This is a genomic window from Lysinibacillus sp. UBA6686 (assembly GCF_002455205.1).
Taxonomy (GTDB): Bacteria; Bacillota; Bacilli; order Bacillales_A; family Planococcaceae; genus Lysinibacillus; species Lysinibacillus pakistanensis.
Genome location: NZ_DKJS01000063.1, coordinates 1 through 46762 on the forward strand (window position 1 = coordinate 1; position 46762 = coordinate 46762).

General features: G+C 35.6%; 47 protein-coding genes and 1 pseudogene. 31 read left to right on the forward strand and 17 right to left on the reverse strand.

The genetic code is table 11. The features are described from left to right. The 3 genes from B2R82_RS16490 to B2R82_RS16500 form a co-directional block, all read left to right on the forward strand. Positions 1-353, forward strand: a 353-nt coding sequence (locus B2R82_RS16490) for a hypothetical protein (protein ID WP_286925974.1), incomplete at its 5' end; no start/stop codon positions are given. A 278-nt stretch (positions 354-631) separates the two neighbouring features. Further along, complete coding sequence (locus B2R82_RS16495; RefSeq protein WP_286925975.1) at positions 632-1834, forward strand: NAD(P)-dependent malic enzyme; 1203 nt, start codon at positions 632-634, stop codon at positions 1832-1834. Between the two features lie 234 nt (positions 1835-2068). Continuing rightward, positions 2069-3805, forward strand: coding sequence for a methyl-accepting chemotaxis protein (locus B2R82_RS16500; protein WP_286925976.1), 1737 nt, complete (start codon positions 2069-2071; stop codon positions 3803-3805). A gap of 41 nt (positions 3806-3846) precedes the next feature. Here B2R82_RS16500 and B2R82_RS16505 read toward each other — a convergent pair whose 3' ends face one another. From B2R82_RS16505 to gdhA, 3 genes are all read right to left on the reverse strand, one after another. Beyond that, positions 3847-4497, reverse strand: a complete 651-nt coding sequence (locus tag B2R82_RS16505; protein WP_286925977.1) for a Yip1 family protein — start codon at positions 4495-4497, stop codon at positions 3847-3849. A gap of 201 nt (positions 4498-4698) precedes the next feature. After that, positions 4699-5385, reverse strand: a complete 687-nt coding sequence (locus B2R82_RS16510) for a phosphoribosylaminoimidazolesuccinocarboxamide synthase (protein WP_286925978.1) — start codon at positions 5383-5385, stop codon at positions 4699-4701. Positions 5386-5627: 242 nt separating this feature from the next. Then, positions 5628-7001, reverse strand: coding sequence for an NADP-specific glutamate dehydrogenase (gene gdhA, locus B2R82_RS16515; RefSeq protein ID WP_286925979.1), 1374 nt, complete (start codon positions 6999-7001; stop codon positions 5628-5630). 186 nt (positions 7002-7187) lie between these two features. On the opposite strand from gdhA, the gene B2R82_RS16520 reads away from it, so the two are divergent. From B2R82_RS16520 to B2R82_RS16540, 5 genes are all read left to right on the forward strand, one after another. Continuing rightward, complete coding sequence (locus B2R82_RS16520; protein WP_286925980.1) at positions 7188-7661, forward strand: YaiI/YqxD family protein; 474 nt, start codon at positions 7188-7190, stop codon at positions 7659-7661. Further along, complete coding sequence (locus B2R82_RS16525) at positions 7651-8967, forward strand: D-serine ammonia-lyase (RefSeq protein WP_286925981.1); 1317 nt, start codon at positions 7651-7653, stop codon at positions 8965-8967. The genes B2R82_RS16520 and B2R82_RS16525 overlap by 11 nt, the downstream gene beginning before the upstream one ends. 600 nt (positions 8968-9567) lie before the next feature. Further along, on the forward strand, positions 9568-9717 hold the full coding sequence (locus B2R82_RS16530; RefSeq protein WP_286925982.1) for a hypothetical protein: 150 nt from the start codon (positions 9568-9570) through the stop codon (positions 9715-9717). Between the two features lie 17 nt (positions 9718-9734). Then, positions 9735-10475: a MerR family transcriptional regulator gene (locus tag B2R82_RS16535; RefSeq protein ID WP_286925983.1), complete on the forward strand. Its 741-nt coding sequence runs from the start codon at positions 9735-9737 to the stop codon at positions 10473-10475. A gap of 26 nt (positions 10476-10501) precedes the next feature. Further along, the gene (locus B2R82_RS16540; RefSeq protein ID WP_286925984.1) at positions 10502-11158 is read left to right on the forward strand and encodes a GAP family protein; all 657 of its coding nucleotides are present in this window, start codon (positions 10502-10504) and stop codon (positions 11156-11158) included. Between the two features lie 353 nt (positions 11159-11511). On the opposite strand, the pseudogene B2R82_RS16545 reads toward B2R82_RS16540, so the two are convergent. After that, positions 11512-12679, reverse strand: a pseudogene (locus B2R82_RS16545) (pyridoxal-phosphate-dependent aminotransferase family protein). Between the two features lie 168 nt (positions 12680-12847). Here B2R82_RS16545 and B2R82_RS16550 point away from each other — a divergent pair. Further along, on the forward strand, positions 12848-13939 hold the full coding sequence (locus tag B2R82_RS16550; RefSeq protein WP_286925985.1) for a DUF1835 domain-containing protein: 1092 nt from the start codon (positions 12848-12850) through the stop codon (positions 13937-13939). Between the two features lie 44 nt (positions 13940-13983). On the opposite strand, the gene B2R82_RS16555 is transcribed toward B2R82_RS16550, so the two are convergent. Next, entirely contained in the window at positions 13984-14475 is a 492-nt protein-coding gene (locus tag B2R82_RS16555; RefSeq protein WP_283871763.1) for a hypothetical protein, read from the reverse strand. A 294-nt stretch (positions 14476-14769) separates the two neighbouring features. On the opposite strand from B2R82_RS16555, the gene B2R82_RS16560 reads away from it, so the two are divergent. The 5 genes from B2R82_RS16560 to B2R82_RS16580 all read left to right on the forward strand — a co-directional run bounded on the left by B2R82_RS16560 (position 14770) and on the right by B2R82_RS16580 (position 18132). Continuing rightward, positions 14770-15414 (forward strand): nuclease-related domain-containing protein, encoded by a 645-nt coding sequence (locus B2R82_RS16560; RefSeq protein WP_286925986.1) that lies wholly within the window; start codon positions 14770-14772, stop codon positions 15412-15414. 30 nt (positions 15415-15444) lie between these two features. After that, positions 15445-15768: a nucleoside triphosphate pyrophosphohydrolase gene (locus tag B2R82_RS16565; protein ID WP_286925987.1), complete on the forward strand. Its 324-nt coding sequence runs from the start codon at positions 15445-15447 to the stop codon at positions 15766-15768. A gap of 11 nt (positions 15769-15779) precedes the next feature. Further along, the gene (locus B2R82_RS16570) at positions 15780-16781 is read left to right on the forward strand and encodes an HNH endonuclease signature motif containing protein (RefSeq protein WP_286925988.1); all 1002 of its coding nucleotides are present in this window, start codon (positions 15780-15782) and stop codon (positions 16779-16781) included. 78 nt (positions 16782-16859) lie between these two features. Beyond that, on the forward strand, positions 16860-17090 hold the full coding sequence (locus B2R82_RS16575; protein WP_286925989.1) for a YdbC family protein: 231 nt from the start codon (positions 16860-16862) through the stop codon (positions 17088-17090). Between the two features lie 322 nt (positions 17091-17412). Continuing rightward, a complete protein-coding gene (locus B2R82_RS16580) occupies positions 17413-18132 on the forward strand; it encodes a hypothetical protein (protein WP_286925990.1) in 720 nt (239 codons plus the stop codon). A 200-nt stretch (positions 18133-18332) separates the two neighbouring features. On the opposite strand, the gene B2R82_RS16585 is transcribed toward B2R82_RS16580, so the two are convergent. Beyond that, on the reverse strand, positions 18333-18959 hold the full coding sequence (locus B2R82_RS16585) for a nitroreductase family protein (protein ID WP_286925991.1): 627 nt from the start codon (positions 18957-18959) through the stop codon (positions 18333-18335). Between the two features lie 631 nt (positions 18960-19590). Here B2R82_RS16585 and B2R82_RS16590 point away from each other — a divergent pair. Together B2R82_RS16590 and B2R82_RS16595 are read left to right on the forward strand one after the other, a co-directional pair. Then, complete coding sequence (locus B2R82_RS16590; protein WP_286926011.1) at positions 19591-21231, forward strand: methyl-accepting chemotaxis protein; 1641 nt, start codon at positions 19591-19593, stop codon at positions 21229-21231. 253 nt (positions 21232-21484) lie between these two features. Then, positions 21485-21922 (forward strand): GNAT family N-acetyltransferase, encoded by a 438-nt coding sequence (locus B2R82_RS16595; RefSeq protein ID WP_286925992.1) that lies wholly within the window; start codon positions 21485-21487, stop codon positions 21920-21922. Positions 21923-22494: 572 nt separating this feature from the next. On the opposite strand, the gene B2R82_RS16600 is transcribed toward B2R82_RS16595, so the two are convergent. Beyond that, complete coding sequence (locus tag B2R82_RS16600) at positions 22495-23739, reverse strand: ferredoxin reductase family protein (protein WP_286925994.1); 1245 nt, start codon at positions 23737-23739, stop codon at positions 22495-22497. Between the two features lie 218 nt (positions 23740-23957). On the opposite strand from B2R82_RS16600, the gene B2R82_RS16605 reads away from it, so the two are divergent. Further along, positions 23958-24446: a metal-dependent hydrolase gene (locus tag B2R82_RS16605; RefSeq protein ID WP_286925995.1), complete on the forward strand. Its 489-nt coding sequence runs from the start codon at positions 23958-23960 to the stop codon at positions 24444-24446. Positions 24447-24504: 58 nt separating this feature from the next. Here the strand turns inward: B2R82_RS16605 and B2R82_RS16610 are convergent, their stop codons facing one another. Then, entirely contained in the window at positions 24505-25326 is an 822-nt protein-coding gene (locus tag B2R82_RS16610) for a squalene/phytoene synthase family protein (protein ID WP_286925996.1), read from the reverse strand. A 220-nt stretch (positions 25327-25546) separates the two neighbouring features. Between B2R82_RS16610 and B2R82_RS16615 the strand changes: the two genes are divergently transcribed. The 8 genes from B2R82_RS16615 (at position 25547) to B2R82_RS16650 (ending at position 32905) form a co-directional block, all read left to right on the forward strand. Continuing rightward, positions 25547-26281, forward strand: coding sequence for an SDR family NAD(P)-dependent oxidoreductase (locus B2R82_RS16615; protein ID WP_286925997.1), 735 nt, complete (start codon positions 25547-25549; stop codon positions 26279-26281). A 438-nt stretch (positions 26282-26719) separates the two neighbouring features. Beyond that, complete coding sequence (gene coaW / locus B2R82_RS16620) at positions 26720-27556, forward strand: type II pantothenate kinase (protein WP_054770428.1); 837 nt, start codon at positions 26720-26722, stop codon at positions 27554-27556. 138 nt (positions 27557-27694) lie between these two features. Then, the gene (locus B2R82_RS16625; RefSeq protein WP_283871774.1) at positions 27695-27919 is read left to right on the forward strand and encodes a hypothetical protein; all 225 of its coding nucleotides are present in this window, start codon (positions 27695-27697) and stop codon (positions 27917-27919) included. Between the two features lie 21 nt (positions 27920-27940). Beyond that, on the forward strand, positions 27941-28072 hold the full coding sequence (locus tag B2R82_RS16630) for a hypothetical protein (RefSeq protein ID WP_283871775.1): 132 nt from the start codon (positions 27941-27943) through the stop codon (positions 28070-28072). 89 nt (positions 28073-28161) lie between these two features. Further along, entirely contained in the window at positions 28162-28491 is a 330-nt protein-coding gene (locus B2R82_RS16635) for a DUF3889 domain-containing protein (RefSeq protein ID WP_286925998.1), read from the forward strand. Between the two features lie 627 nt (positions 28492-29118). Next, positions 29119-30378, forward strand: coding sequence for a histidine--tRNA ligase (locus tag B2R82_RS16640; protein ID WP_286926012.1), 1260 nt, complete (start codon positions 29119-29121; stop codon positions 30376-30378). 309 nt (positions 30379-30687) lie between these two features. Next, the gene (locus tag B2R82_RS16645; RefSeq protein WP_313373267.1) at positions 30688-30969 is read left to right on the forward strand and encodes a hypothetical protein; all 282 of its coding nucleotides are present in this window, start codon (positions 30688-30690) and stop codon (positions 30967-30969) included. Between the two features lie 310 nt (positions 30970-31279). Then, positions 31280-32905 carry a hypothetical protein gene (locus B2R82_RS16650; protein ID WP_286925999.1) on the forward strand — a complete coding sequence of 542 codons (1626 nt, stop codon included), beginning with the start codon at positions 31280-31282 and terminating at the stop codon, positions 32903-32905. A gap of 901 nt (positions 32906-33806) precedes the next feature. On the opposite strand, the gene B2R82_RS16655 is transcribed toward B2R82_RS16650, so the two are convergent. Further along, on the reverse strand, positions 33807-34361 hold the full coding sequence (locus B2R82_RS16655; protein ID WP_286926000.1) for a DJ-1/PfpI family protein: 555 nt from the start codon (positions 34359-34361) through the stop codon (positions 33807-33809). Positions 34362-34651: 290 nt separating this feature from the next. Here B2R82_RS16655 and B2R82_RS16660 point away from each other — a divergent pair, with 290 nt between their 5' ends. The 3 genes from B2R82_RS16660 (at position 34652) to B2R82_RS24105 (ending at position 36209) form a co-directional block, all read left to right on the forward strand. Further along, complete coding sequence (locus B2R82_RS16660) at positions 34652-35050, forward strand: MarR family winged helix-turn-helix transcriptional regulator (protein ID WP_286926001.1); 399 nt, start codon at positions 34652-34654, stop codon at positions 35048-35050. A gap of 5 nt (positions 35051-35055) precedes the next feature. After that, positions 35056-36057: an MFS transporter gene (locus B2R82_RS16665; RefSeq protein WP_414674128.1), complete on the forward strand. Its 1002-nt coding sequence runs from the start codon at positions 35056-35058 to the stop codon at positions 36055-36057. Further along, positions 36033-36209, forward strand: coding sequence for a hypothetical protein (locus B2R82_RS24105; RefSeq protein ID WP_313373270.1), 177 nt, complete (start codon positions 36033-36035; stop codon positions 36207-36209). Before B2R82_RS16665 ends, B2R82_RS24105 begins: the two co-directional genes overlap by 25 nt. A 63-nt stretch (positions 36210-36272) precedes the next feature. On the opposite strand, the gene B2R82_RS16670 is transcribed toward B2R82_RS24105, so the two are convergent. From B2R82_RS16670 to B2R82_RS16695, 6 genes are all read right to left on the reverse strand, one after another. Then, on the reverse strand, positions 36273-37475 hold the full coding sequence (locus tag B2R82_RS16670; protein ID WP_286926002.1) for a macrolide family glycosyltransferase: 1203 nt from the start codon (positions 37473-37475) through the stop codon (positions 36273-36275). Between the two features lie 171 nt (positions 37476-37646). Beyond that, positions 37647-38261 carry an NlpC/P60 family protein gene (locus B2R82_RS16675; RefSeq protein WP_286926003.1) on the reverse strand — a complete coding sequence of 205 codons (615 nt, stop codon included), beginning with the start codon at positions 38259-38261 and terminating at the stop codon, positions 37647-37649. Positions 38262-38413: 152 nt separating this feature from the next. Then, positions 38414-39160, reverse strand: a complete 747-nt coding sequence (locus B2R82_RS16680; RefSeq protein WP_286926004.1) for an amino acid ABC transporter ATP-binding protein — start codon at positions 39158-39160, stop codon at positions 38414-38416. Between the two features lie 10 nt (positions 39161-39170). Next, entirely contained in the window at positions 39171-39827 is a 657-nt protein-coding gene (locus B2R82_RS16685) for an amino acid ABC transporter permease (protein WP_286926005.1), read from the reverse strand. Positions 39828-39892: 65 nt separating this feature from the next. Then, complete coding sequence (locus B2R82_RS16690) at positions 39893-40714, reverse strand: amino acid ABC transporter substrate-binding protein (RefSeq protein ID WP_286926006.1); 822 nt, start codon at positions 40712-40714, stop codon at positions 39893-39895. A gap of 253 nt (positions 40715-40967) precedes the next feature. After that, positions 40968-41360 (reverse strand): ribonuclease HI family protein, encoded by a 393-nt coding sequence (locus B2R82_RS16695; RefSeq protein WP_286926007.1) that lies wholly within the window; start codon positions 41358-41360, stop codon positions 40968-40970. A gap of 231 nt (positions 41361-41591) precedes the next feature. Here B2R82_RS16695 and B2R82_RS16700 point away from each other — a divergent pair, with 231 nt between their 5' ends. Continuing rightward, complete coding sequence (locus B2R82_RS16700) at positions 41592-41789, forward strand: zinc-finger domain-containing protein (protein WP_283871787.1); 198 nt, start codon at positions 41592-41594, stop codon at positions 41787-41789. Positions 41790-42174: 385 nt separating this feature from the next. Here B2R82_RS16700 and B2R82_RS16705 read toward each other — a convergent pair whose 3' ends face one another. Then, positions 42175-43158: an SEC-C domain-containing protein gene (locus B2R82_RS16705; protein ID WP_286926008.1), complete on the reverse strand. Its 984-nt coding sequence runs from the start codon at positions 43156-43158 to the stop codon at positions 42175-42177. Positions 43159-43389: 231 nt separating this feature from the next. After that, complete coding sequence (gene pepF / locus B2R82_RS16710) at positions 43390-45204, reverse strand: oligoendopeptidase F (protein WP_286926009.1); 1815 nt, start codon at positions 45202-45204, stop codon at positions 43390-43392. Positions 45205-45431: 227 nt separating this feature from the next. On the opposite strand from pepF, the gene B2R82_RS16715 reads away from it, so the two are divergent. Both B2R82_RS16715 and B2R82_RS16720 read left to right on the forward strand, forming a co-directional pair. Beyond that, entirely contained in the window at positions 45432-45872 is a 441-nt protein-coding gene (locus B2R82_RS16715) for a Dps family protein (protein ID WP_054770433.1), read from the forward strand. Positions 45873-46190: 318 nt separating this feature from the next. Continuing rightward, positions 46191-46700, forward strand: a complete 510-nt coding sequence (locus B2R82_RS16720; protein WP_286926010.1) for a general stress protein — start codon at positions 46191-46193, stop codon at positions 46698-46700. Positions 46701-46762: the final 62 nt, after the last annotated feature.

The window sequence follows — 46762 nt, forward strand, 5'->3', positions numbered from 1 at the left end:
CAAGAGAAAGTCGCTCAGGTGCTATAGAAAAGGCCCGTGTCCAAGAGAGGGTCGCTCAGGTATCACCGAAAAGTGCTCGAGTTCAAGAAAAAGTCGCTCAGGTGATGACGAAAAGCGCCTGGGTCCAAGAAAGTCGCTCAGGTACCATCGAAAAGCGCTCGGGTCCAAGAGAAAGTCGCTCAGGTACCACCGAAAACTGCCCTTATCCCCATAAAAGCCACTCAAATCCATGCCACTCTTCTAAATTTAAAACAGAATACTTAAAAAAGAATAATAAAAAAGTTTGTGAAAAAATGTGGAGAAAATGTGACAAAACCAGATTTCGTAATGGATGCGCTTACATAAGTTTGTGAAAAATTTCTCATTTACATAAGAAAAATACTATGTGAATAGTTGAACAGGTTTAATCGCGGTATAAATACATTTAATAAAAAGGTACCCCACACATTAATTATTTAAAAATAATTAATTGTGAAATTAATAACAAGATTAAATAGTGTGACAAATGATAGTAAGTCTTTCTGTTTCAAAGAAATTTCGAAATTGACAGAAAATTTCGTTGACTATATTTTCACAAAGTATTATGATTCTGAAATATAATAAAAATTCACAGGGAAAAGGTTGGGATAGAATGGATGTTATGAAAAAGGCGTTAGAAATGCATGCACACTATAATGGAAAATTAGAGGTTATTTCAAAGGTGCCTGTACAGGATTCCTATGATCTAAGTTTGGCGTATTCTCCAGGAGTTGCTGCACCATGCGTAGAGATTGAGAGAAATCCTTCACTTGTTTACGACTATACAATGAAGGGGAATATGGTAGCGATTGTGTCAGATGGGACGGCGGTTTTAGGGTTAGGGGACATTGGTCCAAAGGCGGCATTACCAGTAATGGAAGGGAAGGCGATTTTATTAAAGCGTTTTGCCAATGTTGATGCTTTTCCTATATGTTTAGATACGAAAAATACGGATGAAATCGTCAGCATTGTGAAGGCGCTTGCTCCAACCTTTGGTGCTGTTAACTTAGAAGATATTTCGGCACCAAGATGTTTTGAAATTGAGGATCGTCTACGTCAAGAATGTGACATTCCGGTGTTCCACGATGATCAGCATGGAACGGCCATCGTTGTAGGAGCGGGGATGATTAATGCCAACCGAATTGTAAAGAAAGATGTAGCCACAATGAAGGTTGTTATTAACGGTGCAGGGGCAGCGGGCATTGCAATTTTGCGTATTCTTGTGCAAATGGGCTATAAAAATATTTATATGTGTGATACAAAAGGAATTATTTATGAAGGACGCGTTGAAGGCATGAATCCAATTAAGGAAACGGTTGCTCATTTAACGAATCCTCAAAAAATACATGGTACTTTGGATGATGCGCTGGTTGATGCAGATGTCTTTATAGGTGTATCTGTTGCTAACTTGTTAACAGAAGCTCATATTAATTCAATGAATGATGATCCCGTGGTATTTGCACTAGCGAATCCAAATCCAGAAATTACGTATGAGAATGCGAAGGCGTGGGGTGTACGTGTTATGGGAACAGGACGCTCTGATTATCCAAACCAAATTAACAATGTACTTGCTTTCCCTGGGATTTTCAGAGGAGCCTTAGATGTACGTGCAACAGATATTAATGAGGCAATGAAGCTAGCCGCAGTAGAGGCGATTGCATCTCTTGTAAGTGATGAAGACTTACATGAAGAATATATTGTCCCAAAATCCTTAGACGATCGTGTTGTTGAAACTGTATCGCGTGCAGTAAGTGGTGCTGCTGTAGAATCTGGCGTATCTGAGCTATTCCAACAAAATACAGTGCTTACCGTGTAACAACTTTGAAGCAGATGTAGGAAAACAATACGTTTTTCACATCTGTTTTTTTCGTTTGTGGAATATGCGTAGAATTCGCTCGAAAAATGTTGTTATTTGTCTTTTGATGTAATAAAATATGAGTATATTGTAATGATTCATAGTTATGTTTTGAAAGTATAAAATATTTATTTATTTTAAAATTTAATAAAAAATAGGTCTTTAGTCTTTTGATAAGGAGAGTGGTTTATTGATATGAAATTCAAATCTATTAAAACAAAACTAATTGCTTTTTCTTTACTTCTTTTAATGATTCCTTTAGTTGTTTTAGGCTTTTTCAGCTATCAACAAAGTAAGACCAATCTGGAAATGGTTGGGAAAGAAAACTTGAAAAATAGTGTAGAAATGACAATAGTGATGATTGAGCAATTAAATAAAGAGGTGCAGGCAGGGAAAATACCGTTAACAGAAGCGCAAGAAAAAGTGAAAGTAGCAATTTTGGGTGAGAAAGATGCCGAAGGAAAGCGGCCAATAAATAAAAACATCAAATTAGGTGAAAACGGTTATATTTTTATTGTTGACCAAGAGGGAAAATCAATTGCCCATCCCAGTATAGAAGGCTCAAATGTGTGGGAAGAGCAGGATAGTAATGGCGTAAAATATATTCAAGATGCAATTAAAGTTGGCAATAATGGTGGAGGCTTTGTTACATATGACTGGAAAATGCCCGATTCAGATAAACTAGAGCAGAAAGAAATATATGCCGAAACAGAACCGAATTGGGGTTGGACGATTAGTGCTAGTACATATTTAATCGAATTTAATAAACCTGCAGATAGTATTTTAACAATAACATTAGTGGTTATCGGTATTGCAATTGTTGTTGGTATTTTCGTAATTTGGATGTACGCAAGTAGCATGACTAGGCCTATTAATCGAGTAGCTGAAGCGATGGAACTTTTTGCAGAAGGAGATTTATCTCAAGAGCTGATGACAATTAAATCCAAAGATGAGATTGGAAAATTAGCGAGTGCCATGAATCAAATGCAACTAAAGCTAAAGGATATGATTCATCATATTTATCAAGCTTCAGATATGATTAACCATTCCAGTCAAGAATTAACGCAATCTGCAACAGAAGTAAAGGTGGGAACCGAGCAGGTAGCAATAACGATGCATGAATTGGCATCTGGTGCAGAGGGACAAGCTCACCATGCCAATGAACTAACATCATTGATGGAACGTTTCACCTCAGATTTATTGGAAACGAATCGACATGGTGGACACATACACCAATCTTCTGTTGATGTGTTGGCACTAACCGAAGAGGGAAATCAATTGATGGCGACTTCTAATAATCAGATGGTTAAAATAGATAGCATTGTGCAAAACGCTGTGGTGAGAGTAAAAAAACTTGATGCTCAAGCGCAAGAAATTTCAAAATTAGTCGTTGTTATTAAAGATATTGCGGATCAAACTAATTTATTAGCGTTAAATGCTGCAATTGAAGCAGCGAGAGCTGGTGAGCATGGAAAAGGATTTGCAGTGGTTGCAGATGAGGTTAGAAAATTAGCAGAGCAAGTAGCGTTTTCCGTGAACGATATTACAGGTATTGTCACAAATATTCAGCAAGATTTTGATGTTGTAACATCTTCTTTAGAGGGTGGTTACCAAGAGGTACAAGCTGGAACAAATCAAATAAAAGCTACAAGTGAAACGTTTAACACAATCAGTGAATCCATCAATGAAGTAGTTGAAAGTGTTAAATTAATCTCAATAAATTTATCGGCCGTATCAGAAGATGGTCAAAAAATGAATAGCGCTATACAGGAAATTGCTGCAGTAGCAGAGGAATCAGCGGCTGGTGTTGAGCAAACAACTGCGACAACAGAGCAGACAAGTAGTTCGATGGAAGAAATGACAGGAAAATCTGAGCAATTATCGGAATTAGCCTTAAAATTGAAGGGCTTAGTTTCACAATTTAAACTTTAAAGCAAAAATCCCCCACTCTTAAGTAGAGAGGGGGGATTTTTTTACATCATGCCAACACCAATGATGCCAATCAGGATGATAAAGAAAAGTACAAAGAAAATGACAAATAAAATAATTGATGGAATTAAAATTGTAAAGAAGGCCATCCAATTTGAGATTTGATGTGCCTCTGCCACAGCGCCTACACTAATCACGAATGACCAAATGAAAACCACAAACGACACTAACGTTGTTGGCCAGAAAATCCAAGGAAGGGTGCCTATGAAATTTGGATCCATTAAGGACTCAGGTGAAGTGAATAGCCAAACAATATAAAATGGAATAAGAACAATAAAAGGTATGGCTGTTAGGCTCAAGCTTCTGAATAAATCAGAGATTGTACCAGTTCCTTTGAAAAGCTTACCAAATAACCATGTTAAAAGGGCAGAGAATCCTGTTCCAATAATACCTGCAATGGGCGCGAAAATCACACATAATAACAACAGTAACCAAGGAGAAAAATCTGGAATGAATTCTTGATCGATCAGCCCTGATAGTAACGAACCAATATAACCAATGGAAAGAATCAGAATGGCATAGCCAGTTGTTTTTTCCTCAATCATATAACGGGCTGTTTGCTTTGGATGGAGCCAAACAGATAGAAATGGATTAAGTTTCGGCCTTTCCTGTTGTGTGTCATTATAATTTTCCATTAAACTACCTCCAAATAAATTAATAATATACTTCATACAAATGAGAGCGATAAAACTTGAAATAAATGATTCTATACAATATACGGATGGATTGGTGAAAAGTTTCGTCTAATAAAAAAATTGTTCAGAAGTACGGAAATACTTACTGAACAAATTAAAATGCGATATGAACATCCCTTCCAATTTGAAGGAAATAAATGACTAGTCAGCTAGCATAATTTTTTCAAGCTCTAACGGCTCAATGTATTGTTCGCCTTTGTAAGCGCGCATATTGCCACCAGAAATTTCATCAATTAATAAAATTTCATTGGTTTTTGCATCACGGCCAAATTCTAATTTAATATCATAAAGTGTTAATTCCTTTTTTGCAAGCTCAGTAGCAACAAATTTAGCAATTTCAATTGTACGTTGCTTTAAAATAGCATATTCTTCGTGTGTTAACAGGTTTAACATAGCTAAAGCATCTTCAGAAATAGGAGGATCAAGTCGATCGTCATCTTTTATTGTTACTTCTACAAAGGAATCTAAATCTTGTCCTTCCTGTGCGTAAGCGCCATAGCGACGTAAGAAAGAACCAACAGCTTTAAAGCGGCAAATAACCTCTAAGCCTTTCCCAAAAACCGTTGCAGGCTTTACAGTCATTGTGGCATCGTCAAAATTTGCATCTACGTAGTGAGTTGGAACACCTTGTTCATTTAGCTTTGAGTAGAAATAAGAAGTTAGGCGAAGACCAGCAAGACCAGCACCGTCAATTGTTAATCCTACAGTATTAGCACCTGGATCAAATACGCCATTTTCTCCAGTTACATCATCTTTGAATTTCAATAAGTAATGACCATCTTCTAATTTGAATACATTTTTCGTTTTACCTGTATACAATAATTCCACAAAAAAACCTCCAATATTTCATAGTACCCTATTAGTATAACACGAATATTTTAATAAATTAATATTAAAATCGTTCGTTTAAGTACTTTATTTTTGTGATTATTTCACTTTTAGCTACTAAAAAATAAGATGATAACGAATGTTCGTCATCATCTTGAATAAAATAAGAAAATTCTAAATTTAAAGCATGGTTAACTCTTCTATTATCAGAGCTATTTTAATTTAGTTAAAAAAGAATATTATTAATAAACGCCCTCAGAAAGCATACCATTTGCTACTTTGATAAAGCCAGCAATGTTTGCCCCAATTACAAGGTTTCCAGGATAGCCGTATTTTTCAGCTGCTGCTTTACTATCTGCATAAATATCTTTCATAATTTGATGTAATTTCGCATCTACTTTTTCAAATGACCAGAATACACGACTTGAATCTTGTGCCATTTCAAGAGCAGATACAGCAACACCGCCTGCATTTGCAGCCTTTGCAGGTCCGAATAAAACACCTGCATTTAAGAATTCGTTAATCGCTTCAAGGTCAGATGGCATGTTTGCGCCCTCACCAATTGCTTTGACACCATTAGAAATTAATGTACGCGCTGATTCACCGTTAATTTCGTTTTGAGTAGCACATGGAAGCGCAATATCACATGGAATTGACCAAATACCTGTGCAACCTTCAGTAAATGTAGCATTTGGACGGTAGTTTACGTAAGTTGAAATACGGTCACCTTTTACTTCTTTAATTTCCTTAATCGCATCAAGATCTAGACCTTCTGGATCATACACATAGCCTGAAGAATCTGAGCAAGCAACCACTTTCGCACCATATTGTTGTGCTTTTTCAATCGCATAAGTTGATACATTTCCTGAACCAGAAACAATGACTGTTTTACCCTCAAAAGAATCATTTGCATCTTTTAGCATTTCCTTAACAAAGTACACAGTTCCGTATCCAGTTGCCTCTTTACGAGCTAAAGAACCACCGTAGCCTGGCGTTTTACCAGTTAACACACCAGATTCGTTTGCTTTTGTTAAACGCTTATATTGACCCCATAAATACCCAACTTCACGAGCACCTACACCGATATCACCAGCAGGAACATCGACATCTGGACCAATATGACGGTATAATTCAGTCATGAATGCTTGACAGAAACGCATGATTTCTGAATCTGATTTACCTTTTGGATCGAAGTTTGAGCCACCTTTACCACCGCCGATTGGCTGGCCTGTTAAAGCATTTTTAAAGATTTGTTCAAAACCTAAAAACTTAATGATTGATTCGTTAACAGAAGGATGGAAACGAAGTCCGCCTTTGTATGGTCCCATTACGTTGCTGTATTGAACACGATAACCACGATTTACTTGTACTTGATTATTATCATCTTGCCAAGCAACACGGAAGGAAATGATACGATCTGGCTCAACGATACGTGATAAAATATTGGCTTTTATATATTCAGGGTGTTGTGCAAATACAGGCACTAATGAAATGAAAATTTCTTCAGCTGCTTGTAAGAACTCCGCTTGATGACTATTTTGTTGTTTTAGTTGCTCGAATACACCATCGACGTATTCTTTTGCTAATTGTTCGTTGCTAACAGTTGTAGTTGTCATAATGAAAACCTCCAATTATTTGATAGGTGTATCGTATATCTATTTTTCACACTATTCAATAAAATACTTTTTCCAACAGTCTAAAGTTTGTGAAAAATTGAGCAAGAGGGGTCGTGAAATTATTATATCGAAATAATTATTGGATCAGTGATTCATCTAATTAAGAGAAGGGATTGATGCCTTATTGTGAAGGTTCTAATTGACGCTGATGCCTGTCCAGTAGTGGATTTAGCGTTATCTATATCATCTGAGTTTGAGATTGAAACTATCTTATTTTGCGATACATCCCACCGTATTGAACGTGATAATGTAATAACAATAATTGTTCCTAAAGGTCCAGATTCGGTTGATTTCACGCTAGTGAATGCGCTTTCAAAACACGATATTGTCATTACACAGGATTATGGTTTAGCAGCAATGGTTTTGGCAAGGGGAGGGTATCCAATTGATCAAAATGGACGGGAAATGTCCAATGAAAATATCGAACGTTTGCTCGAAATGAGACATGTTGGACAGAAAATTAGACGTGCAGGTGGACGCACAAAGGGACCTAAAAAAAGAACACAAGAAAACAATATTTCGTTCAAAATGAAATTTCGACAAATTTGTGAACGAGCAATTTTAGCGAAAAAAATGGAGGAATCTGAAGGTGAAAAATGAACTTAAACACGAACTATTTCATCAATTTCCAATACTAAAAGAGCTAGCAAATAAGCATACTGTGCTTTGGGAAAATACAAAATGGCAAAAAGAGACGACAACCAATCTTTTTTCGATGCAGGAAGTAGATGAAGCAGAAGAAACACTTACACGCTTTTCCTCTTATTTAAAAGTAGCATTCCCAGAGCTTTTGGAAAGTCAAGGATTCATTGAATCGACTATTCAGGATATACCATTGATAAAGAAAGCTCTCGAAAGGAAATTTGATGTTTCAATACCTGGTCAATTTATCTTAAAATGCGATCATGCCTTGCCAATCTCAGGTTCAATTAAGGCTCGTGGAGGTATTTTTGAAGTATTAAGGCATGCAGAGCGACTAGCTATTGCCAGTGGAAAGCTAAAAAAGAAGGATAATTATGAGGTGTTGGGAACGAAGGACTTCCAAGCATTTTTCCAGCAGTATACAATTGCAGTTGGCTCTACTGGTAATCTAGGATTAAGCATCGGCATTATGGGCAAGAAACTCGGCTTTAATGTCGTAGTACATATGTCGAGTGACGCAAAGGAATGGAAGAAAGCATTGCTGCGTGAAAAGGGTGCGACTGTCATCGAATATGAGGCTGACTACAGTGTGGCTGTGGAGCAAGGTCGTCGAGAGGCTGAGCAAGACCCATTCTGTCATTTTATTGATGATGAAAATTCAAAGGATCTTTTTGCTGGCTATGCGGTGGCAGCAAAAAGACTAAAGCACCAGTTTGAAAAGACGAACATTATAGTGGATGAAACACATCCATTGTTCGTGTATTTACCGTGTGGGGTTGGTGGTGGACCCGGTGGCGTTGCATATGGACTTCGAGAGCTTTTTGGAGAGCATGTGCATATTTTCTTTGCAGAGCCAGTTGCGTCTCCTTGCATGACAATCGGTTTAATGACAGGACTACACGATGCAATCAGTGTAGAGGATATTGGTCTTGACAATAAAACAGAAGCAGATGGTTTAGCTGTTGGTCGTGCGTCAAAGTTTGTTGGCAAGGTGATGGAAACGTATATCAGTGGTTGTTACACGGTGACAGATGAACAGTTGTTAACATCACTAGGTTTGACAATGGACAGCGAAGGGATATTTTTGGAGCCATCTGCACATGCAGGGATGTTTGGACCGATACAGTTAATGAAAAACGGGCAAAATTATTTGAAAAAGCATCATTTAACAGACAGAATGGAGCAAGCTACGCATATTGTTTGGGCGACAGGTGGGAGTATGGTGCCAAAAGAGATGCGTGAAGAGTATTTAAAAAAGGTATGAAGGTTGGTTTAATAGCTTCATTTAAAATATATTACCAGGGAGATTGCTGTTAGCAGGAACAATGTTAATTTACAAAATGAGATATCTGTAGCCTTGGTAAAAGGTTGTTCGATTATAATATAGTTTGATAAAAATCACCTCTTTTGCCTAGAGGTGATTTTTGATATTTATGTATACAAATGGAAGAGTATCGCTTGCTTGAAAAGAGAGAGCATAACATAAATATAAAATAGTATTCCCATTCATTTTGTAATTAATATTTTACTTGTAGATGTTATTTTTACTTCATTATTCAAATCTCGAAAATGAAGTTAACATTGCTACTTGTTGAGCGTACTTTAATGTCATTTTGAATTCATTCCTTTCACAGAAACAACAATTACTTCTTTCTCTCCTGCTGAATAGCCTGCAAGCACATTTATGCTAAAAATAAACTATGGTTGTATGTTTATTCATTTTCCATCCTCCTTAAACCTAAAGGTCAGCCTCAAAATTTGGTGTAATGGAATGTTTAATTACTTGAAAGTGACCTTACGTCATCTTTTATACTGATAAAGAGCAGCATTTACTTTAACACTAATTTAAAAGGGGAATCCTAAGATGAAGAAAGACGATATAATTATTTATGCTTTTGTTATTATTGGAGCTGGAGTAGGTTTATTTTTTAATAATGCTTTTCCAGGGGTGCTAATTGGCTTGGGAATTGGTTATGTGTTTAAAATCATGTTTTTTAATAATACAGATGAATAAGAAAGTAGGGTATGGGCTTGTTTCATATTAATGAATTTAAAAAGTTAAGTAGTGTATCAGTTAGAACCTTGAGATATTACGATAAAATTGGACTTCTGAAACCAGTATCAAAAACTGAAGGGGGTCATCGGTTATATACAAATAATGAGTTGAAGAAACTTCAGCAAATACAATTCCTAAAAACTATAGGATTTCAATTAAACGAGATCAAAATAATGTTAGAGTCCGAAGAATGGGACTGGTCTAATAGTCTAATGACACAACTATCTTATGTGATAAAAGAAAAGGACCGTCTTTCAAAGATAGAAATTAGTTTAAGGGAGCTAATAAACGGTATAGCGATTGATGGAGAAGAATTTAAAATTAAAAAAATCATTGATTTATATAATAATAAGGATGCTAAAGAAGCATTAAATTATAATCTAGTTGAATTAAATATTAAAAACACGGAAGTACTAGAAAAACTTCCTAACATGGCTAGTAGTGATCCGGACTCTTTAGAGTGGATTGCTTTAGTGGGGCAATTAAAAAAATATATGCATCTGGGTTATTGTCATTCACGAATACAAAATATTATTGAAAGAATGGACGTAAAAAAAAGTGAGGACTTTAATGATGAAGATGTTTTTTTAGATAAACTATGGGACATTAGAATGTCACCTGAGGAATCAAAAAAGTATAGCCTATATCCAATTGATCAAGAGGTCCTTACTTTTTTGGAAAAGGCATATATTCATTATCTCGATAATAAATCATAGTTATTTGAACACAGACGGAGGGAAAGATGGGAACTGATATATTAATTTATTTGGGCGGCTTAGCTCTTTTAGATATGTTAAGCCCTACAATTATTGGTGTTACTTTATTTCTGGTTTTAACAGATAATAAAAATTTAACATCAAGATTATTGACATATCTATTTACGGTTGTGCTATTGTATTTTTCATTAGGTATCATTATGATGTTAGGTCTAAATTTTATTATAGAAGCATTCTCAACTATTTTTAAAAATAAACTATTTAGCTGGATAATTTTCATCACAGGGGTGATATTATTTACTGCTAGCTTTTTTATCCCCACAAATAAAAAAAGTAATATTCCAAAGCCTAAAACACAAAGCTTATTCTCAATTATTATTATTGGTGTGACGACATTTATCATTGAGGCAGGCATGGCCTTACCGTATTTTGCCGCTATTGGTTTATTAACTACAATAGATATCCCTTTTTATCAAAGGATTTCAACTATAGCAGTATACAATATTATAATGGTTCTACCAGCTCTGCTTATATTTTTAGGATATAAAGTGTTTGGAAAATTGATAAACCCTACCTTAGTTAAACTTCGGAACAAAATAGCAAGCAGTTCAAGTTCTGCCCTATCCTGGATTATATGTATAGTTGGGGTAATATTAATATTTTACACTTTAGATTATCTATAATTTGTGAATGGAAGTATTGTTATTGAGTATTGAATAACACGTTTAACAGAATACAATTTTGAACTTTATGTAGGATAAATATCCAAATAAAAAGCCTGGAAATAGAATTCCAGGCTTGATTCTCACTTACTTTAAATGCTCCATGACACACTGCCTCGCTTCCGCAAATGGGTCTTAAAATTTTTAAGACTGTGCTTTAGCTATATTCAGTTCTGAATGGTCCTTCTGAGTTTTCAATCCATCCCACTCATCGGGTTAACCCTCCTAGTCATTGGATTTGAAGTGAAATCTTAAATAGTTTGAGTTAATTATTATTTTCTATACACATTATTTTAAAATTAATTTTTTATAATTTATCGTTGAAGCTGTTTTTGCTGAGCTGCTAAAAAAACTTCGTGAGCTGCGCGTACTCCGGCACCTGGCTCAAAGTCATAGGAGAAGTCTTGTAGTGCCGCCTCCATTAATGAAACAGCTTGTAAAATATCGCTTGGGAAGCAATAGCCCATATGACCAAATCTGAAAATCTTCCCTTGTAAGTGGCCAAGTCCACCAGCGAAATCTAAATGATAGCGTTGTTTTAAATGTGTTAGGAGTTCACCAAGGTCTATTCCTTTTGGTGCCAAAATGGCTGTAATAGTTGGTGAGGCATATTCATCTTCAGTTAACAGTTCAATAGTTAGTGCCCTCATCGCATTTCGCACCATATTTTTCATTAATTCATGACGTGCTACGGTTTTATGAAAGCCGCCTTCTTGCTCTATTAGTTTGCATACCTCATGTAGACCATAGATAAGTGTGATCGTTGGTGTGTTTGGTGTCATCCCTTTTTCTGCCCAGTTGCGATAGCTCAATAAATTTAAGTAATAAGATGGTGCTTTATTTTCCTCAATAACTTTCCATGCTCTGTCACTGACGCTGACAAGTGAAAGTCCTGGCGGTAGCATCAAAGCCTTTTGAGAGCCTGTAACAAGAATATCGACACCCCACGCATCCATTTCAGCAGGTGCTCCACCAATGCAGCTTACTCCATCTACAATAACTAAAGCATCTGTTTCTTCTCGAACAACTTGTGCCAGTTCAGCGACAGGGTTCAAGATACCTGTAGAAGTTTCATTATAGGTTACAAAAACAGCTTTAATAGCTTGTAAGGGCTGTAAAAATACTCGTAGCTCATCCGCTGTACAAGCTTGTCCCCATTCTTTTTCAAGCTTATGTACGTTAAAGCCATATTTTTCACAAATTGAAACAAAATAATCACCAAATGCTCCAACTGTCACAACAACAACGTCTTCACCNNGAAACAGTATTCACCGCAGCTGCTTCCAAAGCGGCTGTACCACCTGAAGGAAGTAATAAAATATCTTGTTTTGTCCCGAATACTGGCTTTACTAATTCAGTCGTTTCACGGTAAAGCTCCACAAATTCTGTGCTTCGATGGCTAAAAATATCCTGATTCATTGCAAGCTGAACCTTTTTTGGAATAGGTGTAGGTCCAGGATGTCTTAAAATATTTTCATACACATTCATCAATCCCCTTTTTCGTAAAATAAGAAATTCTAAATTTTCTAACTATAATATAGCATATTATTCTGCTAGCTAACTCCTTTTTCGAAAAAATAATGGTAGAGAATAGAAAAAGAAATTATTTAAGGAAATATGGTAATATTTAAATAAAAAGGGGATGAGCTTATGAAGGTAAAAATTCACTTTCCATTTGTATATTTTTTAATTGAATCCAATATAGTTGCTGTTTATAAAATCAAATCACTTGAATATGTCAATTTAACAGATGTAATTAATATAGATGAATGGGAGGCTTATGAACTACAGCATTCTCATCAATTTGAAGTGTTTAATCATGATAAGAGTAGACCCTCAGAGAATCTTTGGAGTTTCTATCTTGAGCAAGAGCAACTTTATACTATCGTAGAAATTATAAACGATGCCATTCAACAGCAACGTACAGCATCACACTATGAATCCATAATGCCTTCTTCTCAGATGGTTCATATTGCTTGCTCAGAATCAGCGGCAGGTTCACTAAGGGTGGCACTTGTTTCCACAAGGCATATTATTGCATTTTCTGATGATCTCTCAATCGGTCCAGTGTGTCAGTTAGAAGCCAAGTTAGGGCAAGCTTTCCGTAAAGAATGGCTATATGAAAATATTAATGATGAGCAGGATGATCATGGTGAATATAATAAATTTGTAAATACTTTGCGTGAAATAGACGATATTCCTATTCATATTCCTATTTACATTTGGGTTGGAAACAATGCGAATGAACAGTGTCTTTTACGATTCTTTCTTTATTTATTAAACAATAAAGTAAACGAAATCTATCTAATGCAAACCTCTGAGCACAATAAATATGGATATACAGGGCATCTTTCATCACTGCAATTAAGCCAGCTCTTTATGAATAGTGAAAACAAGCCTTTAACTATTCAGGAGAGACGATCTCTTCAAAAAGAATGGAAACATTTATCACAAACGAGGAATGTATTGCGACGATGGGTGAATGGGGAAATAATAAGTGTATCAGAGGATTATTTTGATGCATTGATTATAAATACGATCACGAAACTACATAAGGAACAAACAATGAAGGATTTTATTAAGACAGGAATTGTAATTGCAGAATTGATATCTCAGATGGACGAGTGTCCGAATCTCTTCTATTTAGAGTATAGAATTCGATTTTTAGTTTATAATGGAGTCCTTGCATTAAAAGGCATTCCCAAATCTATGAGACATTATAGTGTGAAACTGCGTGATTAATAAAAACCTCTTTTGTCAGGTGACAAAAAGAGGTTTCTCTTGTGCTAGGCAACGAAAGGTCTGTTCATACGCATTAAACCATAAATCATAAAGAATATTCCACCTGTTAAAAGTGTGAGAATAATGTATAGGACAGCCTTCCCAGCTTCGCCAGTCCATCTATAGAATAGACGGTAACTGAAGTATAAAATAAAGCCAGCAGCACCTAGTGATGCAATGATGCCGAGAAATGGAATAAACGAAACGATAATTAAACCCGCATAAATAAGCGTGTTTTTTAAAGCTGCAGCACGGACAGTTTCATTATCAACACCATCTGCAGTTAACAGGAAAAGGCTATAAACATTGATAAGTGGAATCCAAGCAATGTAAGCCATATCACCGAAGCCGTTTGTTTTAGAAGCCATAAAATAAATTAGTGCACTAATAACATATGCAATTAAACCTAATACAAGAGATGCAATAATAATCAACAAAAGAAATCCGCCAAACGCCGCCGCATCATAATCATTGTAATAATAAGAATCATAGCTCATCGATAAAACCTCCCTTCAAAAAAAATACCCCCTAATCATACCAATCCTAAAATGTTAATTCCATAACAATTTATAGGTAATATTTAGTTGAAATCGTATATTTGCACTAGAATAATTTCCTTGAGTGAGGCTATTATGATGATTTTTTGAGCGGAAACTGAATAAATTGCAAAAAAAATCCTTGGAAATATTGGTATACTAGTTTTGAAGATTCATTTTTTAAAATTGCAAGGTTAAGGGGGGATTTGCCTGTTACTAGTTGTTATTCTATGTGGATTGCTGTGCATTTATTTCATGGAAAAAAATTATCGTAGGAGTACCTATTATCAGCTGACTAAACATCATATTTTAACCGTTAAATGGAATAAAGGAAGACATGGTGAGTATTTAACTTCAAAAATGATTGAAAAGCATGCATCGAAAGATCATAGGCTATTAGTTAATGTGTATATTCCGAAAAAAAATTCGGATGAGTTAACAGAAATTGACCTACTTTATATTGATCAAACAGGCTTATACGTGTTGGAATCAAAAAATTATAGTGGTTGGATTTTTGGAAATGAAGCACACCAGCAATGGACGCAAACAATGCCGAATAGGAAAAAATATAGATTTTTTAATCCAATCCGCCAAAATGCTATACATACCCGAGCTATTCAAGACTTTTTAAAGCTACCAAACAAAGCCATCCATTCAGTTATTGTTTTTGGTGAAAGTTGTACATTGAAAAAGGTGGAGATGACTTCCTCTAATGTACATGTTATAAAACGAGAAGAGTTAAAACGCTTTATCCAAGCTCAACAAAAATCTGCTAGTCCAATTTTTTCTCAAGTAGATATTCAAGCCATTTACAATCAGTTATTACCACAAATGCAAATTTCCAAAGCAATGAAGAAAAAACATATTCGCACGATTCAGCAAAGATATGGAAAGTCTTAGATGAAAAGGAGTTCAAAAAGGAGCGATTATATGCCAATGTATAATAAATTAGTCCGTGATTTAATACCAGAAATAATAGAAGCGAGTGGCAAAAAATGTGTAACAAGAATAGTAGAACAGGAAGAATATTTGGAAGAAATCAAAAAGAAAATGCAAGAGGAGGCTCTAGAATTTAAGGAGTCCGCTTCAGAAAAAGAGGCTATAGAAGAGCTTGCAGATATTTTAGAACTAGTTTACGCAGCCATACATAAACTTGATGTTTCCTATGAACAATTGGAGCAAATTCGTGCTCAGAAGATAGAACAACGCGGAGGGTTTTTTAAAGGGATTTATTTGATGAAAGTAGAGGAGTAGGTGAAAGTAACGTGTCACATGATTTAAGGGTCGGTGAAATACAGGAAAAATATATTACGGAGCATGAAATTTGGCAACATCTTAACAATTTCTATTATCGTTCATCTGTCGCGACTTCCTATAAATATGTATTTTTTAAAGCATTACTTGAAAACTTATATAATGTAGAGGATGAATTAACACTTAGCTATGATCAAATTTTTTACTCCTTCACCAATATTTATTGGAATTTAATCATCCATCATCAATTAGCGCAGTCACCCAATAAAAATAAACCAGCTCGTGCTCAAACCATTTTGCAAAAGTATGTAAATGACTATAGCGTTCCTTCAGAATGGCAATTTGATCAACTTGAAGATTCGTTACAGTTAAAAATTGTCCATGATGTCAAACGTGACTGCAAGCAAAATGTGATTGGTGCATTTTACGGCGATACAGCAGGTGTATTCTATGCATTTGATATTAAACGAGCACAATTTCGTTTTAATCGTCCTGTTTATGAGTTTATGAAAAAATATCAGCGTGTCCTTATGAATTTAACAAACTATCATTTGGTAAAATATTTAGAGAAAGTGAATGAAGCAACAAGCACAATGGCTTTGCTTTCCAAGATTGAAGTGATTTCAAAGCGTAGTTCATTAGAAACCTTTTACAAGGTGCTTACACAATTTGAACAAAATCGTTGTTTCTACTGTCATTGTGATTTATCATCCAGTCGCCGAAAAACACATGTTGACCATTTTATCCCATGGAGCTTCGTTCAAAATGATAATCTATGGAATCTAGTGTTAGCCTGCAATGCTTGTAATTTACAGAAGAGTGATAAAATTGCCTCTCGCTTCTATTTAGAAACAATGCTTATAAGAAATGATTATTTATCCTCAAATATAAACGAGCCTTTTTACTTTCGTACATATGAAAATACGAAACTGATAGATTTATATGATTACTCCATCATGAATGGATACACAACTTTATGGGAACCAAAGAAGGTTATAAAGAAAAAGGTATAGAATTCATATTTTAAATGTTTGCTGCTCCACATTTTGAGCTATAATTTTAATGACAAATGAACAAATGGAGGGATGTATATGGCAGATATTAAATATGAAATCATTGAAACACTCGCTGTTTTATCAGAGGGGAATAAGGGCTGGAAGAAGGAATTAAATCTAATTAGCTGGAATGGTAGAGAAGCCAAATTTGATATTCGAGATTGGTCTGAGGATCATACAAAAATGGGGAAGGGTGTTACACTTTCACCCGCTGAAATGAAGATCTTAGCAGAGACACTTACGAAATTATCAACTTCAGACATATAAAAAAAGGAGCCTTGTAGTGCGGGCTCCTTTTCCCATTTTGTTAATGCGTTTAACGTACTTGAAGCCAATCTTCTACTAATTTAGTTAGTTGGTTAATAGCTAAACTATCAGCATAGACCATTATCTTCTAAGGAATAATAAAAAAATACTACTCTATTTTGCAGTAATGTTAACGAAACGCTATAATGCAAGTGGAATGTTCCAGTGCTATTTGGCTTGATAGAATGAATGTGGATTTTTAGTGATGTCTGTGAAAAAAGTATTTGTCTAAGAAGCTCAAATTTCAAGTTAGTTTTAAATATAATGAATGGAGGGATACATAATGGACAATTTATTTAATCAAATCTCAACTTTGTTAAACATATCAATACCTCAAGAAGTAATGAATGCTTTGGATAATCCAATCTATATGAAACATAAGAATGATTATTTAATTCGCTTGTTATCCATTGAAGAAGTAACAGAAATGTATTTATACCTTAATGAAGATGTTAATATTTCAGAGGTTTTACCATTATGGACAGATGATAGTTCCAATTATGTGGGTGTTTACATGTTTGGGCCACAAACAGGCAAAGTTTGCTTTATAAACCATGAGGAAATAGACTTGTCCCCAGTATATCCTAATGTACACACGTTCATAAAAATTCTATTAGAAAATTCCGAAAGTGATTGGTATGAACTTCCAACACATTATCCTCTGTCCAAAGAGCATACTGATGAACTGCAAGTAAAGCAAGATGTACAAGCCATTAAAGAATTGAAGAACCTTCTTAAAAACCCTGAATTAGTTGAAGATAAAAGAACTCAATATTTGTTTTCAATTATGGCTATAACTCCTTACACACAATTGGATGAAATAATTCCTCTATTAGAAGATTCGAATATGTGGGTACAAGAGAGAGCTGCTAAAATTCTAGGTTTCCATAGATACTTGCCCGCTAAAGAGAAATTAAATTGGGTTAAAGAACACGGACAATATAACGGGAAAATGGCTGCTGAATTAGCGTTAAAAAGGATTAGAATGGAATTAAAGAGCTAAAACAAAAAGAAGCAATAACATATTAGATATTTGTTCTTTATTATTTTCTTCAATATGCTAATCATTGCTATTTAAATGATAACTACAATCTTTGAAAACAGAGCCTGTATCGGTACTTGGGAATTATCGATACAGGCTTTTAATTTCAATGTCAAGTTGTTGTTATATAATTAACACTATGGACTTTTTTTAAAACTTTTTTATATAAATTTCACAATGTCTTTTAAAGCTAGACGAGAGGAGCCATAAGCGGGCACAGCTGCTTTGCCAATAGCGATTAAGACAATTGGAACTAGATGATCTGCTAATTCAAAGTGTTTTGCAAAAGCTTCCTTATTGAAGCCTCCCATTGTAACAGTATCGTAGCCCATGTCTTTGGCTAAAAGCATTATTTGCATAGAAATTAAGCCTGCATCAAAGGTTGCTATGTTTTTTAGAATTTCTTTAGGCAGGTTTGGGTAGAGTTTTAATGAATTTTCAATCATGCTATTTTTTGTTGCCTCGTCCATATAACCCTGCTCGAAGTTTTTAGTATAAATTTCCTCAACATTTTTGTACATCTCCGTATCACCTAATACAGCAATAATAGCAGAGGCAGTTTCAATTTGCTCCTGGTTATTAGCAATCTGACGTAATTCCTTTTTTACAGTTGCATCTTGAATCACTAAAAAGCGCCATGGTTGTAAATTACTTGATGATGGTGCTGTTGTTGCCTCCGTAAGTAATTCCTTCAATTCAGCTTGTGGAATTTTATAATCGGCATCATATTTACGTACCGATTTTCTCTCATGCATTACTTTATTTAAATAACTTTTAGTTATCGTCATTGTTTAAAAAACCCCTTTTTCTATAATGAAATCTACTATACGATAGTTTTTAAAAAAATCCAAGTAAACTGCTCGAATTAGAGAGAATTGATTTGCCTATTATTTATCTAAAGAAATCATAGTAGAATTTGATTACTTACCCATCATGTAAAAAGTTACAAAAAAAACATATTTATCGTAGTGTACTACCTTTATACTAGAGATAACTATAGAACTAAAATAATATGAATGGGTGAAGGTAAATGAAAAAACTACTGGGTAATCTAAGACTTTTCGCGAAAATTGGTATACTTATTCCCATCATCACTATATTTCTAGGTGGCATGTCCTTCATAAGTTATTTAAAAGCCTCCAACGAACTTGGAAACTCGATTGAACATGAGATGTCATTATTAGCTGATGATGTGTCTAATACTGTTGAAAATAAATTACATGCACATAATCAGCTTATCTATAGTGCTAAATCTGCGATAGAAACTGCAGATAATAGCATGTCAAGAGAACAATTTACACGTTTTGCTGAACAATTACTGCCATTAAATAAAGAAACCTATGGAATGGGGCTCTGGCAGAAAAGGATGCTGCTAATGGAGAATTCTTTGGACCATATGCCTATAAATATGGAGAAAATATTGCCTATACAGATGTTTATCAAGATCCAGCCTATTCCTTCCATCAGCAGGAGTGGTACAAAAATAGCTTACAATCCAGTGACATTGTACATACAGAGCCTTTTTTTGATAAAGCATTAGGAGAGATGTTTATTACTTTTGGAATTCAAGTTCTACAGGGGCAAACCCCAATTGGCGTTATCACAGGTGATTATGTTCTTGAATCTATCCAATCCATTGTTTCGGAGGTGAAAATACGAGAAAGTGGTTATGCATTTATAATTGATGATAAGGGAACATTTTTAACACATCCAGATGTGAAAAAGGTAAATCAAGAAACGGTACAGGATTACTTAAAAATCCCTATCGATCAATTGGCTGGAGATAAAAAACTAATTCAAACAGAAGTTGATGGTAAAGAATACACATTACAATATAAACAAATACAAGGAATGCCTTGGAAGCTTATGTTAATCGTTCCGACAACTGAGCTATATAGTGAAGTACAAGCAATGCTATATCAACAAATTATTATTAGTATTATTCTTATCTGTGTAATATCCGTAATTATTTATTTAATTGCACGCTATATTCGTCAGGAAGTGCAGACAATAAATGGCCATTTAGGCAATCTAGCTACAGGCGATCTGACTCAAAGAATGTCGGTTAGTACAAGAGATGAATTTGGTGAGATGGCACAGTATTATAATGATTCAGTAGATGCATTGGGAACAATGATGAAGCAAATCGTAGCTGAAACAGACACAGTTGCTTCCACTGCTGAAGAACTGACAGCTAGTGTCCAAGAGGTTAATAAATCCGTCACAGAGGTAGCCGTCTCTATGCAGCATGTAGCAGAGAATACGAGCAAGCAACAGACAGTTAGCGACCAACTAACTTCAGTCACATCTGTTTTAGGTGAGGATATGCATTTTGCTGTCAAGGCCTTAGCCAGTGCCGTTCAGCAATCTGCAGCAACCTCTCAGATGGCAAGTGGAGGCTCCAAGCAAATTCGTGCCTTCGTGAATGAAATTACTGAGTTGCATACACAGGTGGAAAATAGTGCAAATCTGATAAGTAGCTTAAAAAATCAATCCGTCCAAATCGAAAAGATGAGCGAACTGATTTCATCCATAACAGATCAAACAAATTTATTGTCCTTAAATGCAGCGATTGAAGCAGCACGTGCAGGAGAAGCGGGAAAAGGCTTTGCAGTGGTTGCAGGGGAAGTAAAGGCATTGGCAACTCAAACAAGCCTTGCATCACAAGACATTGCCACTGTTGTTCGGACAATTCAAGAGCAAGTCAATGAGGCTGTCTCGATGATGGAACAAAGTCGTAAAATTGCTCACCATGGCATTGATTCTGTACAACAGGCTGGAAGCACCTTTGATACAATCAGCAGTGCGATTGAAGACTTAAAACATACGATTGAAAAGACGAGTACCAATACATCAAATGCCTTTGAAAAACTACATGACATGACTTCGAAGGTTCAAGAGATAAGTCAGCAAGCAATGGCGACAAATGATCATACATTAAATGTGTCAGCAATTACAGAGGAGCAAGCTTCTACGATGAATGAAATGGCCGTAGCTTCTGAGCAATTAGCGGATCTGGCACAGGATCTTCAAGAGGAAACAGGTAAATTTACTATATAGTAATTGAAAAGGTCGTCGTCCAATTATTTGGACGATAGCCTTTTCGAATATAGAATGAGTTTTTTATTTGAAATTATAGTGATTTCCTTACCAAGTAATAGGAGAAGACAATTCTAGTGTTCTAGGCCTAGTAGCAACCGTGTTGGATCACAGGTGGCTTGTATAAATAAAGGCATGTTAAATGGTATTATAATGATAGATAGGTAAATTTGTAATAAAGCTAAATATGAGATTGAGAAGGGATGTATTATAAATGGAAATTAGAAAGCCAAACAACTTAGAATTAGAAGAAATTATAGCTCTTTCACCACAAGCTTTATTTGATGGTACACTGGGCGGAGTAAGAGCAACTAAAGAAAAAGTTTTAAACCTTATAGAACCTCTTCTAAAAAAAGGGTGCTATTATTTGATAGCAACAGACAATAATGAGTTAATGGGATGGATTTTGATTGGGGAAAATAAAGACCAATTTACGGAACAATTAAACGGGTTTATTTATGAGCTATTTGTAAAAGAAACCTTTAGAGGAAGGGGTATTTCCAAAGAATTAATGAATGTTGCCATTGAACAATTGAGACAAGAAGGATATTCTGAAGCCAGACTTAGTGCTTACGTAGGGAATAATGCCATCAAGCTATATGAAAAAATGGGATTTAGTTTAAGAACGGTAAGTATGAAATTACAGTTATAGAAGTCCTTATTTAAACAAAAAATGACAAATGATCAGGACGCACCCTTGTGTAGACAGTTTTAAAAAAGACTAGGTAGCCATCTGGTGTCGATATTCTATTGGTGCCAGACGGTTGAGCGGTTTTTTGAAGTGTGAGAAAAACGGTTCAATGCAGGTATTATCATCGCAGTTTCCTTTGTGGGAATGCTACTGCTGATACCGAACTAATTCTAATTCTCGCAATTCATATTAGGTGCGATCTGGAATGAAGCTAGCTTTGAGTAATCCGTGATGTAGTAACTTGGCTCCATTCCGCATCTTTAACATCCGTCTTACGACAAGGAGCCGCTTTGATTGCCTTCCAGTGTTTATAATGCATGCGGGAATCGAATCTTTATGAGTATCTATATTATTTTAGGCAAAAGAAAAACAGCTCTCATAGTTCAGAGTGAGTAGCTGTTTTTTGCTATGTTTAATCTTTATTATGCTTTATCCTACGCAATGCTTTATAATTTAAATGTCAACTAAGCCTTGATATATAAGGCTATATAGCTTGTTTTATATATCACTTTGTACCCTGAAAATAGTGAGTATTATCTAAATTTAAATGCTTCAAAGTCTATTGTGATATCGTTATTATGGGATTTCAATTGCTTAGTAAAATGTCTGACCATTTTTTCAGGACCACATAGATAAACTTTGGTATTTGCTGGTACATGATAACTTTCAAATGACAGCCTGTCCATTTGGATAGTATCAATAAAATTCACTTTAAAATGCGGGTTAGTCGATGCATACCCTTGTAAAAAGTCTTTATAGATAGCATTGTCCTCACCTCGGTATGTGTAAAATAATTCGATAGGACGATTAATGGGCTTGGCTTGCAAATAGGATAAAAAAGGAGTAATTCCGATGCCGCCTGCAATCCAAATTTGTGATTGTGGCCCTTTTTCAAAATTTAATTGCCCGTACGGCCCATTAAGTGCAACAGGTGTATTTATTTTTATAGAGTGATAAACTTGCTGTGTAAAATCTCCAAGTACCTTTATGGTAACGGAAATTTTTTTACCACCTCCGCCAGAAATTGAAAAAGGATGTGGCGCCTTTTCTAGTCCATCTTGAAAAAATTTTATAAAAACAAATTGCCCGTATTGATAAGAAATATTTTTATCAAGTGTAATCTCGAGCTCAATTGCATTCTTGCCCATTTGTTGAATGCCTGTAATTTTACCTGTGTATTTAAAAAACATATCCTGATACATCGTTAGCATATATAATGCCGACATAAATCCTATAGTTGTCGTAATGGCAGTAAAAATACCTAAAGGTGTAGGTTGTAGTAAGTCATATTTGCTAGAAAAATATGCATGATATATTCCGAATGTATAGGGAATAAGCATGAATCGATGAATAACTCGCCAGTGTTCATATTTTAGAAATTTTGCAAACAAGGCTATTAAAATAAGGGCGATAAAGCCATATTGTCCAAGCTCCCCCAGTTCTTTTGAAAATTCACTAAGAGAAGTTTCAAACCTTTTATCCATATCTGGAACCCTTTCCTGCAACTGTCCATGTAAAATCACCAATGCCAGTGAAATAATAGCTATATATTTATGGTAGCGATAGACATTTTCTAGACCATGAAACCACTGATCTAACATTTTCATTCTAGTTGATAATAAAAAAACAACAAAGAAACCGGTAATTGCCAAGCCTCCAATCATGTGACTAAGCTTATCCAAAGAATGGAGCGGCTCTACGGGTGTAGCAAAAAACCAAAGTAAAGAGCTGGCTCCCATAATAAGTATAATAAGTGTAATACCTTTGATTGATTTCATAAATAACCTCCAGTCCTTATTTTTATCGAAAATCATCCTATATATACAATAAATTCCTGAAATGATTCTGAAAATTAAGTGTAATTATCGTAGTTTTTACAGTTTACCTCAGCTAGAAATAAAAAGGGAGTGTATGTTCGGAATATATGTTCCCTTTTAGGGGAAGGTGTGTTAAATTAAGGAGGATCAATCATAATAGACATGAGAGGGGAAGTCCTATGCAAGGGAATACTCATATTGTTGGGGGCATTACTGCTAGTCTAGCCTTTGCGCAAATTTCGAATGATAATCCACTTCTTTTAGTAGGGGCAGGTATTATCGGTGCATTACTTCCAGATATATGCCATAGCGGCAGCAAGATCGGGAGAAAGTTTCCCATCATTTCAAAAATGGTTAATAAGTTGTTTGGACATCGATCCTTTACACATAGCTTACTTTTTTTAATTTTAATGGTGATGGTGCTACATACTATAGTTCCTTTTAAAGCGATTTCAATAGGAATTTTATTAGGAATGGCAAGTCATATTTTTCTGGATATGTGGACAAAAAAGGGTGTTAAATTGTTTTTTCCAGTATCCATTTCTGTCCGTTTCCCACTAACAACCAGAACAGGCAGTAAAGTTGAGAAAGTAGTATTTATGTTGTTAACGTTGCTTTCTGTGTATTTTAGTTATGAATTAATAGTTAATCTACTGGGTACCTTATAAGCAATAAAACCCGAGTAAGAGAATATTCTCATACTTGGGTTCATTGTTTTCAGCTGCATTATTCAGCCTGTACCTCTTCTACCGTTTTTTCGACTTCTGCTCGTGTCATTTTTTCGCGGCCATCCTTCATCGCCTTCAAAGTTTTATGAGCAAGTGCTAGTGGTAATCGACAGAATAAAAGTACTGTACGTTTATTGATATCCTTCATATAAAGATCAGCTTTCGCAAGGTTTTCCTCTGCGTATGCAAATAAATCCTCTCGTGTCCAGCCATCTGGAACAAAGCTTACGCCACGCTCATCCAGATCCTCGTGCTGATTACGTAAAATATTCACAGCCTGGAGACCTCGTCCATAGCCAATCGCTAAATCGCGATCTGTTTGAATATCTGCACCCCACGCCCAAAGCTCAGACAACATTGTGCCAACAAGCCCTGCCACATAGTATGTATAATCATCTAAATCCTCACGAGTGTGTACTTGCCAGTTTGCTTTTGCCCATTTGGCCATCCCAAAAGACATCTCACTCGTTGATGCTTGGACAATTTTTCGTGAGCCTTCAGGACAGAAAGTAAGCCAGTCTGCTAAGCGAAGAGATACTTCAGGTAGCTCATCAGCATATGGTGCTAATAATGTTTCATATGCTTCAGCATCAAATGTTTCCTTTAATAATTCACTTGTTGCAGTCAGTAAATCAAATTTTACATCATTTGAAAGCCTTTCATGGTCTTCAATTTCATCAATAGCACGCATAGCTAAATAGGCAGCAGCCACTGACATTTTCAAATCGTTTTTTAAAAAAGTAATCGGTATATAAAAAGTGCGGCTAGTTTCCTTTAAAACTTGCATCGCTTCTTTATAAAGTGTTTTTTGATCTTTCACTACTATTCCTCCGTTCACATGGTCGTACATCTATAGTATATCGTATCGCAAATGTGAGGAAAGATAAAACAGATTGTTTAATTTTCTAGTCATATTCTTTGAAAACGCTTAAAAAAGATGATAAAGTTTAATAGTAAACTATTTAACTCTATACATTATTTTATCAAAATAATGGCTGGACTTATGCACTACAAAATATGACATAGAGGGAGTTTTATTTATGGGACGTTTAGATAACAAAATTGCAATTATTACAGGTGGCGCATCAGGTATGGGTGCTGCAATGGCAAAATTGTTTGCGGAAGAAGGAGCTACCGTTATTGCTGCTGATATTAACGAAGAAAACCTAGCAAAAATTTCTGAGCTAGAGCATGTAGAGGGAATGAAACTAGACGTTTCTTCAGATGAAAACTGGGCAGAGGTAACAAAAGCAGTCATCGATAAATATGGCCGTATTGATATTTTGATTAATAATGCTGGTATTTCATCTGAAAAGGGTCCTGACCAAATTTCGCAAGCAGACTGGACAATTATGCATAATATCAATGCTTTTGGTCCATTCCTAGGCATTAAACATGCTTCAAACTATATGAAAGTAGCAGGAAAAGGTTCTATTGTTAATACATCTTCCTACACAGCAATTATTGGTGCGGGCATGAATGCTTATACAGCATCTAAAGGATCACTACGTGCAATTGCTCGTGCAGCAGCCGCTGAATTAGGAGCTTTTAACATCCGCGTAAACACTGTTTTCCCAGGTGTAATCGAAACACCAATGACAGCTAAATTATCTGAAGCAAAGGAAGCGATGGATATGCTTGTACAAGCTACACCGATGGGTAGACTTGGACAACCGGAAGAAGTTGCTAACGCTATTTTATTCCTTGCATCAGATGAGGCATCTTATGTTACTGGTGCTGAACTAGTAATTGATGGTGGGTATTCAGCTCGTTAATAATATTTGAAAAAAAGAAAGTGGAAATGTGTGTTTATTCATACATTTTCACTTTTTTTGTTCTTTTAATAGAAAAATGATAAAGTAATAAAAATGCTTTCGCAATAAAGGTGAAAAATAGAAGTATTTTGATATTTTTCGTGTTTTTTTCATGAAAGTTTGCTAAGTTATTGCACAATTATTTCAACAGCGTTAAAGTTTAGAAAGGGCAAATAAACAATTACGTGGAACAAGAATGGTAACTGTAATTTTGCTGGTGATATTAATAGAAGATACGTCAGGATTTTGACACAATAACTCCTTGCAAAATCCATGACAACGTGGGGGCATGAACTTTATTCAGCAGGCATTTAAACGCATCCTGAATAAAAGCAAAATCTAGTATATATCTCACCGTTTAAATAGAGATTGTACTGAATAAAGTTAAAGGAGAATGGTATGCCAAAGGCTATAGGTATTGATGCAGGCGGCACATTGACAAAAGTTGCTTATTTAGATAAGCACAATGAGCTTGTTTTAACAACTTTTCCGTCGAATGATTTGTTGGCTGTAAAGGATTGGATTATTAAACATCCAGATATTGAGGATATTGGTGTTACGGGAGGGCGTACGGAGCAATTACTGGAAGTCATAAAGGCAATGAAATCGATTCATTATATAGTAGAATTTGAAGCTACATTGAAAGGTGTTCGATTTTTGCTACATAAAGAAGGCTATTTCTTCGAGCGTAGTATGATCACGAATATTGGTACTGGGACTTCAATACATTATATGGAAGGCAATACGCATATTCGTGTTGGTGGAACAGGTATTGGTGGCGGAACTTTAATTGGATTGTCAGCGCTTACAACGGGTATTACAGATTACAATGAAATAAGAGAAATGAGTTCACATGGTAATCGGGAGTCTATTGACTTACTAGTTAAAGACATCTATCAAGGGATGGATACACCAATTGATGGACATTTAACAGCTAGTAATTTTGGGAAGGTCGGTATTACTGAGTTTGTCAATCATCCGGCAGAAGATATTATTGCTACTGTACAAGGCCTTGTAGGAGAGGTGATTACAACACTTAGTATACAATATGCTGAGGAGAAAAATGCACAACATATTGTTTATATTGGCTCTACCTTAAGCAATAATGATCATCTGGCTCGCGTAATTGCCAATTATACACGTACAAAAAAACATATACCCGTTTTTATAAATGACCACGGTTTTTCTGGGGCAGTTGGAGCGTTACTAAATATATCTGAATATACAATTGTCTAAAAGGGCAAAAAGAATGTACATTACTAAAGAAGATTGGTAATGTACATTTTTTTATACATAAATCCTCTACCATTGAAGTTTTCACCAAAGCATAAATCCTTTATTCCTGAGCACATTACAGGTAGGAGGTGAATATCTGTGGGCAATAGAAATAATAAAAACAGTAAAAAGACGATGAATGTTAGAACACATAATCCTTTCGGTACCTACAAAAGCAAAGACCTCGATAGAAGTAATAGTAATAACAATAATCCGAACGACAACCTGAATGAAGAATTTTCGGCTGAATTTGATGCAAAGGCTAAAAATAAAGATAATAAAACAAACCACGATAAAAATCAGCAATCCAATAAAAAGAAATAACTAAACTTGGAGGGATTAAAAATGGCAAAGAAAAATAAAACAAGCTTTAAAAAGAAAAAGAAAGAAGATGTCCATAAAAAAAATGATCGGGAAGAATATTCAGCAGAGTTTAATCAGGTAATTCATAATAACCCGCAGCAACCGAAACAATAATCAAAAAATGCTCCTAAAGTATGCTTTGCTTTTGGAGCACTTATTTTTTGCTTTGTACAACAGTTTATACATCAAAAGGGGATATTAAATTGAAAAAGTTTGGTTTAATAGCGGGTACTATTCTTGTATTACTTACTTCACCATTACATATTCCAACGGCTGTTTTTGCCCAACAGGAGGCTCCAGCCTATGCTAAATGGAGTATAGTAGCAATAAAAGAGGTGAGGATTAAATATCCACAAGCTAAGATAGTGGATTATTTGCATGAGGGAAGAGAAACTCAAGGGGATAAAACTATCGAGAAATTTAAGCTATGGCTAAAACAAAGTGACAAGGAATTTGGGGTCTATGTAAAAATCCATTATGTCACAAAGACAAGTAAGATAGAAAACATTGAATTACAGGAAGTAACCTCATAATGCTTAAAGTTTAAGGGTGCCTGGCAAAAGGCATCCTTTTTATGTGCGCAAACAGTGTATGAAAATAGGATGTAAGTTACGGACTCTGAAGACAGAAGTAGTTGTAGCCAAGAGCAAGGGTGTCCGTGGCGACGCGGAGTCTAAAGGAAGCTGGCGGCAAAAACTGTTGGAGGAACACGAATCGCATAGAAGACTAGGTTGATTGGATGTATGTGTTTAACAATACCAAGTACGCTTTCTGTCTAATTGAGGAGGATAGTGGGAGAAATGATGAATCCGACAGGAATCACTAAAGAAGGCTGATAATACAAATGGCAAGAAGAGATAGAAAAAAGTAATTCAACTAAAGAAAATATTGTTAGAAAATAATGAATTGACAAATATATTACTTTGGTTTAAAGTTACCAATAAATTGATAGGAGGGATTATATGCCGATTTTAAATCGTCTAACATCAGCAACTAAACATCATCATATTCATTAGTCTTGCTATCTTTATTAATTTTTTAATATTGAATAGGAAGACTATTTCTCATGAAATCGTATTATAACTAAGCCGAAGTTGGAGCTTATGTATGTACGGTTTTTTTATTTTCTTAAAAACAAAGGAGTGTAGATGATGAAGAAAATGGATTATAAAAATGTTAGAGGAACACAAGATTATTTACCAGAGCAAGAGTGTATACGTCGTAATATACGTCGCACGTTAGAAGACACATTTATAGCATACGGGTGTAAACCACTCGAAACACCAATTTTAAACTATACAAGCTTAATGGCCTCTAAATACGCAGGAGGTGCTGAGATCTTACAAGAGATGTATCTGTTATCAGATAGAGGAGAACGTGATTTGTCGCTACGTTATGATTTAACAATTCCTTTTGCAAAGGTAATTGCAATGAACCCTACATTACCAATGCCGTTTAAACGTTATGAAATTGGCAAAGTGTTTCGAGATGGTCCGATTAAAGCTGGGAGATTTCGTGAGTTTACACAATGCGATGTAGATATCGTAGGGGTTGATTCACAAGCAGCAGAAGCAGAATTGATGATGATGGCAATAGATGCATTTGAAAAGTTAGAGCAAGATATTGTTATTCAATATAACAATCGTAAGTTATTAGTTGGCTTACTTGGAATTTTCGAAGTGGATGCTAATTTCCAAAGCCAAGTTATTCTGATACTTGATAAAATTGAAAAAGTGGGAAATGCCGCTGTTTTAGCGGAATTAAAAGAATTAGGTCTGGAAGAATCAGCAATAAAAAGTATCGAACATTTTTTACAAGACAATAGAAAAAATACACTTGCTTATTTCGTACAATATGAGGAGCCTTTAATTCAAGAGGGATTAGCTGAAGTGTTAGAACTAGAACGTTACTTAAATATGCTTGGCATTACGGAAAGTTGTCTATTTAATCCACTACTGGCACGCGGGCTAGAAATTTATACTGGCACGATTTATGAAATCTTCGTACGTGATGGTCGAATAAAATCAAGTATTGGTAGTGGGGGGCGCTATGACAATGCAATTGGTGGTTTATTAGGGGGAACAGAAAAGTTTGCGACAGTAGGTATTTCATTTGGGTTAGATGTTATATTTACAGCTATGATGTTAGGTAAACAAAAGAATCAGCAAGCCCCAATTGATATTTATATTATTCCCATAAATACAATAGCTGAGTCTCTTGTATTAGCGAAGGTTTTGCGTAAGGAGCATCGTGTAGAAGTCGAGCTTAGTGGGAAAAAAATAAGAAAAGCGATGGATAAAGCAAATCGTGAGAATATCCCATTTGTCATTGTCTTAGGAGAAGAAGAAGTTACGCAAGGTCAATATATTTTAAAGAATATGCACACAGGAGATTCTTCTATTAAAAGATTTGTTTTTTGATTCCTTATTTTAAATAACGACCGTAAGTATCATTTAAGTATTTAATCCTTATTAGAAAATTCACTATATGGGTATTATAAATAGCTCTTCTTTTGATAAATCTTTGTTCAAAATGGGGGGAGATGTCCTAAATATTAAGCACATTTTAATCCCCATATTTTAAATCAATAGAGCAATTCCTGTTGTATTGCTCTTTAGAAAAAAACAAGTTATTTGATTCAAAAAACTATATATAATCCAGCAATAGTAACCCCAAAATAGTGCAAAGGAAAAAATTTGTAAATTACATGAATTAAAGGAGCTGGTTGTATGTCAGTTAATGACACACTAAAAGTACTGGAAGCAACACGTAGACAATTGGAGAAGGAGGCTGCAACAAGACATATTATGTTAGGAAATTTGCCTCCAATGAAATTTAATTTGGGTGAAAAAGTTCGATTCACATTCAATGGCCATGAAATGGTTGGAAAAGTTAAAATAGCGGACTTTGGCGGTTCGTTTGAGCACGACTATCATTCGTATGATATTTTCGCTGAAGATGGTTGTTTTTATAAGCATATTCCTGAAGAAGCTTGTAGAATTGCTGAATAGGCTGAACATCAGCACACCATTAAAGTATTTCGCAATATGTTTGGCAAATAAGGGGGAATAGACCGCAGCTAGCGATCTTATGAAGTTGTTGAAGAGGTAATGTAACTAAAAGGAATGTAGGATATTACGTACATTTAATACAGGGAAACAAGGATGTATGTAGCAACGAGATTGTGGCCTATTGCTATATGATCATCAACAAACGCCACCTGTCATGGGATATATTAAAGGTGGCATAAAAGCGAGAAAAATCATTAGTATTTATCGTTGTAAATGGAAACCTTTAGTATACAGGAGGAGGTAACAAAATATGAGGTATTACGATGGTAGATTTTTAATTTATGATTCAGAAACAAAATTTAAGGCTAGTGAATTAACACTAGAAACTCTAGAACTAATAGGCGGTACTGAGGGGGTAATGTTAAGATATCATGAGGCAACAGGTTTAGTTTTACCTTATATATTAACTAAATTTAGAACAGACACGAAGAATAGTCACAACCTTCTTAGGTGGTTTGAAAATATGATTAACAACTCAGATAAGAAGGATCTTGCAAGTAAAGGTTTAGCTGAGCGTTTAACTAAATTAAATATTTCATTTACACAGGAAGACATTGATATCCTTGTTAATGTGCCTTTAGAATTAGTCGCGCAAAGAACTTCGCCAGTGTCAGAAGGGTTGCTAGCTTATGTATATGGAGATTGGCAGGCAGCGGTCACTTTAAGAAGACGTATAATGGTGGATGATGTTTCTTACAAACATCCAAATAAAACTTTGAATCAGAATACGAATACTGATGAATTAGGTGTTAGGTTGCCAGATGCAGAAATAATTGTTTCCCATATTATAGGAGAACCTTATGCTGATACTCCGTTCCAAGGTACATACAGTCCATACCCAAACCTCTTATATCGCATGAAACAAATTGTAGCTATCTTAACTTCAAGCACGTCAGCTATTCGTTTGGATCATATTAATCGAACAATTTCAATGTTGAAGGATACATACAACATAAAGATACCACCTATTGAACTCCGTCAACTACGTAGTGCTTTTAAAATATTACCTTTAGACCATGTTATCGGTAATCCAGATAATGACACTGTTAAGATTTATGATAATGAGCGTGCTTATTATGAAAATCTTGTAGACTTTATTAAATATCACATAACTAAGTTTAATAAAGAAATTATGATTAATTCGTCAGCAGCAGAGATCGCTGCTAAGTCTGAGCAGGATTATAATACTGGTGTGCTACCTCTTCGATTGAGCGAATATCTTGAACAGTTGTTATACGATGTACTAGATAGTAACTTCTATCACACAGGAAACTTTAACTACATCGTTAAATACCCTGAAGTTAGCCCCTATAAAGATAATATAGGATTAATTATAGATAAAGATGATATTCATCAATCCGATTTGCATATCATAGCTTCAAATTATTTGGGGCTAAGTGCAAAAACATTTAGTGCTAGTGTATGGGCAGAAGGTATTATTAAACTGATGCGTTGGGGTGATCGTAAAGTTAAAAACCTAAATGTTGGTTTGAATAATACACAATACTTAGATTTACAAACTATGAATCTAATTACACAACAGCCAAAAACTATAGAAGACCAAGAGGAGAGAAAAGAATTTATGTATCCAATTTATGAAGGTCCAGAAATAACATACAATAAAATCACACGTCGTCCTAATGATGATACGATTATTGGAGGTTACGCTGATTCACAAGGATTTCGTATATTTGCATCAGTAGAGGAGATTACAAGTTTTGCAGTAGATGGTGCTCATACTCATGCAGATGGTGTACTGTTAAATTTGTTCCAAACTCTGTTATCAGCAGATACTGGCAATAGTTATGTCTCAAGAACTAAAGTCATTTCTGAAAAAACAATTCACACTATCTATAAGGCTTTAGAAGGTAAGTAATAACAAAACGCACTAGAATGTGATGTTCTTAAGGCTTATCTGATGAAAACTATTTGGAAAGCATGTAATTTAATTTTACAAGATCACACAGGAGCTAAGATTTCTTAACTTACTGGTATATATGTACACAAAATGGGAGCTGAAATCAACAAAAACTTCTTTGAACAAATGAGAGGTATTTTAGACAAGTCCTTAGATTTTCCACTAGTTAAAGTATTGAATCAGGGAACATGCTAACCATCAAGATGGCATTTGGATTTCTCCATTCGAAGTCATTTTCTTTCCTCTGAATGTGTGTGTTTAATGATATAGCTAACGATAGTCAAAAGTATTTGTGAAAAAATGTACATTGTCTGGTTAATGAAATGGGGGGATAGATAATGGATAACCAATATGTTGTAGGTTGGGGTACATTGGCATTGATAAATGCTGCACTTGCACAAGGGAAGAATAGAACAGGGTTAAATTGGTTTTTACTTTCTCTTGTATTAGGTCCATTGGCAACACTAATTTTGTTATTTGTTGAAAANNGATATAAGTTAATTGACTCCTTGTTGAACTCCGTGAAAGAGCTTAATCTTCTTTCATTATCTATGGTGAAGTGCTTATTTTGCGCTTCATGGATGGCTAACAGGAGTGTAATATAAACTTGAGTTTCGTTTGTTTGATGAAGCAGACAATCCAAAGATGGACTTCCTTAGTGGATAGCAATGGTGAATCCCATAGGCGATACTAAGAAGGCTGAGAATACAAGTGGCTATGAGAGACAGAAAAGCATAACGGACAGGAAGATACAAAATAGCTGTCCGTTAGACTTCATGGAACCGCTGTATACGGATTCGTACGAAGGAGGTGTGAGAGAGACTAGTCAATTAATGGATAGTCTCCTACTCGATTGCCCTTATTGTTCTAATTTTTGAATAAACTCACGCATTAATCCAGGTAGATCTGGCCATGCATGACCACTAACTAAATTGCCATCAGTATGAAGATTCGCATCAATGTAAGTGCCCCCAGCTACTTGAACTTCTGGCTTGCAGGCAATGTAAGCTGTGAGTTCACGACCTTTTAGCACCTCAGGAATAGTTGCAAATATTTGTGCAGCGTGACAGACAGCAGCTATTGGTTTATTCTCTTCAAAGAAATGGCTCACTAGTGCTGGAACATACTCATTTAAACGAATGTATTCTGGTGCTCGACCACCAGGAATAATGAGTCCGTCAAATTGTGCTGGATCAATATCAGCGAACGATGAATGTGCCTCTAAGCCATATGCTGTGCGCTCGATATATGTATCGACCCCATCTATAAAATCGTGCAATACAGTTTGTAGTTTCTTTGCTGATGGTGCTGCAATCGTTACATCATAGCCAGCCTCTAAGCAGCGGTAATAAGGATAAAAAATTTCCAACGCTTCTACAGCGTCCCCGGCGATTATTAATACTTTTTTCCCCATGATTCCATCTCCTTTATTGTGATTTACTAGCTAAATTCGACACTTTCAAAAAATTCCCTGCTGATATTTTAGAAAAGCTGAAAGAAGTAGATGTACATAATGGCAAATTGCTATGAAGCTCAAACAACCTACTTTACAATGAAAAAAATGAAGCGTATAGTATTTGTTTAGCTAGGTAAATAATCTAGAATTGAAGCATGATTTTTAGTCTTCATCAATCGGACTTTCACCTAACTTGTATAAATACAAATTTATTGCCCGTTAATGCGGGATAACCGAGGAGGTAAAAATTGATTCCGTTATTTCATGCCTTATTCCAAAAAAGTCGCTATTTAACGAATTGTTTAAATGAAGTTCTAAAACAGCATAATTTGTATAGCTCACAATGGACCATTTTATACTGCTTACATACGCACGGTCCAATGACATTAACTCAAATTTGGAAGTATTTAAATGTTGAAGCACCGAGTATTACTAGAGCAATTACTCGACTCGAAACGTTAGGGTGGGTACAAAGAATAGATGGTGCAGATAAACGAGAAAAGATTGTTACTCTATCACCAGAAGCAGAAAAACGATTACCCGCTATTACAAAAACAATTTTAGCATTTGAGGAAGAAATGGTAGGATCGCTTTCTGTAGAAGAACAACAGCAATTTATAAGTCTACTGGAAAAAATGAAAGGTTGATTGACATGCAGCATGAGGAAAATTCAAAAATATGGACGAAGCGGTTTATTAGTCTGTTTCTAACAAATATTTCAGTGTTTTTTGTTTTTTATGGGCTCGTAACGACCTTACCGCTTTATGCAATTGGTGAGCTTCACCAAACTGATAAGGAGGCAGGTTTATTACTATCAGGTTTTTTATTATCAGCTATTATTGTACGTCCCTTTTCAGGTAAATTATTAGATGTTTTTGGAAAAAAGCTGCTTTTAGTTTTATCGATTGCCGGCTATTTTTTATGTACAGTTTTATATTTATTTATTCATCCATTCGGACTTTTACTTGGACTACGCTTTATTCAAGGAATCTTCTTTAGTATTATCACAACTGCAGCCGGTTCTTTAGCTGCGGATATTGTACCCACGAAGCGTAAAGGCGCAGGTCTTGGCTATTTCACTATGTCTACTAATTTGGCTGTCGTGATTGGACCATTCGTCGGTTTACTACTTATTCAATATAGTAGCTTCAATGTATTATTTATTGTGATGAGTATTTGTATAGTAGCTGGTGGCATTTTAGCTGCTACTGTGAATACAGATGATCTACCTAAACCTGCACATCAGGGGAAATTAACCTTTAAATTGAATGATTTATTTGAGCGCAAAGCACTTCCTACAGCGGCTATTGCTAGCTTAGTTGCTTTTTCCTATGCGAGTGTTTTATCCTTTTTATCCGTGTATGCTCAGCAAAAAGGACTTATGGCCATCGCCAGTTTATTTTATGCAGTTTTTGCAGCAGCCATGCTAATTACAAGACCTTATACTGGTAAGCTTTATGATACAAGAGGACCACAGTTTGTCATTATTCCTGGTATTATATCTTTTGCTATAGGGCTAGTTATGCTTGCATTTGTGGCAGGACCAGTTTTATTTTTAAGCGCAGCTATTTTTATTGGGTTTGGCTATNNCTTCAACGTAGTGGTTATGCAACCGCAACATACTTTACAATGTTTGACCTTGGAATTGCTTTAGGTTCTTATATTTTAGGTATAATAGCGGTACAAGCGGGTTATAGTGCTGTTTATCTAACCGGTGCAGGTTTACTGGTCGTTGTTTTTATTATCTATTTACTGCGTTTAGCCAAAATAAAAACAAAACATGTAACAGGGGATATACGATTTTAAAGAAAATTGAAAGCTGAACCACTAGTAATAGTAGTTCAGCTTAAAAAGCGACAAAAAAGAAGTCTAGATTGTAGTTTGATCTTTAAATTTGAAAATTTCATCAACTGCATGATGATAGCCACCTGAATTTTGAAATGTTTTACTGCTATTTGCAACAGCCTCTTGGAAGGAGGACTCCTTTAAAACATGCTCTGCTGCTTCGAACAGCTGTTGTGCAGTTAATGTTTGCATCTGTAGTGGAATACCAGCACCTATTTTGGCAACCTGCTCTGCAATTATGGGCTGGTCTGCGCCTTGAGGAATGACAATTAGTGGAACACCATAGTAGAGACTTTCATTCGTGCTGTTCATTCCACCATGCGTAATAAATAGTTTAGCGTTTTTTAATACTTCAGTTTGTGGAACATAATCCTGGACAATAAAGTTTGGAGGAATCTCTCCTAATTCATCTAGTTGGTTTTTTTGTCCAATAGACATAACGATAGTGTATGGAGTGTTTGCGAAAGCTTTCAAACAAAGCTTGTAAAATTCCGGGGCTTGATTAATGATGGTACCCCTTGAAATGTAAATAAGGTTTTTGTCCTTGATAGCAGTAAAATCAAAATTCCTTTGTGCATTTCGAGGATAAATGGATGGGCCTACAAATTTATAGGTTTGGTCAAAATTATCTCCAAAGGGCTGAAATTCTCTAATTGTATAAACGATTGTAAGTGGGGCAGGGTTACAAAATACTTCATAGGGAGAATAAATATCAATATTATAGGTATCTTTGATTTTAGCTATCAGCGCTTGATAAATTTCATTTATTTTATCTAGTATTGCATTTGGAATATGCTGTGACAATTGCTCTATTGTGTGATCAAACGATAATTTGGTTTCAGCAAAAGTTGTGCATGAATTGATTGCAGGAAGCTGAAGAATTTGTGCAAGGAGACGTCCGCATCCAAACATGGAATCATGAATGATATAATCAAATTTCTCACCTTTAATTTGTTCAAGTACGGCAGGGATAACAATATCTGCTGTCAGTAAAAGTCCATTGACTCTTTCAAGCAAATACGTTCTTCCTCCTGAAATAAATGCTTTTATAAATTTTTGACCATCAAATGTTCGAACAGTGGCACCTGTTTTCTCCACACGCTCTCTAAAATCTTTTATTGTAAAGTACACCACCTCTTCTCCGCGTGATATAAGCTCTTGTACGACGCCAATAGTTGGATTGATATGCCCCTCAGATCCGCCATTTATAAATAAAACTCGTGACAATTCAATCACTCCTTAGGATTAAAATTTCTGATATACAAAGGGATACTTGCCCATATTATTGTTTACTATGGTAAAACACCGCATATTCTTTTAGCAAGTGCAAGCAGGTTTTTGAAGTGGATTTCATTTCAAAAAAAACCGAACTAATGGTTATATTAGTTCAGCTAGTTTCTATAAACGGCCATATCCTACAAAGTACTTCTTCCAATAAGAACTATTAATATTAGCAATCGTCACACCACTATTGCTTGCATTGATCATTTGATTATTACCAACATAAATACCTACATGGGAAATGCCTGCTTTATATGTATTTGCGAAAAATACTAAATCACCTACTTTAGGTGTACTTACTTTTTCGGCCGTATTGTAAAAGCCTGCAGCCGTTTTACGTGGCGTTGAAATACCTGCATTATTATAAACATATGTGATATATCCTGAGCAATCGAAACCTGTGCTTGGTTTCGTTCCACCGAATGTATATTTAACACCAAGTTGTTGTTTGGCAATTTGTACTAGATTGGCAGGTGATTTAGGTACAGTAGTGTGCATCGTATTAAGGTTTAACTTTTGGCCAATATAAATCGTGGAAGAAGATAAATGATTCCAGCTCATTAATGTTTGTAAAGAAACACCCTGTTGACTAGCAATTTTCCATAAAGAATCACCAGGTTTTACTGTGTACGTTGCAGCAGATGCTGTTTCGAGCGATGAAAAAAGTACAGATGAACTTAATGCTAGTGCCGCTAATTTAATCCCCCATCTATACTTTTTATTCTTCTTCATATTATGTATCCTCCTATAACTTGAAAGCATTTTTCTTAATATATAAATGATATTAACATTAGAATATTACAAATGTATGTCAATAAAATAACATTAAGGATACAATTAAACATAATAAAACGGAGAATAGCATAAAGCTACTCTCCGTATTTCTACTTTAAATTCTTCTTTAAAAAAGCCTTTGTCCGTTCATGCTGAGGATTGTTGAAAAACTCTTCAGGATGATTAGCTTCAATAATTTCGCCACCATCCATAAATAACACCTTGTTTGCCACTTCACGTGCAAAGCCCATCTCATGCGTGACCACAATCATTGTCATATGCTCCTCAGCTAAATCCTTCATAACGTTTAACACTTCACCTGTAAGTTCTGGATCAAGAGCTGAGGTTGGTTCATCGAATAATAAAATTTGTGGGTTCATCATAAGTGCACGAGCAATGGCTACACGTTGTTTTTGACCACCAGAAAGATTGGCTGGAAAAGCCTTCGCTTTATCAGCAAGTCCAATTTTTTTTAATAAATCTTGACAGCGACGAGTAATTTCATCTGCAGATTCATTTTTTACTAGGCTTGGTGCCATTTCAAGGTTTTGTTGAACCGTTAAATGTGGGAATAGGTTAAAGTGCTGAAAAACCATTCCCATTTTTGCTGTAATTGCTTTAATTTCCTGCTGCTTTGGATATTGCCCATCTTGCACCAAGTAATCACCGTCTACACAAATACTACCGCCATTGATTTCTTCTAAATGAATCAAGCTTCGGAGCATAGTGCTTTTACCTGATCCAGAAGGGCCGATTACAGCAATCACATCATTTTTATCTATAGAAAAAGTAATTCGCTTGAGGACCTCAAGCTCACCAAAGGATTTTTTTAAGTTTGTTACTTCAATCAGCGCCATACTGTCACCTCTATTCAAATTTAAAGCGTTTTTCTAACCATTTAAACAGCACAGTTAAAACAAGTGTCATCGCTAAATAAATAGCACCAGCAATAAAGAACGGCACAATTGTAAAGTCACGATTAACAGCTGTTTGTGCAAAGTGCAGTAGCTCTGGGACAGCGACTGCATATAAAAGAGCTGTATCTTTTATTAATGTGACCGATTCATTTGATAAGGCTGGTAAGGCTACTCGAAACATTTGAGGCAATATAACGCGTGTCGTGGTTTGCCATCTTGATAAACCTAGTACTTGAGCTGCTTCATATTGTCCTTTATCAATGGCCAGTAATCCACCACGGAAAATCTCAGCAAAATAAGCAGCATAATTTAGAATAAAGCCAAGACATGCTGCGACAAATCGATCAAGCACTAAGTACTCGCCGATGACTGGCAGCATAGGTAAACCGAAGCAAATTAATAAAAGCTGTAGTAATAGTGGTGTACCACGCATGACATAAATATACGTATGTGCAAGCCAAGAGAGGGGTTTAAAACGGCTCTTTGCTGCTAATGTTAATATGAAACCAAGTGGAATCGATACTAGAATGGCGATGAAAAACAGTAATACTGTCATTTTAGCGCCTTCAAGCATCGGCAAAACCATTGTTTGCCAGTAGTCCGCCATTTCTTCTTCCCTCCAAATAGATTAAGAGCTTCGCAAGGAAACTCTTAACGATTTATAGCATTCAATTATTTTAAAACTTTATCTTCCCCAAACCATTTTGTAGAGATTTCAGCGGAAGTGCCATCCTCATTCATTTTATCTAATGCAGCTTGAAGTTTTTCTAATAATGCTTCATTGCCAGGCTTGACACCAACCCCATATTGCTCAGGTGCTAATGACTCATCTAACAATTTGAATGTGTCAGGCTCTTTTGTCATATAATATTCAGCTACAACTGAATCGATAATAACTGCATCTACTCGACCTGTTTTTAAATCTGTTAATGCTAAAACATTATCTCCGAATTCAGTAACTGTTTTAATTTCTTTGTTTATTGGATTTTCATTTAAAGCATCTGCTGCAGAAGACTGTGATTGAAGTCCAACTTCCTTACCAGCTAAATCCTTTAATTCTTTTATAGATGAATCTTTAAGTATCATTACAGCCTGTGCGTTTTCTAAGTAGGGTTTAGTAAATAATACTTGTTTTTTGCGAGTATCGTTTATTGTATAGCCATTCCAAATTAAATCGATACGACCACTAATTAATTCTACTTCTTTTGTTTTCCAATCAATTGGTTGGAACTCTGCTTCTACGCCCATATGTTCTGCTGCTGCACGAGCTAAGTCGATATCGAAGCCTACGATTTCATTTTTATCGTCTCGGAAGCCCATTGGTGCAAATTTATCGTCAATACCAATAATTAATTTTTCTTTATCAGTGGATTTGTTGTCAGCAGTTGTTTTATCTGTTCCTGTTCCGCTTGTTTTCTCCTCTGATGAACCACATGCTGCTAATGCAAACATCACGGCTGTCAGCATGAAAAAAAATACGAATATTCGTTTCATTTTAGCATTCTCCTAACATTCTAAATAGATTTTTATCATTCGCTTTCGTTAACTAAATCACTAATGTGATAAAGAATATCATCGTACTTTAAAATTGTCAATATCCGTATTGAATTATTAGAAAATGCCTACATGTTAGAGCAACATTTGATGACTAAGAAAGCTGATAAAAATAAAAAATTAGGGGATATTAAATGGGGAGATAGAAAAAAGGAACTGCACGCTAAGGCAAAAACAGTTCCTAGTCCTTGGTTTAGTTTTTTTCTTTTTGAATGGCCTTACGGGCTAAAGTATCGGCCGCTTTATTTTGAGTATCTGGGACCCATTTGATAAAAAATAAATCGAAGGTATCTGCAAGGGCTAATGCCTTCTCGAGAAATGGTTTAAATTCCTCATTTTTCACATATTCTTTTTCCATAGATGCTACAACAATTTTTGAATCAGAACGAATTGAGACAAGGCTTGAACCAAGTTTTTGAGCCTCCTCTAAGCCACGGACTAAAGCTGTAAACTCAGCAATATGGTTATTGGCAGAACCTATAAACTCGCTAATTTGTATATGATGGCCCTCACCTTTAATAAATATACCTATGCCACTGGGACCAGGATTTCCTGCACTAGCAGCATCTATATATACCTCTAACATAAAATCCCTACCTCTTTGTTTTATTTTAATTGTACAACAAAGGTATTATTCGTTCATGCCATTTTTTTATCGTATAGACGGGCAGTAAGTCTCCATTGAAGAAGGAAGTAAAGTAAGCCTGATTGTAGTTACACTTTATTCAGGTAATAAACAAAATAGTTGCTTGTTCAAAATGTTCACTTCATAATAGGAAGAAGCGAATTTTGGACAGGGGAGGAGCGAGAGTTCAACATGGATAAAGTGACAGTTATGAAAGATATTGATGAACTGCATGATACGTATTGCGCGGATTGCTTAGTGATTAAGCAGCTGCGTAAAGATCGCGGAAAGCCAGGAGCTCATCGTTTCTGCATCGAGGCATGCACAGTGGGGGAGCGACTACAGTTTTTAGGAGACGAGCTTTTAAAAGTTTATAGTAAAAAGCTGTAAGTAATCGAAATTTTACTTTTTAATAAAACTTAATCATATTTACTAAAACTAATGCATAAATAACTATATGATCGGAAATGCTACTATTGGTTGGTTACCATAGAAAAAGTTACCTTGTTGTTGGCTCTGCTGATAACAAAGTAGCTTTTTTCTATTTTATCTTCATCTGGCAAAGGGTTTTTCTGTAGCGAAAGCAAAGCGACAGCTACAATTACGCCAATGCGAAATTGATATACATAAATGCGCCGTACGCTTGAGGAGTATTCTCCAGCGTATGGCGCATTTTTAAGTAAATTTTGCAAATACAATCCAAAAGTTGAATTTTTTGAAACGATTTTAGTGGTCTTCCACTATGCCATTAGAATAGTGCAAGCGAAGTTACTCTCTATTTAGTAGCCGCATAATTACTTAAATCTTGATAATATTTTGTAAGAGAGGAAGCAGAAATATCGAACGTCGCGGCAATTTCTTTTACTGTCAAGGATAGGGACTCGAATAATGCCTTTTCTTGTCCATAGCGAATCGCACCCGCAGCAATCGCAGCTTCTTTGCGTGCAGATGGTTGTCCTTCAATTAAATAATCCTCTAAAAGCTCTAACATCGGAGCTGTCTCGCGATCATTTTGCTCAAGGAAATCCTTTACTTGGGTTAAGACATTGCTCTCAAAGTTTGTGAATTCCTCTCCTTTATAGCCATTAGACACAAGTAATTCCCAGAAGGATAGATGCTTTTCTTTTAGGAATGTGCCAACCTTTTTCTCTGAGCCCTTAAAGGATTCCTTAAATTTCTCAAATACTTTTGCATGATCTTGAGGGAAGAAAATCAGTGTTGAAACAGCTAAATAATGCTCTGATTTTTTTGTTCCATCTGGTAAGAGGAAGGCAAAAACATGCATACCTTCAGGAATTGGCTTGTCGTTTTCTCGACGAATATAAATTTCTTCATTTGTTAGCACGTGGATAGCCTTGAAATATTTCTCTTCTACAGTGGAGACAGATCCAATAAATAAATGAGGCTGTGACCAGTTTTCTAAAACCTTTAAAGTAGAAGGTCTGACCGTTTTTTTCTTTGTTTTCTTTAAATAGCCTTTCCAAATAGATGGCTCTTGATGGAAGAAGAAGTCATCTAACGCAACTGCCTCAATCAGTTCTCTTTGTAACACGCTCTCTAATTTAGGCTGCCATGTTCCTACATGCTCGATATAGGCACGAACATCTTTACGCTCTGGATATTCCATGTAAAATGTTTGCAGCACACGCTCTAATTCTTCAATTGCTACAGTTTCAACTGTTACCTGCTGTTTACCTTCGCAACATTTTTTGTATTTTTTGCCGCTACCACATGGGCATGGATCATTACGTTTTACCATAATTGGATACACTTCCTTTGAAAATTGTTAGTCGGTTTTTGCTAAATAAATTGCATACATTTAATAATAACGGTACTTTTGTATGAAGAAAAATGATTGTCTATTTAGAAATATCAAAAAACATAGAGGGACGCCCTAGTTCTAGTATATGTACGAATTTTTCTGAATAGAACCAAAAAAGAAAACCATCTACGCTTATAGTAAAGCATAGATGGTCCTTAAATTGTTATGTTAGCCTTTTATTGCTTCCATTTCCACTGTTAATCGTTCCAGCTCATCAATAAGATGGCCAATATAAGCAATGGTCTCACGCAGTGGTTGATCTGTTGTAACATCGACGCCTGCCATTTGAGCAAGTTCGACAGGTGACTTTGTACCGCCTGCCTGAAGAACAGCCAACCATTCATCAACAGCCTTATCGCCTTCTTTTACTATACGCTGAGATACTTGAGTAGAAATGGTTAAACCAGCACTATATGTGTATGGATATAAGCCCATATAATAATGAGGCTGACGCATCCAAGTAAGCTCTGCACCCTCGATAATATCGACAGTATCACCCCAGAAATCTTCCAGAACAGTGCGTTTTAATTGATTTAAAATTGTAGCATTAACAGCTTCACCAGCATCAATTAATTCATATACCTTTCGCTGATAGGCTGCTTCCAGTAAATGTGTGACAAAGTTATGATAATAGGTTTTAGACACGATATTAGAAATAACCCATCGTTTAAAGCGAAGGTCCTCATTATGCGTTAATAAATAATTGGCTAGTAGCATTTCATTCATTGTTGATGGTGCTTCGATAAAGTATAAGGATGGTCGACTATTAAAATAAGATTGATGAGCATGCGTATTGGCAAAATGACCAGCGTGTCCAAGCTCGTGAATAAGTGTGAAGACCTCATTCATACGCTCATTCCACGACATTAAAATATATGGATGACTTCCATATGGACTTGAACAGAAGGCACCAGTGGATTTTCCTTTGTTTGGCGCAAAATCAATCCATCGTTCATTAAACGCTTTTTCAATCATATTTGTATAATCTTGGCCTAGTACCGCTAACGCATTTTCAACATAATTTTTCGCTTCAGCCATCGTTAGCCTTGGATCATAATCCGGATCAAGGGCAATTTTTAAATCAGCAAATGTCATATTATCAATACCATTAGCTTTTTGAATTAGCTTAGCATAGCGACGCATATGTGGAGCAAGCTCTTTTGTAATAAGGTCTATTTGACGATTGTAGAGTGAGCGATCGACATCCTGATCAAATAATAGGTAATCAATAACTGAGTCGAAGCCTCGTAAATCAGCCATTGTTTTTTCCTGTTGAATGTGTGTGTTATAAATTTTGGCAGTAGTATGCTGATATTCTCGTAGTTTATTTGAGAATGCTTTAAATGCTGAACGGCGCACATTTGTATCTGCCTCGAATTCCCAGCCGTTTTCATATAAAACGAAGCTTAATGGATGTTTTTCACCATTTGCCTCAAATTCTCCAAAATGCATATCCACTAATTTTGCTGTATTGTATGTTTCGTAAGGTGCCTCAAAAGTAGGATTTAATGCAGCTAATACTTTTTCCACCTCTGGTTGTAGCTGATGGGGCTTTCTTTTTAACAAATCCTCTAAATAGAGCTTGTAAACAGGGCTAAGAAGACTTGCTTCCTTTAAAATTTCCTCGTCTAATGATAGCAATTCACTACGGACAAAAGATAGTGAGCTAGTTATTTTTCCGACTGCTGTACTAAACTTTGCAGCACGCATTTGGGCTACATCATCTGTATGATCTGCTTGTATTGTTAAGCTAGCATAAGTACCAATTGGAACAATGCTTTTTTCTAATGCCTCAAAAGCTGTGAGAACCTCAATGACCTTATGAGCATCTGTAATTGTACCTTGATAGTTTCGTTCAAAATACAATGCATTCTCTACAAGCTGCGCTAAAACAGGTTCAAAATCTGCTTCATTTTCAAGTAAAACTTTCAAATCCCACGTTTGTTCTACTGGCACATCTTTTCGTAATGGTAAAACCTCCATCAAAAACACCCCTTTAAAAGTAAGTGATTTAATTATAACGAAACTATTTCGGAAAGTGAAATAATTTTATAGAATAGTTTAAATATTCATAATGAAGAAAGAATAAAAACCTTATCTGAAAATAGCTATGTTTGAAAATGTGTCAATTGGGAAAAATGTGTGTATAGCCAATCATGAATGTAACGCATACTAATGGCTAGAACAATTGACACGATGGAGGAGAAATGATGACACAAAATTTAAACAAACAATTGAATAAGCTTGTAGCAACATGGTCTGTACTTTATACGAAATTGCATAATTATCATTGGTATGTGACAGGGAACGCCTTCTTTACACTACATGCAAAATTTGAAGAATTATATAATGAAACAACCTTAAATCTCGATGACACTGCGGAGCGCATTCTTTCCAAAGATGGTAAGCCTGTCGCGACGTTAAAAGAGCATCTTGAGCTATCATATGTAGAAGAGGCAACAGGAAATGAAACATCCGAAGAAATGGTGGCAACAACGATTTCGGATTTCCAAAAATTGATGAAAGCATTAAACTCAACAATGGAGCTAGCTGCGGAGGAAGGGGACGACCGTACAGAGGATATGCTAAATGCCATGTACCAATCTCTAGAAAAGCATACGTGGATGTTAAAGGCCTTCCTTGGTAAATAAAAATAGAGACAAGCAATTTAATTTTAAAAATAGGCAATTGGAGTAGCATCAGCTCCAATTAGCCTATTTTTTATTTTTATCTTCATTCAGCAAATGTATCTTGTATCGAAAGCAAAGCGGCAGATGTTTTTTGCGCGAAAGCGTAGCGGCAGCTACAATTATGCCAAGGCGAAATTGATACGAAAATGACAAAAATTAAACAGATATCAAAACTGTATAACAATTATGACAGTTTGATAAAGGATTTATGAAAAGGGTTTTTACAGTGGAGAGTAGGGTAATATCCTAGTAAGCCATACAAAATAGGAGGAATTGAACATGATGAATGAACAAAACCCGAGAATTGAAGTGGCACATACAAAGGAAGAAATGTTTCATATTTTAGAAAGTATGCGATTAGAAGGCTATCGCACAGAGGACATTCATATTATTGCAAAGGATGCCAATCAATTCGAGGATATTAAATGGGATGCTGCTGTGAAAACTCATGAGGCAGGTAATTGGCTAGATCAATTTAAATCGTGGTTCACTGGCGATACAGCAGTAACAGAAGGCTTAAAGCGTTTCGATTTGACCGAGGGACAAACAGCGTATTATGCGCAGCTAGTGGAACAAGGAGCCATTGTTTTATTTGCAGAGCGTGAAGATTTAGTTGATCCCAGGGCAACAGCAGACGATTCAGAAGAAAATCGTTACCGACATGATCCACTAGATCCACGTTTAACAGCACCTGAATCGTTAGCTGGTGAAACAGCTTCACAACGAGAAGAACGATTAAAGGCTGAAGAGCGAATGAATGAGGCAGAGCAATTAAGAAGATATTTATAGAACTAACAGACAGAGTGTAGAACGCTCTGTCTTTTTCATATGTTGAAAAACTAAATGGTCAA

Bases quoted from the DNA above. Each gene is read 5' to 3' on its own strand.
- B2R82_RS16640 (WP_286926012.1), top strand. From the start codon at position 29,119: ATGGATTATAAAAATGTTAGAGGAACACAAGATTATTTACCAGAGCAA.
- B2R82_RS16690 (WP_286926006.1), bottom strand. From the start codon at position 40,714: ATGAAACGAATATTCGTATTTTTTTTCATGCTGACAGCCGTGATGTTT.
- B2R82_RS16550 (WP_286925985.1), top strand. From the start codon at position 12,848: ATGAAGGTAAAAATTCACTTTCCATTTGTATATTTTTTAATTGAATCC.
- B2R82_RS16680 (WP_286926004.1), bottom strand. From the start codon at position 39,160: ATGGCGCTGATTGAAGTAACAAACTTAAAAAAATCCTTTGGTGAGCTT.
- B2R82_RS16650 (WP_286925999.1), top strand. From the start codon at position 31,280: ATGAGGTATTACGATGGTAGATTTTTAATTTATGATTCAGAAACAAAA.
- B2R82_RS16695 (WP_286926007.1), bottom strand. From the start codon at position 41,360: ATGTTAGAGGTATATATAGATGCTGCTAGTGCAGGAAATCCTGGTCCC.
- B2R82_RS24105 (WP_313373270.1), top strand. From the start codon at position 36,033: ATGTTTGACCTTGGAATTGCTTTAGGTTCTTATATTTTAGGTATAATA.
- B2R82_RS16700 (WP_283871787.1), top strand. From the start codon at position 41,592: ATGGATAAAGTGACAGTTATGAAAGATATTGATGAACTGCATGATACG.
- B2R82_RS16655 (WP_286926000.1), bottom strand. From the start codon at position 34,361: ATGGGGAAAAAAGTATTAATAATCGCCGGGGACGCTGTAGAAGCGTTG.
- B2R82_RS16530 (WP_286925982.1), top strand. From the start codon at position 9,568: ATGAAGAAAGACGATATAATTATTTATGCTTTTGTTATTATTGGAGCT.
- B2R82_RS16705 (WP_286926008.1), bottom strand. From the start codon at position 43,158: ATGGTAAAACGTAATGATCCATGCCCATGTGGTAGCGGCAAAAAATAC.
- B2R82_RS16495 (WP_286925975.1), top strand. From the start codon at position 632: ATGGATGTTATGAAAAAGGCGTTAGAAATGCATGCACACTATAATGGA.
- B2R82_RS16720 (WP_286926010.1), top strand. From the start codon at position 46,191: ATGATGAATGAACAAAACCCGAGAATTGAAGTGGCACATACAAAGGAA.
- B2R82_RS16540 (WP_286925984.1), top strand. From the start codon at position 10,502: ATGGGAACTGATATATTAATTTATTTGGGCGGCTTAGCTCTTTTAGAT.
- B2R82_RS16565 (WP_286925987.1), top strand. From the start codon at position 15,445: ATGCCAATGTATAATAAATTAGTCCGTGATTTAATACCAGAAATAATA.
- B2R82_RS16645 (WP_313373267.1), top strand. From the start codon at position 30,688: ATGTCAGTTAATGACACACTAAAAGTACTGGAAGCAACACGTAGACAA.
- B2R82_RS16575 (WP_286925989.1), top strand. From the start codon at position 16,860: ATGGCAGATATTAAATATGAAATCATTGAAACACTCGCTGTTTTATCA.
- B2R82_RS16555 (WP_283871763.1), bottom strand. From the start codon at position 14,475: ATGAGCTATGATTCTTATTATTACAATGATTATGATGCGGCGGCGTTT.
- gdhA (WP_286925979.1), bottom strand. From the start codon at position 7,001: ATGACAACTACAACTGTTAGCAACGAACAATTAGCAAAAGAATACGTC.
- B2R82_RS16675 (WP_286926003.1), bottom strand. From the start codon at position 38,261: ATGAAGAAGAATAAAAAGTATAGATGGGGGATTAAATTAGCGGCACTA.
- B2R82_RS16715 (WP_054770433.1), top strand. From the start codon at position 45,432: ATGACACAAAATTTAAACAAACAATTGAATAAGCTTGTAGCAACATGG.
- B2R82_RS16615 (WP_286925997.1), top strand. From the start codon at position 25,547: ATGGGACGTTTAGATAACAAAATTGCAATTATTACAGGTGGCGCATCA.
- B2R82_RS16505 (WP_286925977.1), bottom strand. From the start codon at position 4,497: ATGGAAAATTATAATGACACACAACAGGAAAGGCCGAAACTTAATCCA.
- B2R82_RS16630 (WP_283871775.1), top strand. From the start codon at position 27,941: ATGGCAAAGAAAAATAAAACAAGCTTTAAAAAGAAAAAGAAAGAAGAT.
- pepF (WP_286926009.1), bottom strand. From the start codon at position 45,204: ATGGAGGTTTTACCATTACGAAAAGATGTGCCAGTAGAACAAACGTGG.
- coaW (WP_054770428.1), top strand. From the start codon at position 26,720: ATGCCAAAGGCTATAGGTATTGATGCAGGCGGCACATTGACAAAAGTT.
- B2R82_RS16585 (WP_286925991.1), bottom strand. From the start codon at position 18,959: ATGACGATAACTAAAAGTTATTTAAATAAAGTAATGCATGAGAGAAAA.
- B2R82_RS16685 (WP_286926005.1), bottom strand. From the start codon at position 39,827: ATGGCGGACTACTGGCAAACAATGGTTTTGCCGATGCTTGAAGGCGCT.
- B2R82_RS16580 (WP_286925990.1), top strand. From the start codon at position 17,413: ATGGACAATTTATTTAATCAAATCTCAACTTTGTTAAACATATCAATA.
- B2R82_RS16500 (WP_286925976.1), top strand. From the start codon at position 2,069: ATGAAATTCAAATCTATTAAAACAAAACTAATTGCTTTTTCTTTACTT.
- B2R82_RS16605 (WP_286925995.1), top strand. From the start codon at position 23,958: ATGCAAGGGAATACTCATATTGTTGGGGGCATTACTGCTAGTCTAGCC.
- B2R82_RS16595 (WP_286925992.1), top strand. From the start codon at position 21,485: ATGGAAATTAGAAAGCCAAACAACTTAGAATTAGAAGAAATTATAGCT.
- B2R82_RS16560 (WP_286925986.1), top strand. From the start codon at position 14,770: ATGGAAAAAAATTATCGTAGGAGTACCTATTATCAGCTGACTAAACAT.
- B2R82_RS16600 (WP_286925994.1), bottom strand. From the start codon at position 23,739: ATGAAATCAATCAAAGGTATTACACTTATTATACTTATTATGGGAGCC.